A 56,493-nucleotide genomic window follows, 5' to 3' on the forward strand; every position below is an offset into this window, starting at 1 on the left:
AGATCATCATCTCGTCGACCTTGAGCTCGTCGTTGAGGTAGTTGAGCACCTCGATGACGGTCTGCGGGGTGTCGGTGTTGAAAAAGGTCGAGTTGGTGGTGGTTCGGAAGCCGCGCCGCTTGGCCTCCTTGATCGCCTCCACTGCCTCGTCGAACACACCCTCCTTCGCCACGGACTCGTCGTGCCGCTCGCGCAGCCCGTCGATGTGCACCGCGAAGGCGAGGTACGGCGAGGGCTCGAACTTGTCCATCTTCTTGCGCAGCAACAGGGCGTTGGTGCACAGGAAGACGTACTTCCTCCTCGCCACCAACTGCCGCACGATCTCATCGATCTTGGGGTGCATCAGGGGCTCCCCGCCGGCGATCGACACCATCGGGGCGCCGGACTCAAGCACCGCGCCCACGGCCTGGGCAACCGGCATGCGCTGCTTGAGCACACCCGCCGGATGCTGGATCTTGCCGCAGCCCTCGCACTTGAGATTGCACGCGTAGAGCGGTTCCAGCTCGACGATGAGCGGAAACTTGTCCCGCCTGCGGAGCTTCTGTTGAGCCAAGTACGTAGCGACCTTGATGGACTGGCGTAGCGGCATGGCCATCTGGCTCACCTCCTGGGGAGCAGCAAAGAACGGTGCCATTCATAGAAAGCGGGGAGAACGGAACGCAACACACGGAAGGCCGATATTCCCCCGCGCAATGTGCCGATCCGGACAAGTTCATGTTCTGGAGCGTCCACGACCACCCGGACGGCCGCAACCGGGCGCGGGCCCGTGCGCACGGCGCTCAGGAGCGTGGCCGCGGACTCCATGTCGACGGCGATCGCGCCGGTCGCGAGCAGATCGGACCGTTCCTGACCTCGCACGACATGATCGGAGCCGGTGAGCGGCCCGGTGTGGACGGTGCGGCCGGGTACGGCGCGCACGAGTTCCTTGACGAGCAGGTCGGTCCCGACGCACGGAACGGTTCCATCCGCGATCCTGGTCTCCTCGGCGACGACCAGGTCGCCGGGGTGCATGCCGGGGGCGAGCCCCGCACAGAAGCCGGTCGCCAGCACGGCGGCCGCACTGAGCGCCGGGCCGTCCAGGACCCTGGTGACCGACCGCTCCGCCGCCTTCGGCCCCATGCCCGTACGCAGGACGGTGACCGGACCGCCCGCGTCCCCGCGGTCGCCGAGGCGCAGGGCGAGGTGCTCGATGCCGAGCGCGCAGGCGATCAGCAGCGGGGCGGGGGCGGGCGGGGTGCTCATCATCCCTCCCGTGCCTTGGAGAACGGTTCTCCGTGGACGTACCGGCCGAGCGCGGTGAGCGGGAAGACCTGCCGGTAGAGGTGGTAGTTGATCGAGAAGTCCCACGGGAAGCCGGTACCCGTGAAGTACGGCTCGTCCCAGGAGCCGTCCTCGCGCTGGGTGCTCGCGAGCCACTCGATGCCGCGCTCGACGGCCTTGGAGTCCCTCTCGCCGGCCGAGAGCAGGGCCAGCAGCGCCCATGCCGTCTGCGAGGCGGTGGAGGCACCCCTGCCGCTCCACTTCCTCACGTCGTGGTAGGAGCGCAGGTCCTCGCCCCAGCCGCCGTCTTCGTTCTGGACGGACTCCAGCCAGACGACGGCGCGGCGGATCGCCGGGTGCGAGCCGGGGAGTCCGGCCGCGGTCAGCGCCGGGACCACCGACCCGGTGCCGTAGACGTAGTTGACGCCCCAGCGCCCGAACCACGACCCGTCCGGCTCCTGTTCGGCGAGCAGCCACTCGATGCCGCGCCGGGTGCGCGGGTCATGGGCGTAGCCCTCGACCGCGAGCATCTCCACCACGTGTGCGGTGACGTCCGCGGACGGCGGGTCGATGACCTCACCGAAGTCGCAGAACGGCAGCCTGTTGGGGAACATGCTGGTGTTGTCCACGTCGAAGGCGCCCCACGCGCCGTTCTTCGACTGCATCCCGAGGTTCCAGCGCACCCCGCGCCTGATCGCCTTCTCCACCCGCTGCGGGTCGTGGTGCCGGATCCGGCGCAGCGCGAGGACCACCTCGGCGGTGTCGTCGATGTCGGGGTAGTTGTCGTTGTGGAACTCGAACGCCCAGCCGCCGGGCGGCAGGTGGGGTCTGCGCACCGACCAGTCGCCGGGCCGCACGATCTGCTCGCCGAGCATCCAGTCGGCGGCCTTCACCAACTGCGGGTGGTCGGCGGGCAGTCCGGCGTCGGCGAGTGCGATGGCCGCGAGGCAGGTGTCCCACACCGGGGACTGGCAGGCCTCGATCATCCGGGCCCCGTCCTCGCGCCGGACGGCGAAACGGTCCAGCGACGCGAGCCCCTCGCGCATCACGGGGTGTTCGAGGTCGTAGCCGAGCAGGTACAGGGCGATGACCGAGTACACGGCGGGCGGCTGGATGCCGCCCCAGCAGCCGTCGTTCTCCTGCCGCTCGATGATCCAGCGGGCGGCGGAGTTCATCGCGGCCCTGCGCAGGCCGCGCCAGGCGAACTTGCGGTACTGGTGCAGCGCCTTGTCGAGCCGCTCGAAGACGCCGCCCCAACTCACCGCGGGGGCCAGGGGCTTGACCGGGTTCGGGTCGTGCGGATCGGTGTGCAGTTCGTCGAGCGGGAAGGGCGCCGGCCGCACCGGGCGCTTCGCGGAGACGATCGTCAGCGGGACGATGGTCTGCCGCGCCCAGCACCCGAAGTCGTAGATGTTGAGCGGGACCCACTTCGGGAAGTAGATGAGTTCCGGGGGGAGTTCGGGCAGATCCTCCCACTTCCACCAGCCGAACAGCGCCAGCCAGATCCGGGTGAAGACCCGGGCCGCCGCGATGCCGCCCCGCTCGCGGATCCAGGCCGAGGCCCTCGCCATGTGCGGCGCGTCCGGCGCGTCGCCGGCCAGGCGCAGCGCCACGTACGCCTCGATGGTGGTGGAGAGTTCGCCGGGTCCGCCGTAGAAGGTGGCCCAGGTGCCGTCCCCGCCCTGCTCGCCGCGGATGAACAGGGCGGCGGCGCGGGTGGTGGCGTCGTCGCGGATGCCCAGGAACTGGCGCAGCAGCAGGTCCTCGGCGTCCATCGTGACGTTCGTCTGCAGGTCGCCCTTCCACCAGCCCTGGGTGTCCTGCCGGGAGAGCAGGAAGTCGGTGGCACGCCCGATGGCGTGTACGGCGGCCTCGCGCACCCCGGCCGCCAGGAACGTGTCGATCTGAGTTTCGCTGGCCGAGGCGGCGCGGGGCGGCAGTGCCCCGGTGCTTCCGTCGGTCGTCGCTGTCATGGCTTCCCCTTCGTGCAGTCGTGCGAAGTCGTGCTGCTGTGGGTCCGCCGTCGGCCGGTGCTCGTGTGTCCGTAGCACCGGCCGGCGACTACGCGAGGGCTATTCGACCGATAGTGATCATCTCTTCCGTACGACGACGAAGTCGGCGAGCGCCGCGAACCGGTCCCGCACCTGGTCGGGCATGGCAATGGCGTCGAGGGCCTCGATGGCGACTGTGTGCTGGCGGCGTGCCTCTTCGGCGGTCCACTCGCGCCCGCCCGCGTCCTCGATGAGGGCGGCACGGGCCGCGAACTCCTCCTCGGAGAAGTTCGCGAAGTCACTGCTCTTGGCGTCGGCGGCGAGGATCTCGCCGAGCCGCTCGGAAGCGGCGCCGCCCTCCGCGAGCGCGGCCACGACCGGCAGGGACTTCTTGCGCTGGCGCAGATCGCTCCAGGTCTGTTTGCCGGTGGAGACCGGGTCGCCCCAGATGCCGAGCAGGTCGTCGACGGCCTGGAAGGCGAGGCCGAGGTGGTAGCCGTACTTCTCCAGGGTGTCGGCGGTGCGGTCGTCCGCGCCGCCGAGCACGGCGCCGATGGAGCTGGCGCAGGCGAGCAGGGCGCCGGTCTTGTTGCCCTCCATCTCCAGGCACTCCTCGACGCTGACGCGGTCGCGGTGCTCGTAGGAGATGTCCTGCGCCTGGCCGTCGATGAGGGCGCGGGTCGCGGTGGTCAGGCGTCGGGTGGCGCGGCCGGCCTCGACGGTGCCGAGTTCCAGGAGCACCTCGTTGGCCAGGGCGAACAGGGCGTCGCCGACGAGGATGGCCTGGGCGGGGCCGTGCACCTTCCAGACGGTGTCACGGTGGCGGCGCTGTTCGTCGCCGTCCATCAGGTCGTCGTGCAGCAGCGAGAAGTTGTGGACCAGTTCGACGGCGACCGCTCCGGGGATGCCGGTCTCGGGCGCGGCGCCGGTGACCTCGGCGGAGAGCACGGCGAGGGCGGGGCGTACGGCCTTGCCGCCGTCGCCGTCGGCGGGATTGCCCTGGGCGTCGATCCAGCCGAAGTGGTATGCGGCAACGGTGTCCATGGGAGGGGCCAGGCGGTCGATCGCCGCCCGCAGTACCGGTGTGGCCAGGGTCCGGCCGCGCTCCAGGAGCGCGGTCACGTCCACCGCGGTCCTTCGCGCGGCCGTCGAGGCCGGGGGCACAGTGGGCACAGTCTCTCCTCTTGTTGCGGTACCGGGGGTGCGGGGGCCTGCCGCCGTGTGCTGGTTCGGCATCAAGCTGCCTCCTCCACGTCGAAGAGGTGGCTGGGGCGGGGCCGGCCCAGGGCGCTCAGCGCGGCGCCGGCCGCACTCACACCACTGCGGACCGCACTCTCCATGGTCGCGGGCCACCCCGTGGCGGTCCACGCTCCGGCCAGGTAGAGGCCGGGGGCCTTGGTACGGGCGCCGGGCCGCAGCCGTCCGACGCCGGGGGTGGGAGCGAACGTGGCCGTGCGCTCCCTGGTCACGAAGAAGTCCCTCACCTCGGCACCGCGGGCGCCGGGCAACAGCCGTTCCAGCTCGGGCAGATAGCGCTCGCGCAGTGCGGCGACCGGTGCGTCGATCTCGTGCCGCGCCGCCGACTGCGACAGCGCCAGGTACTGACCGTCTTTCAGCCCGGAGGCGTCGGTCCGGTCGAAGACCCACTGCACGGGGGTGCCGAGGGCCGCGAAGAAGGGCTTGTGGAGCACCTTCCGGTCGTACACGACATGCACGTTGAGGATCGGCGCGGTGCCGATCTCCAGCAGCCGCTCGGGGGTGTCGAGGGCTCCGGCGGGCAGCAGATCGTGTGCTTCGCGCTGGGGTACGGCGAGGACGACGACGGCGGCCCGAAGGGAGTCGCCGGGAACTTGAACGCGCAGGCGTCCGTTGCCGTCAGTAGAGATGGAGGTGACGCGTGTACGGACCTCGGTACGCACGCCCGCTGAGTCGAGCGCCTTGCGGGCGAGCCGGTCATGCAGTTCACCCAGCGGGACGCGCGCCCAGCCGATGTCGGCCGCGCCCGGGTCGGACAGCAGACCGGTCTTGAACACCATCGCGGCGAGCCCCAGCGAGGCGTCGCCCGCGACCGCGTTGAGGGTGGCGACCCCGACCAGGTCCCACAGGGCCTCGACGGCACGCGCCGACTGACCGTGCGCGGTCAGCCAGCTGCCGAAGTCCTGGGTGTCCAGGGTCGGATCGGCGAGGTCGAGGCCCTTGAGTGCGAGCGCGGCCCGCCCGACCTTGGCGCGTTCGGCGAGCGAGAGATGCGGATAGGTGGCCAGGCTGCGCCCCAGATGCAGGGGCACGGGCAGCGCGTCGCGCCGCAGCCTGCCGAGCCGCCGTCCCTCGGGCCTGGCGACATCGAGCACGGGCACGTCGAGACGATCCTGCAACGGCGCCAGCGCCGCCCCTTCGATCCGGTCGAGGAACCAGCGGTAGGCGGTGCAGCAGCGCAGATACACATGCTGGCCGTTGTCGACCGTCAACTCGCCGCGCTGGAAGGAGAAGGCGAGCCCGCCCAGGCGTGGCCGGCCTTCGAGCAGGGTGACGCGCACTCCGGCGTCGGCGAGCGCGAGCGCGGCGGTGATTCCGGCGAGCCCACCGCCGATCACGACGGCGTCCCGCGCGGAGGGTGGTTCCGGCATGTCCGCGAGCGGCTCCCCGGTCCGCGAGTCGTCGGTCATTGCGCACTCTCCCCTGCGCGGCCACCGCGGTGCACGAACGGTGCGCGGCAGGCCGTCGCAGTCAGGGACGCCGCCCGGCTCCGGAGGGTTGCCCACCACTTTTCCCCGATGATCTCACCTTGGGCCGTTTTGTCCATCAGGTGCGCCTCCTGACGGACCGCCGGGTCACATGCCGCGCGTCCAGCCCGGACAGGCCACGCACGGCGACATACGCCTTCTCGCGCCCGGGCAGCGAGACCCGGCCGCGCAGCACCGCCTCCGGATCGCGCTCGATACGATCGAGGAGGCGACGGTAGATGCCGGCCATGGCGGCGACACAGGCGCCACTGCGCCGGTCGAGCATGGGGAGCAGCCGGTAGCCCTCGGCGAAAAGGGCGCGGGCCCGACGCACTTCGAAGTGCACGAGACCCGCGAAGTCGGCGCCCTCCGGCGGTTTCGGCCCGCTGAACCCGGCCGAGCAGCCGAACTTGGCCAGGTCGTCGGCGGGTAGGTAGGTGCGCCCGCCCTCGGCGTCCTCGCGGACGTCCCGCAGGATGTTGGTGAGCTGAAGCGCGAGCCCGAGCGTGTCGGCGTACTCCGGTGCGCGCTCGGCGCCCCGCGCCCCCCGCTCGGTGCCGAACACCCCGAGCGAGAGCCGCCCGATGGCACCCGCCACACAGCGGCAGTACACCTTCAGGTCGTCCCAGGTCTCATAGGTCTCGCCGCGTACGTCCATCAGCACGCCGTCGATGAGCTCGTCCAGGCCGTTCAGCGGGATCGGGAACTGCTCGGCGGCATGGGTCAGGGCGACCGCGACCGGGTCGGTGTCGTCCTCGTCGACCGCGTCCTGGCGGATCCGGGTCAGCAGCGACCGGGTGTCCTCAAGTCTGGCGATCTTGACGTCGGGTTCCAGCGCGCCGTCGCCGATGTCGTCGACCCGGCGCGAGAACGCGTACAGCGCCGACATCGCGCGCCGCTTGTGGGTGGGCAGCAGTCTGATGCCGTAGGCGAAGTTACGGGCCTGCTGTCCGGTGACGGCCTCGCAGTAGCCGTAGGCGGCGAGTACCGGTGCGGACACGTGTGTGGGAGAGTCCACTGTCCGGATCACCCCTCTCCTCGCAGAGTCACGCCCGCCTCACGCAGCAACTGGATCGTGCCGGGCTTGGGCGGGCCGGGAAGTACGTCGTATTCGGCGGCGGCCATCGCGTGGATTGCCGCCCTTCCCCCCGCCACGAACCCTGCGAGCAGCAGCTTCAGTCTGCCGTGGACGCTACCCACCAGGGGGGCGCCGTCATTCAGGAGGTCACGGGCGCGTTGTGCTTCGTACGCAACCAGTGCGCGCACCGATGCGCCCGTGGTTTTCGCGGCGAGATCCGCTTCCTGGACGTGAAAGCGCTTCATGTCCGCGGCGGGCAGATAGATACGGTCGCGGCCGAGGTCCTCGGCGACGTCCTGGAGGTGCTCGACGATCTGCAGGGCGGTGCAGATGGCGTCGGAGCACCGGACCCGCTCGGGGGTCTCGGTGCCGGTCACGGCGAGGACGAGACGGCCGACGGGGTTGGCGGACAGTTCGCAGTACGCAACGAGGTCGTCGTAGGTCTCGTAGCGGGTGACGAGCTGGTCCTGGCGGTTGGCGGCGATGAGACCGAGAAAGGGGTCCGGGCTCAGCGCGCGGCGCCGGACCGTCACCTGGAGGCGGCGCAGCAGCGGGTGACGCGGCGTCGAATCGAACACCCGGTGAAGATCGGCCTCGAAGGCGTCCAGCATCAGCAGCCGGTCCTCGGCGTCGGCGGGCGACACGCCGAGCAGCCGGGCGTCGGCACCGCCGGGGGCGAGGTCGCCGTCGCCGATGTCGTCGACGAGGCGGGCGAAGCCGTACACGGCCACGAGGTCGGCACGCCAGGTCCTGGGCAGGAAGAAGGGGGCCACGGGGAAGTTCTCGTCCGCGGCCTTGTCGAGCGTGCCGCGCTCCGGATCACCGGTCGGCGCGGCGCCGGTTCCCGTCACCGTCCACTGCCCGGGGCGGGGACGGCACATACTGCGTCGACCTGGGGAGTTTCCGTAGCCATTGCCGTCACATCTCCCGTTCTACACCGTCGACCCAATACACACTATTTCGGACACGCCACCCGGACCTCGGCGCGGCTGCCCCGGCGTGGGGTGTCGCGTTATATCCCCCCACTTGCCGTTTATCGGGACCGGTACAGCTTACGTTGTGCAGCGCAACGCGATCCGTCGGGGTGCCCTGCCCATCACAAGAACACACCGATTGGCTTCAAGCTTCCTTGGGCCGCCCGAAGTTGACGTTTCCTTTGCAGACGCGGGCCCCGTCGGCAGGGTTCCTGCGGGGCCCTGGGAAGCGTGGTGGGCTTTTCGCCCGGGTCCGGGTGGACTACTTGCCCGTGAACTTCTCGTACTCCTTGAGGACCTCTTCGGTAGGCCCGTCCATGCGCAGCTCGCCGCGTTCCAGCCACAGGACGCGGTTGCAGGTGTCACGGATCGACTTGTTGTTGTGACTGACGAGGAACACGGTGCCGGCTTCCTTGCGCAGTTCGCGGATGCGCTCCTCGGAGCGCTTGCGGAAGTTGGCGTCGCCGGTGGCCAGCGCCTCGTCGATCATCAGCACGTCGTGGTTCTTGGCGGCGGCGATGGAGAAGCGCAGCCGGGCCGCCATGCCGGAGGAGTAGGTGCGCATCGGCAGGGTGATGAAGTCGCCCTTCTCGTTGATGCCGGAGAAGTCGACGATCTGCTGGTAGCGCTCCTTGATCTCCTCGCGGGACATGCCCATGGCGAGCCCGCCCAATATGACGTTCCGCTCGCCGGTGAGGTCGTTCATCAGGGCCGCGTTCACCCCGAGCAGAGAGGGCTGGCCGTTGGTGTAGACCTTGCCGCTCTCGGCGGGGAGCAGGCCGGCGATGGCGCGCAGCAGGGTCGACTTGCCGGAGCCGTTCGAGCCGATCAGGCCGATCGCCTCGCCGCGGTAGGCGACGAACGACACGCCCCGTACGGCGTGCACCTTGCGCACCCCTCGTTCCTCGCCGCGCTTGAGTATGCGGCTGAGCGCGGCCGTGGCGCTGCCCTTGCCGGATTTGGCGCCGTTGACGCGGTAGACGATGTGCAGTTCGTCGGCGATGACGGTGGGGATCTGTCCGTCCCCCGGATACTCAGCCACGGCCGTACCTCTCCTCGGCCTTCCAGAAGTACGCGAAGCCGCCGACGACGAGCAGCACGGACCAGCCGAGCGCGGCGGCCCACACATGGTCCGGGAGGTTCTCGGTGCCGTAGCCGTCGATGAGCGCGAAGCGCATCAGGTCCATGTAGATGGCGGCCGGGTTCCACTGCAGGACGTTGGCGATCCACTGGGGCTTGTCCGCCAGCATGATCGGGATGGAGTACATCACGCCCGACGCGTACATCCAGGTACGCATCACGAACGGCATCAGCTGCGCGAGGTCCGGGGTCTTGGAGCCGGCTCGGGCCATGACCAGCGCGAGGCCGGTGTTGAAGAGGAACTGCAGGGCGAGCGCCGGCACGATCAGGGGCCAGGACGCGTCCGGGAAACTGCCGAAAGCCATGGTGACGGCGAACAGCACGATCATCGAGTAGAGCAGTTGCTGCAGCTGCTGGAGCGCGAAGGAGACCGGCAGCGAGGCGCGCGGGAAGTGCAGGGCGCGGACCAGGCCGAGGTTGCCGGAGATCGCACGCACGCCCGCCAGGACCGAGCTCTGGGTGAAGCTGAACACGAAGACGCCGGTGACCAGGAACGGGATGTAGACCTCTTGGGGCATGCCCCGGTCGGCCTCAAGGATGACACCGAAGATGAAGAAGTACACGGCCGCGTTCAGCAGCGGGGTGACCACCTGCCAGAGCTGGCCGAGCTTCGCCTGGCTGTACTGGGCGGTCAGCTTCGCCCGGGAGAAGGCGAGGATGAAGTGACGCCGGTCCCAGAGCTGTCGGACGTACTCCACGAGTGAGGGGCGGGCGCCGCTCACCGACAGTCCGTACTTCGCGGCGAGCTGAGCCGCGGTCAGTCGCTCGTCGGGCGAGGGAGCCGCGCTCACCGCGACTCCACCGTTGTGCGTTGTCTCACTCACCAAAAGAAACTTTCGTCTTCGAGGTGCGCATATGTGCGGGCAGGCCATGAGCCGACGGCCGTGGGTGACGGCCGGTTGCTCGCAAGACCGAGCTTGTCAGATGACGGGGGGCCGGCCCAGTCGAGTCAGCCGCCACACCGTACGCCACTTGATGGGCCTGCGGGGCCCGCAGTCGGTCATCCAGCCTTCCCGGAATCCGCCGAACCACGCCCTGAGCGCGGGCCGCGAGGGGCTGCGCAGCAGGGTGAGCAGCATCCAGACGCCGAGGTAGACGGGGACCAGGGGCGCGGGGAGGTTGCGGCGGGCGAGCCATACGCGGTTGCGGGCGACCATGCGGTGGTAGACCGCGTGCCGCGAGGGCGCGGTCGTGGGGTGGTGCAGCACCATGTCGGACCGGTAGTCGATCATCCAGCCCGCGTCGAGGGCCCGCCATGCCAGGTCGGTTTCCTCGTGTGCGTAGAAGAATTCGTCCGGGAGCCCGCCGACTTCGGCGAGAACCTGGGTCCTTATGGCGTTGGCGCCGCCGAGGAACGTGGTGACCCGGGAGGAGCGCAGCGGATCGGAGGCGCGCAGCCTGGGCACATGGCGGCGCTGGGTCTCGCCGGTGTCCGGGTCGGCGATGCGGAAGCTGACGATGCCGAGCTTCGGGTCGGCCGCGAAGGCCTGGCGGCACAGCTCGGCGGTGTCGTGCTGGGCGAGCTGGCCGTCGTCGTCGAGGAAGAGCAGTATGTCGACATCCCGGCCGCTGGGTCCGAAGGCCTCGATGCCCACGTTGCGGCCGCCGGGGATGCCCAGGTTCTCGGGCAGCTCGATCGTGCGGATCCCGTCGGGGACGTCGGGGACGGGCGAGCCGTTGCCGACGACGACCGCCTCGACCGGGTCGCCGTCCTGCTTGGCGACCGAGTCGAGCAGGGCCCTGAGCTCCTCGGGGCGGTTGCCCATGGTGATGATGACCGCCCCGACCTTCATCCCGGCGCTCATCGCAGCCTGCTCGACGCGAGGACGGACACCAGATGCAGCAGGGTCTGCACCAGCGCGATGCCGGCCAGCACCGCGACGCCGAGCCGGGAGAAGAACAGGTCGCCGCGCATCGTGTCCAGGACGGCCAGGACCAGGATCAGCAGGGACGCCTCGATGCCGAGCACCAGCCGGTGGAACTTCAGCGCCGCGGCGGCCCTGCGGGCCAGCGCCATGCCGGAGGAACGGGGCTCGGACGCCGCCTCCTTGACGGGCGGCAGCCCGCCCTGGTGGCGGGCGACGCCGACGAGGTCGGTCTCGGCCTTGATCAGGATCGCGCCGAGGGCGGCCAGGGTGCCGAGGAACGCCCACAGCCAGTCGATCCGCCCGGAGCCCCACAGGTCGGCGGCGCGCAGGCCGAAGCCGACGAGCACCGCGGCATCGCACAGATAGGCCCCGACCCGGTCCAGATAGACACCGCCGAGCGAGAACTGCTGCTTCCAGCGCGCCACTTCGCCGTCGACGCAGTCGAGCAGCAGATAGAGCTGGACCATCAGCACGCCGAGCGCGGCGCCCGCGATCCCCGGCACCAGCAGCGCCGGGGCCGCGAGCACGCCGCAGAGGGTCATCAGGTACGTGAGCTGGTTGGGCGTGACCTTGGTGTTCACCAGGGAACGCGTGATCCGCAGGGACACCTCGCGCATGTAGAGGCGTCCCGCCCAGTGCTCACCGCTGCGCCGGTCCTTGACCCCGGCGGGGTGCACGACCGGGCGGAGTTCAGCTACCGATGGCCTTGACATAGTCGGCGTAGGTGTCCTTGATCTGGTCGGGGGTGAGGTCGAGGTGTTCGAGGATCGTGTAGCGGCCGGGCCGGGTCTGAGGGGCGAACTCCACGACCTCGATGAACTCCTCGGTCGTGAAGCCGATCTCCTCCGGCAGCACCGGCAGTCCGTGCCGGCGCAGCACCCCGGCCATGTGGACCGCCTCCTCGTGAGCGCCCCGCAGCCACATCGCGAAGGCGGCGCCCAGGCCGCACTGCTCGCCGTGGGCGGCGGCGCGGCGCGGGTGGAGCAGGTCGAAGGCGTGGTTGATCTCATGACAGGCGCCGGACGACGGGCGGGAGTCGCCCGACACCGACATGGCGATGCCGCTGAGCACCAGTGCCTCGGCGAGCACCTGGAGGAAGTCGTTGTCCCCGATGCCGCCGGGGTGCCTGAGTACGGCCTGGCCGGCCTGGCGGGCCATGGCCGCGGCGAGGCCGTCGATCTTCTCGCCCTTGACCCGGTTGGCGAGCTCCCAGTCCGCGATCGCCGAGATGTTGGAGATCGCGTCGCCGATGCCGGCCCGCACGAACCGGGCCGGGGCCTCGCGGATCACGTCCAGGTCGATGACGGCCGCGATCGGGTTCGGCACGCCGTACGAGCCGCGGCCCGCGTCGTTGTCGAGGGTCGCGACCGGCGAGCACAGGCCGTCGTGCGCGAGGTTCGTCGGTACGGCGACCAGCGGCAGGCCGATCCGCGCCGCGGCGAACTTGGCACAGTCGATGATCTTGCCGCCGCCCAGCCCGACGACCGCGTCGTAGTGACCGGCCTTGATGGCGGCGGCCAGCCGGATCGCGTCGTCCAGGGTGCCGCCGCCCACCTCGTACCAGGTGGCGCCGGGCAGCGAGGGTGCGACGCGCTCGCGCAGCGTGGCGCCGGAGCCGCCGCTGACCGCGACGGCGAGCTTCCCGGAGTGCGAGATGCGCTCGTCGGCGAGCACGCAGCCCAGGTCGTCGAGGGCCCCCGGGCGGATGTCGACGACGACCGGGGAGGGGATGAGCCTGGTCAGTACCGGCACGCGATCTCCCGTCCCCGGGCGAGATCGTCGTGGTTGTCGATCTCGACCCAGTCGACCTCGCCGATCGGCGCCACGTCGATACGGAAGCCGCGGTTCACCAGCTCCTGGTAGCCGTGCTCGTAGAACTGCTGCGGGTCGGTCTCCCAGACGGTCTTCAGCGCGTCGGCCAGTTCGGGGGCCGCGTCGCCCTCGATGAGGGTGACGCCGATGTACTCGCCGGTGGCCTCGGCCGGGTCCATCAGCTTGGTGATCTTCCGGACGCCCTTCTCGGGGTCCACGACGACCTTCATCTCCTCGTCCGCGAGGGACTTCACGCTGTCGAGGGCAAGGATGATCTTCTTGCCGCCGCCGCGGGCCGCGAGCAGCGTCTTCTCGACGGAGACCGGGTGGACGGTGTCGCCGTTGGCGAGGATCACGCCGTCCTTGAGGGCGTCCCGGCCGCACCACAGGGAGTAGGCGTTGTTCCACTCCTCGGCCCTGTCGTTGTCGATGAGGGTGAGCGTGAGGCCGTACTTCGCTTCGAGGGCCGCCTTGCGCTCGTACACGGCTTCCTTGCGGTAGCCGACGATGACCGCGGCCTCGGTCAGGCCGATCTCGGCGAAGTTGGCGAGGGTGAGGTCCAGCACGGTCGGCTCGCCCTCGATGCCCGCGGGCCCCACCGGCACCAGTGCCTTCGGCAAGGTGTCGGTGTAGGGGCGCAGGCGCCGTCCGGCGCCTGCCGCCAGCACGAGGCCGATCATGCGGGTTCTCCTTCGTCGTGTACGGCGGGGGCCCCGGCGGACACCCAGAAGCGAATGCTCTCGACGAGCACCACCAGGGCGACGGCCCCGGCGAGGACCGTGAGCGCGTCCGTGAACTGCGAGGCGGAGAGCACCGCGGCGAGGACGGTGACGAGCAGCGTCCGTCCTTCGTGCCCCCCGATGGCGCGCACCAGCCAGGCCGGGGGCGCTCCGGCGTTGCCGCGGATGCGGTACACCGTGTCGTAGTGATGGTAGGCGACGGCCGCCACCAGGGTGAAAGCCGCAGGAAGGGCTCCGTTCACCTCGGCTTTGGCTGCGAGCAGCAGGACGGTGCCGTATTCGGCGGCGCGGAAGAGGGGCGGGACCAGCCAGTCGAGGGGCCCCTTGAGGGGTCGGGAGACGGCCTCGGCGGACAGCAGGACGTAGGCGCCGGCGCACACGACGACCGACCAGCCGGGGCCGTCGATCCAGGCCGCGAGCGGCGGCAGCGCGGCACCGGCGACGGCCCACAGGAGCACCGGGATGGGGAGCCTGCTGGGCAGCACGCGGGCGATGCCCTGTGCGAGCGGTCCGGAGTCGGCGAGGTCCGCCAGCGCCTGGGCCGCCCGGTCCGTCCGCCGTGCCGTGCGCGTCACCGACCGCAGCACACGCCCCGCTGTCGTGTACGTCGCCGCGAACGCGCACCCGACGAGCAGCGCGTAGAAGGTGATGCGCGGCGTCGTGACCGCCGTGAGGACCGCGATCATCGCCCAGCGCTCGCCGATCGGCAGGACGATCATGCGCCGCACCCAGACCGTCCAGCCGACGCTGTCGAGCCTGCCCGACAGGGCAGCCGTGGGGCTGGTGTTGGCGATGGCGTCGTGGTTGGCCTCGTTGAAGGAGAAGTCGACTATGTGCCGACAGGTCTGCAGGATCATCGCGCCCAGCGCCAGCGCCCATACGTCGTCGTCGGCGCGGGCCGCACCGAGGGCGAGGCCGGCGTAGTAGGCGTACTCCTTGGCCCGGTCGAAGGTGGCGTCGAGCCAGGCGCCGAGCGTGGAGTACTGCAGGGAGTAGCGGGCGAGCTGCCCGTCGGTGCAGTCCAGGACGAAGGAGAACAGGAGCAGCAGGCCGGCGGCTATGAACCCGCCCCGGGTGCCGGTGGCCGCGCAGCCCGCCGCGATCAGCGCGGTCAGCAGGGAGGCGGTGGTGACCTGGTTCGGGGTGAGGCCGCGGCGGGCGCACCAGCGGGCCAGATAGCGCGAGTACGGGCTGATGCAGAAGGTGGTGAAGAAACCGTCGCGTGACTTCACGGCCGACTTCAGGCGTACGGCCTCGTCGTCGACGGCGGCGACGGCCTGCCGCGCCTCGTTGCGGGCCTGCGGGTCGGGCGGGACGGCGGCGACGAGACTGCCGAGCTCCGGGTGGTGCACATCGGCGTCGAGGGCGGTGGTGATGCGGTCGGCGAGGCTGTCCACCAGCAGCGTGCCGCCGGAGGAATTCTCGCGGGCCATCGCCCGGGTCAGGGCCTGACGGGCGCCGGGCTGGGCGGTCACGGCACCCGGGATCGCGGCGAGCGGGAAGCGCGGGTCGGTGAGGCCGAGGCGCAGGGCGTGCAGATGGCCGACGAAGCGGGTGTCGACGACGGCGACCCGCTGGTCACCGGGGACGGCGGCGAGGAGCCTCTCCGCGTCGGCGGCGTCGGACGCTGTCCGCACATCGAAGCCGAGCGACCGCAGATCGTGCTCGATCGACGATCCGGGGACCGGCTGACCGGCGAGGATGGCGGTCGACAACCGAACTCACTCCCTGAGAGCGCCGACGCTGCGCGCCGGTCATGTGCATGGTGGGGGTCGCCCCTTGGCTGCACCAGGCGGCGGCATGTCGGCAGAGGCTATCGGATGATGGGAAGTTCGTGTTCACCGGCCGTTCATGGTCCGGTCGACACGATCTGCCCCCGCCTTTGCTGTGATCATCATCGGGGATCGCATGCCCGGCACACAAAATCGCGGTCCCGGAACGGATGTTCGCGGCATGGGGAAGCGTCGGGCCGCAGCTGCCTCGGCCGATCGCCAGCGACCTGACCTGCACTTCGTTTCCGCAGGTCAGAGCACATGACAACGGTGTTCAGTGCCGCGTTGCCTCATACCCCCCACCCGTAGTTCACTGGTGATCCCGGACGGAACACAGGAAGGCTGCTGTCATGGGGGCTGGGCACGATCACGGGCATGCGCACGGCGCATCCGCCGGCGGTACGGCGACCGCCGCGTACCGCGGCAGACTGCGCGTTGCGCTGTCGATCACGCTCGGCGTCATGCTGGTGGAGATCGTCGGCGGCATCGTCGCCGATTCGCTCGCCCTCGTCGCCGACGCGGCGCACATGGCGACCGACGCGCTGGGCCTCGGCATGGCCCTCCTCGCGATCCATTTCGCGGGCCGCCCGGCAACCGGGAACCGCACCTTCGGCTACGCCCGTGCCGAGATCCTCGCGGCCCTCGCCAACTGCCTGCTGCTGCTCGGGGTCGGCGGCTATGTGCTGTTCGAGGCGGTCCAGCGGTTCTTCACGCCGGCCGGCACCGAGGGCGGCCTGATGATCGTGTTCGGCCTGATCGGTCTGGTCGCGAATCTGGTGTCGCTGACGCTGCTGATGCGCGGCCAGCAGGAGAGCCTGAACGTGCGCGGCGCGTTCCTGGAGGTGGCCGCGGACGCGCTGGGCTCGGTCGCGGTACTGATCTCCGCGGCCGTGATCCTCACCACGGGCTGGCAGGCCGCCGACCCGATCGCCTCGCTGGTCATCGGCCTGATGATCGTGCCCCGGACCTTGAAGCTGCTGCGCGAGACCCTCGACGTCCTGCTGGAGTCGGCCCCCAAGGACGTCGACATGGCGGAGGTGCGGGCGCACATACTCGCCCTCGACGGCGTCGAGGACGTCCACGACCTGCACGCCTGGACGATCACCTCCGGCATGCCCGTCCTGTCCGTGCACGTCGTGGTGCGCTCCGACGTGCTGAGCGCGATCGGCCACGAGAAGATGCTGCACGAGCTCCAGGGCTGCCTCGGGGACCACTTCGCCGTCGAGCACTGCACCTTCCAGCTGGAGCCCGGCGGACACGCGGAGCACGAGGCACGGCTCTGCCACTGAAACCGGCGTGCGTGAAGGACACCGGGAAGCGGGAAGCGGACCGGCACCCGGCACGCGTGAAGGACGCCGGTACCCGGCACTCATGAAGCACATCGGTGACCGGCACGGACACAGCGCGTCCGTCACCGGCGCACATGGAGCGCATCGGTCCGGCGCGCGGTTGCGTCCTCCCTCTCACAGCCCCTCCCCGGACGGTTCTCCGCTCGGGACACCGGGCACGATCAACAACCGGGTCCCTCTCCCGGACTCCGGCAGGTGACGGCCGCGGCCCGCGCCCGGCGCGGACATGCGGGCGTACTCCGAAGTGCCGGGAGTGCCGGATTCGTACGGCAGACTTGGGGCGCGAAAACCGATGCGAAGGATGGGTATGCCGATCACACCTGCCACCGCGACGCACAGCTCGTCGAACGGCACCGCGGACGCGATTTTGCTGGAACTGGTCGACGAGAACGGTGTGACGATCGGCACCGCGGAGAAGCTCGCCGCCCATCAGCCGCCGGGGCAGCTGCACCGCGCCTTCTCCGTGTTCCTGTTCGACGACCACGGCCGGCTGCTGCTCCAGCAGCGGGCGCTGGGCAAGTACCACTCCCCCGGCGTGTGGTCCAACACCTGCTGCGGCCACCCCTACCCGGGCGAGGCCCCCTTCGCGGCGGCGGCCCGGCGGACGTACGAGGAACTGGGCGCCTCCCCCTCGCTGCTCGCCGAGGCGGGCACGGTCCGCTACAACCACCCGGACCCGGCGTCGGGCCTGGTGGAGCAGGAGTACAACCACCTCTTCGTCGGCCTGGTGCAGGCGCCGCTGCGGCCCGATCCGGAGGAGGTCGGCGCGACGGCCTTCGTGACGCCCGCCGAGCTGGCGGAGCGGCACGTGAAGGACGTCTTCTCCTCCTGGTTCATGACCGTGCTGGACGCGGCCCGTCCCGCGGTCAGGGAGCTGACGGGCTCGTCGGCCGGCTGGTGAGCGGAATTACCGCACGCGCGCGTGGGTGAGCGGCAAGGCGGCCCAGATCACCTTGCCGCCGCTCGCGGTGTGCTCCACGTCGCACATCCCGCCCGCCTCCCGGGCGATCTCGCGCACCAGCAGCAGCCCACGGCCGCCGGTCTGGCCGTGGTCGGCCTCCAGGGCGGTGGGGCGGTAGGGATGGTTGTCCTCCACCGACACCCGCACCCACTCGGCGCCCACGGCGACCTCCACGGCGAGCATCGGCGACAGCAGCGCCGCGTGCCGGACGGCGTTCGTGACCAGCTCCGAGACGATCAGCAGCAGTCCCTGGGCCAGATCGTCCGAGACCGGCACACCCTGGCGGAACAGCAGGTCCCGTACGGCGTGCCGGGCCTGCGGGACCGACACCTCGACAGCCGGTGCGGTGAACCGCCAGACCCCCTCGTACGGCAGCGGATCGGGCGGCGTGTCGTCGAGGGGCCCCTCCTCCGCGCCGCCCTCTGGGCGTGGGCCGGGCCCACGCCCGTGGTTCTCCATGGTCCGGTCGCCACCCTTGCGCTCGATTGTCACCACACCTTGAGTGTTGGCACCCGGTCGCCGCACCCCGGAGTACTGAACAGAAGTCAGCTGGTATCGAGCGGTTCTGACCGTTGGCGTATGACACGGTCAGTTGTGGGACTGCTCCTGTCCCCCTTGTGCCGACTTCACGAACTATTCGGGTTGTACGGGTTTGACGCCGCGCTCGCCCGATTCATCCCCCGCGGCCAGGCTGCCGGAGACCAGCCCCACGATCTGCCGCCCGCCGAAGCCGGTGGCGATCAGGCCGAGGCCGTCGAAGAGCAGGGCCAGGGAGAAGAAGGCGCCGATCACGTACTGACTGCTGCTGGGCCAGTCGGCCAGCACCAGGATGCCCAGGAGCAGGTCGAATGCGCCGACGAGCAGCGTCCAGCCGAACTGGGGGCCGCGCACGACCAGGCTGCCGACCAGCCGGAAGAGACCGCCGGTGAGGAACAGCAGGGCGGCGAACATGGTGAGGGCGGCGACCGCCTCGTCCGGCTTGCGGATGATCACCACCCCCGCGGCGATGTTCAGGGCCGCGACGATCACACCGAGCCAGCAGAAGTTGCTGCCGCGCGCCTGGATCGCGTGCGCCAGCCCCACCACCCCGCCGATCAGCAGCAGCCAGCCGAACAGGAGCATCGAGGTCAGGGTGGCCACGCCGGTGTAGACGAGGCCGACGAGCCCCGCGAGGACCAGGATCACGCCGAGCGCGGCGAGCAGGCCGAAGCCGCGGTGCAGCTTCGCGGCCTCATCGCTCCTGGGGCCGACGCTCTTGTCCGGTCCGGGGTTCTTCTCGGGTCCGGTCATCGGCGTCTCCTCACGCCCGGCCCCCTCCTTGCCGATCGTAGGTTCGGCGGGGGCGGATAGCATCCGGCGCATGGAGCCGCAGCTGCTGCACGATGTCGCCGCCTCGGTGGCCACCGTCGTCATCCGTCATCCGGCCAAGCGCAACGCCATGACCGCCGGCATGTGGAGGTCGCTGCCGCCGCTGCTGGACACGCTGGCCGCCGACCCGGACGTACGGGCCCTGGTGCTGACCGGTGCGGGCGGGACGTTCTGTGCGGGCGCCGACATCTCCACGCTCCAGGGGTCGCCGGACGAGGCGCAGGGGCTCGCGGTGGGCGCGGAGGAGGCTCTCGCCGCGTTTCCGAAGCCGACGCTGGCGGCGGTTCGGGGGCACTGTGTGGGCGGCGGTGCGCAGCTGGCGGCGGCCTGCGATCTGCGGTTCGCCGAGGAAGGGGCCCTGTTCGGGGTGACGCCGGCGAAACTGGGGATCGTGTATCCGGCGTCCTCCACGCGGAGGCTGATGTCGCTGGTGGGTCCGGCGACGGCCAAGTACCTGCTGTTCTCCGGCGAGTTGATCGACGCGGAGCGGGCGCTGCGCACCGGACTGGTCGACGAGGTGCTGCCCGGGGGCGAACTCGACAAGCGCGTCGCGGAGTTCGCCCGGATCCTGGTCTCCCGCTCCCAGCTGACGCAGGCCGCGGCGAAGGAGTTCGCGAACGGCCGCACCGACCGGGACACCCACTGGTCCGAGCAGGCGCGCGGCAGCGGCGACACCGCGGAAGGCGTCGCCGCGTTCCTGGAGCGCAGGCCGCCGCGCTTCACCTGGACTACGTGAGCATGAACCGGCTCCGCGAGCGCAGGGCATCGACGATGTGCGCGGGCGCCTTCTGCGGCGACCCCGCGTCGTACGGCGGCTGAGGGTCGTACTCCGCGGCCAGCTGCACGGTCCGGGCGCAGTCGTCGCCCGCGATCCTGCCGAGCAGCGCGAGCGCCATGTCGATACCGGAGGAGACACCGGCCGCGGTGACGTACTTGCCGTCGAAGACGACCCGCTCCCCCGCCGGTTCGGCACCGAACTGCTTCAGCTGCCCCAGCGCCAGCCAGTGCGAGGTCGCCCGGCGGCCCCGCAGGAGTCCGGCGGCGGCGAGCAGCAGGGAGCCCGTGCACACGGAGGTCGTCCAGGTGCTGTGGGCGTCGACCGCCCGCAGCCAGTCCAGCAGGTGCTCGTCCTCCATCAGCGCGCTCTGGCCGGGACCGCCGGCCACCACCACGAGGTCAGGACTCGCGACCTCGGCCAGCGTCTTGTCGGCGATGAGCGCGAGGGCTCCGTTGTCCGAGCGAACGGGTCCGGCCTCCTTGGCCACGAAGATCGTCTCCGCGTCCGGGATGCGGGAGAGGATCTCGTACGGGCCGACGGCGTCGAGGGCGGTGAACCGGTCGTAGACGACCAGGGCGATCTGCATCAGGTTCCCTTTCGGTGGGCCCAGTGGGTGGCAGCGGGGCGGAAGCGGCGGCGGTACTCGGCCGGGGCGGTGCCCAGGGACCTCACGAAGGCCCGGCGCATGGCTTCGGGGGTGCCGTAGCCGCTGGTGCGGGAGATCTCCTCGATGCCGTCGGCCGTGTCCTCCAGCAGGCGGCGGGCGTGTTCGAGGCGGACGCGGTCGACGTACCGGCCGGGGGTCGTGCCGGTCTCGTTCTGGAAGGCACGGGCGAAGTGGCGCGGTGAGAGGCGGGCGCGGGCGGCCAGTGACTCGACGGTCAGGTCGGCGTCCGGATGCTCGGTGATCCAGTGCTGGACCTCACGGAGCGGTGCGCGCTGTGCGGTCTGGGCGGCGAGCTGGGCGCTGAACTGGGCTTGGCTTCCCGGGCGCCGCAGGAAGACCACCAGGTGGCGGGCGATCGTCAGCGCCACCTCGCGCCCCAGGTCCTCCTCCACCAGGGCGAGCGCGAGGTCGATGCCCGAGGTGACGCCCGCCGACGTGGAGACGTGTCCGTCGCGGATGTAGATGGGGTCGGCGTCGACCTGCACGGCCGGGTGGTCGCGGGCGAGTCTGTCACCGTATGCCCAGTGCGTGGTGACACGGCGGCCGTTCAGAAGGCCCGCCTCGGCGAGCAGTATCGCCCCGGTGCAGACGGAGACCAGGCGTTCCGCGCGGGGCGCGTGGTCACGCAGCCAGTCCGTGAGGCGGGGGTCGACGCAGCGGGTGCCCTCGCCACCGGGGACGAGGAGGGTGTGCCAGTCGGCCACGGCGTCCAGGGTCCCGTCCGGTACGACGGTCAGGCCGCTGGACGTGCGCACGGGGGCACCGTCCAGGGAGGCCGTACGGATGCGGTACGTCCCCGGGGTGTGCTTCTCGGCCCCCGCGAAGACTTCCACCGGGCCGGTGACGTCGAGGCTCTGCACGCCGTCGAAGAGGACGGCGAGAACGGTTCGCTGCGCCATACGGCCGATTCTTGGCGGGTCGGCGGATGGCCGCAATGACGAGTTCCCCACCTTTCCTGCCCTGGAACAGGGCAGGGCGGAGCGCGAACCGACCGGTCGGTAATGTTCACGGCATGACTGCTGCCGCCATCGACCCGCGCGCCGGCCGGCGCTGCCACAACGCGCTCAACGCCCTGCACGCCACGCACTACTTCGCCCCCGAAGTCGCCAAACAGCTGGGCACGCTCGGCGTCACGGACCCCAGAGCCGTCAACTTCGCCGTGCGGGCAGCCGCGTTGGGGCCGGTGGGAGCCGGGACGGTGGCGGCTGCGTTCTACAACTACAAGTACGAGCTGGTGGCCGGGCACGTGCCCGCGGTGTGGGCGATCGCCGCGCCCGAAGCCGTCCTGGCGGCACGCGCGCGTGGAGTCGACTCCGCGCTGCGCCGTCTCCTGGGCGATCAGGTGCCGGCCTCGCCGGAGATGGCGGAGGCGGCGCGTCTCGCGCTGCGGGCGGCCGAGGCCTGTTCGCGCGGCGCCCGGCCGCTGTACGCCGCGCATGCCGACCTGCCGGTGCCCGAGGAACCGCATCTGGCGTACTGGCATGCGGCGACGCTACTGCGCGAGCACCGGGGCGACGGGCATCTCACCGTGCTGGTGTCGGCCGGGCTCGACGGTCTGGAGGCGCTGGTGACCCACACGGCTACCGGCAAGGGCCTCTCGCCGAAGTGGGTGTTCAGCACTCGTGGCTGGCGCCAGGAGGATTGGGACGCGGCACAGGTACGCCTGCGGGAGCGGGGGCTGCTGGACGGGGCGGGCGAACTGACCGAGCACGGCGTCGCGCTCCGGGAGGAGATCGAGCGGGAGACGGACCGGCTGGACCGGGGGCCTTATGAGCACCTGGGCGCCGAGGGTGTCCGGCGGCTGACGGAGTTGGGGGGCGGATTCGCCCGCGCCGCGGTCGTCGCCGGAGCATTCCCGAGGGATTTGGTCGGCAAGGGCTGAGCCGGCCGCGGCGCATGGCGCGACCTGGGCGAGGTACTCGGTCCTTCCCGGCCATCGGGCCGGAAAAGAGAGGGTATGTCCATGCTTCGTGCGATTGCAGACGTGTTGCGACAGATCGGTGGAGCCATCGCCACCGTGGTGACGCTGCCCTTCCGGGCGCTGGCCCGGCTCCTCGGCGGCGCCTCGGGCGGCGCGCGGCGACGCAGGGTGTGATGTCGCCCGCTCCGGCCTCCTTGCGCCGGCCACGACGGCACGGGGTGGCGCCCTGATCCCCGATTGTCGGTGTCACCTGCCACAATTGCCGCGCAACCTCAGTGAGAAGGCGGTACGGGATCGTGACGACACCCGGGTCCATCGCAGTTGGGTCCATCGAAGGCAGGATCGCCGAGGAACTCGGCGTACGGGAGCGGCAGGTCAGGGCTGCCGTGGAGCTGCTCGACGGCGGTTCGACGGTGCCCTTCATCGCCCGCTACCGCAAGGAAGCGACCGAGATGCTCGACGACGCGCAGCTGCGCACGCTCGAAGAGCGGCTGCGCTATCTGCGGGAGCTGGAGGAACGGCGGGCGGCGATCCTCGACTCGGTACGCGAGCAGGGCAAGCTCACCGACGAGCTGGCGGCACAGATCCGCGGCGCCGAGACCAAGGCGCGGCTGGAGGACATCTACCTGCCGTACAAGCCGAAGCGGCGGACCAAGGCGCAGATCGCCCGCGAGGCGGGGCTTGAGCCGCTCGCGGAGGGCCTGCTCGGCGATCCGACGGTCGAGCCGACGGCCGCCGCGGCGGCGTTCGTCGACGCCGACAAGGGAGTCGCCGATCCGCAGGCCGCCCTGGACGGCGCGCGCGCGATCCTCACCGAGCGGTTCTCCGAGGACGCCGACCTGATCGGCGAGTTGCGCGAGCGCATGTGGGTGCGCGGGCGGCTGGCCGCCAAGGTGCGGGAGGGCAAGGAGGAGGCGGGCGCCAAGTTCTCCGACTACTTCGACTTCGCCGAGCCGTTCACCGAACTGCCCTCGCACCGGATCCTCGCCATGCTGCGCGGCGAGAAGGAGGAGGTCCTCGACCTCGTCCTGGAGCCGGAGGAGCCGACGGACGGTCCGTCGTCGTACGAGGGGATGGTCGCCGCGAAGTTCGGCGTCACCGATCGCGGCCGTCCCGCCGACACGTGGCTCACGGACACGGTCCGCTGGGCGTGGCGCACCCGCATCCTCGTCCACCTCGGCCTCGACCTGCGCCTCCGGCTGCGCACGGCCGCCGAGGACGAGGCGGTCAACGTGTTCGCGGCCAACCTGCGCGACCTGCTGCTCGCCGCCCCCGCCGGCACGCGCGCGACGCTGGGGCTGGACCCGGGCTTCCGCACGGGCGTGAAGGTCGCCGTCGTCGACGCCACCGGCAAGGTCGTGGCGACCGACGTGATCCACCCGCACGTCCCGGCGAACAGGTGGGACGAGGCGATCGCCAAGCTGGCGCGGCTGGCGAAGGAGCACGCGGTCGAGCTGATCGCGATCGGCAACGGCACGGCGTCCCGGGAGACCGACAAGCTCGCCGGTGAACTCATCACCAGGCACCCGGAGTTGAAGCTCACCAAGGTGATGGTGTCCGAGGCCGGGGCCTCGGTGTACTCGGCCTCCGCGTTCGCCTCGCAGGAACTGCCGGACATGGACGTGTCGCTGCGCGGTGCGGTGTCGATCGCGCGCCGGCTCCAGGACCCGCTGGCCGAGCTGGTGAAGATCGACCCGAAGTCGATCGGTGTCGGCCAGTACCAGCACGACCTGTCCGAGGTGAAGCTGTCGCGCTCGCTGGACGCGGTGGTCGAGGACTGTGTGAACGGCGTCGGGGTCGACGTCAACACGGCCTCCGCCCCGCTCCTCGCGCGCGTGTCCGGAATCTCCTCCGGGCTCGCCGAGAACATCGTGTCGCACCGTGACGCCAACGGCCCGTTCACGTCGCGGTCCGAGCTGAAGGGCGTGGCCCGGCTCGGCCCGAAGGCGTACGAGCAGTGCGCGGGCTTCCTGCGGATCCGGGGCGGCGAGGACCCGCTGGACGCGTCGAGCGTTCACCCCGAGGCCTATCCCGTCGTACGGCGGATGGTGCGGACGTCCGGTCAGGAAGTGGCCTCGCTCATCGGCAACACGGGAGCGCTGCGCTCGCTGAAGCCGCAGGAGTTCGTCGACGAGACCTTCGGTCTGCCGACCGTCACCGACATCCTCAGGGAGCTGGAGAAGCCGGGGCGCGACCCGCGGCCCGCGTTCAAGACCGCGACCTTCAAGGAGGGCGTCGAGAAGATCTCCGACCTGTCCTCCGGAATGGTCCTGGAAGGGGTCGTGACGAACGTGGCCGCCTTCGGGGCGTTCGTCGACGTCGGTGTGCACCAGGACGGGCTGGTGCATGTGTCCGCGATGTCGAAGACGTTCGTCAAGGATCCGCGGGAGGTGGTCAAGCCCGGCGACATCGTCAAGGTGAAGGTCCTGGACATCGACATCCCGCGCAAGCGGATCTCCCTGACGCTGCGGCTGGACGACGAGGCGGCGGCGCCCTCGCCGGGACAGCAGGGCGGGGGCGGTGACCGGAAGCAGCGTGGCGGGCGCCCGCCGCAGCAGCGGCAGGGGCGCGGGGGCGGAGGATCGCGTCAGGCGCCGCCGCCCGCGAACAGTGCGATGGCCGATGCTCTGCGCCGGGCCGGGTTGGTCGATCCCAAGGATGGGCGGCGTTGAGTTGAGCGTCTGACGGTTGTGGGGAACTGCGGGCCGGTGAGGCTGGTCGCGCAGTTCCCCGCGCCTCTCTTGGGGCGCTTATCGTTCCGTTACTTTCCCCGCTGCGACCTCCAGGCGGCGGGTCACCCGCACCGCGTCCAGCATGCGGCGGTCGTGGGTGACCAGGAGCAGCGTGCCCTCGTAGGAGTCGAGGGCCGACTCCAGTTGCTCGATGGCCGGCAGGTCCAGGTGGTTGGTCGGCTCGTCGAGGACGAGGAGGTTGACGCCCCGGCCCTGGAGCAGGGCCAGCGCCGCGCGGGTGCGTTCACCCGGGGACAGCGTCGCCGCCGGACGCAGCACGTGGTCCGGCTTCAGGCCGAACTTGGCGAGCAGCGTGCGCACTTCCACCGGCTCCGTGTCGGGGACGGCCGCGCTGAACGCGTCCAGCAGGGACTCCGGGCCGTGGAACACCTTGCGGGCCTGGTCGACCTCGCCGACGAGGACGCCTGAGCCGAGGGACGCCTGGCCCTGGTCCACGGGGACCCGGCCCAGCAGGGCGCCGAGCAGGGTCGACTTGCCCGCGCCGTTCGCGCCCGTCACGGCCACCCGGTCCGCCCAGTCGACCTGCAGGGACACCGGGCCGAGGACGAAGTCACCGCGCCGTACCTCGGCGTCCCGCAGGGTGGCGACCACGGCGCCGGAGCGCGGGGCCGCGGCGATCTCCATCCGCAGTTCCCACTCCTTGCGCGGCTCCTCGACGACGTCGAGGCGTTCGATCATGCGCTGCGTCTGGCGGGCCTTCGCGGCCTGCTTCTCGCTGGCCTCGCTGCGGAACTTGCGGCCGATCTTGTCGTTGTCGCTCGCCTTGCGGCGCGCGTTCTTCACGCCCTTGTCCATCCAGGCGCGCTGCGTCTGCGCCCGGTCCTGGAGGGCCGCCTTCTTGTCGGCGTACTCCTCGTAGTCCTCGCGGGCGTGCCGCCGGGCCGTCTCGCGCTCCTCCAGGTAGGCCTCGTAACCGCCGCCGTAGAGATTGATCTGCCGCTGGGCGAGGTCGAGTTCGAGGACCTTGGTGACGGTGCGGGCGAGGAACTCGCGGTCGTGGCTGACGACGACCGTGCCCGCGCGCAGGCCGCTCACGAAGCGTTCGAGGCGTTCCAGGCCGTCCAGGTCGAGGTCGTTGGTCGGCTCGTCGAGGAGGAAGACGTCGTAGCGGGAGAGCAGCAGGGAGGCCAGGCCCGCGCGGGCCGCCTGACCGCCGGAGAGGGAGGTCATCAGCTGGTCGAGGTCCACGGCGAGGCCCAGTGAGTCGGCGATCTCCTCCGCCCGTTCGTCGAGGTCGGCGCTGCCGAGGTCGAGCCAGCGCTCCAGGCTCGTCGCGTAGGCGTCGTCGGCTCCGGGTGCCTGGTCGACGAGCGCCTGCGTGGCCTCGTCCATCGTGCGCTGGGCCTCGGCGACGCCGGTGCGGCGGGCCAGGAACTCCCGTACGGTCTCGCCCGGCCGGCGCTCCGGTTCCTGCGGGAGGTGGCCGACGGTCGCCGTGGGCGGGGAGAGGCGCAGCCCGCCTTCCTCGGGCGTGGTGAGTCCGGCGAGGATCCGCAGCAGCGTGGACTTGCCGGCGCCGTTGGCCCCGACCAGGCCGATCACATCGCCGGGTGCGACGACGAGGTCGAGCCCGGTGAACAGCGCGCGGTCGCCGTGGCCGGCGGCGAGGTTCTTGGCGACGAGGGTGGCAGTCATCAGACCGTAGATCCTAGGGCCTGCTCTGAGTCGACCGCCTGCGCCCCGACGCCCCGCCTGCGCCCCGACGCCCGGCACGCGCCCTCGAACCGTGCTTCGCAAGGCTCGGGCGGGAGGTACCCCACTCAGCGGCGCGGGGCCGTATTCAGAACAGGCCCTCGTGGCCGTGAGCCACGGATCGCGCCGGGTCATCCGTGCGCCATCGCCTCCACCAGGACGCTTCCCGATGTCCGCGCCACCACGAAGGACTCCCCCTTCACCGCCTTCGCGTCCAGGGCGATGCGATGCCGGCCGGCTTCCAGGATTCCGTCGAAGACCTCCTGAGCATGGGTGCGGTAGAGGCGGTCGAGGCGGTACGCGGTGAGCTGGACCCGGCAGGGCGAGGTGACCTCGATGCCCGCCTCGCCGTCGGCGGCGACCAGCCGGGTCAGTCGGCGCCGGTCGGCCGGGCTGCGGTCCAGGGCGTGCTCGATCTGGGCGACGAGCAGCGGCACGATCGGGGCGAGTCCGTCGACGTAGGCGACGTCGACACCGGCGCGTTCGAAGGCGGCGCGTACAGCGGCGCGTTCCTGCTGGGTGACCGCGCGGCCGAAGGCGACGGCGCCGTAGCCGCGCAGTTCGTCGGCGGGGACGTCGGTCGCGTCCCGGGTGATGTCGGCGCCGATGCCGATGGTGCGCAGCGCGGCGGCGAGCTTGGCCAGCAGGGCGACGCGGGCTCCGATGAGCAGGACGCGGCGGCGGGCGCTCCCGGAGCCGTCCAGCAGTGAGCGCAGCGCCGCCCGGTACTCGGCTCCGGCGAAGGTGAACGGCCCTATGCCGTGGTAGCCGTTGAGGTCCAGGTCGGCGTACTCCTCGGTCTGCCAGGCGAAGTCGCGCCAGATGTAGTCGTCCCCTTCCTCCTCGATGACCGCGGTGACCGCCCCGCACCCCAGGTCTTCGCATTCGGGGCAGCCGTAGATGACGTACCGGCCGCCGGGCAGGGGTGCGTCGGTCTCCAGCAGGAGGCTGCGGACCTGGGCGGTGAAGATCGCGGGTGGGACGTCCGAGGCGAGTGGGGAGACGGCGTCGAGGTCGGAGAGCTGGAACAGCAGCGGACGGTCGTTGACGATGAAGTCCAGGAAATCCCGGTGTACTTGGTAGTCACCGTTGGCGAGGACTCCACCGGCACGCATCGCCGGTGCCAGGCCGAAGGTCGCATACTCGGCAGACATGCTGTGAGTATCCCCAGGAGCGCTGCACTCTGAGCACGGCATGACACATTCCGCTACCGTCCCCGCGTGAGCAGTGAGCCGGACGACGAGATCATCGTGGTCGGCGGCGGGGTCATCGGGCTGACCACGGCCGTCGTCCTCGCCGAGCGAGGCCGCCGGGTGCGGGTGTGGACGCGGGATCCCGTGGAGCGGACCACCTCGGCGGTCGCGGGCGCGCTGTGGTGGCCGTACCGGATCGAGCCGGTCGCGCGGGCGCGCGGGTGGACGCTGCGATCGCTCGATGTGTACGAGGAGTTGGCGGGGCGGCCCGAGACGACCGGCGTACGCATGGTCGAAGGGGTACTGGGTGAGGCCGGTCTGGACGAGGCGGCCTGGGCCACCGAGCGGCTGCCTGGGCTGCGTCCGGCGACCGCCGGGGAGTACCCGGGCGCGGGGTTGTGGGCGCGGCTGCCGCTGATCGACATGGCGGTCCATCTGCCGTGGCTGCGCGGGCGGTTCCTCGGGGCGGGCGGCGTGATCGAGGTCCGCGCGGTGTCCGCCTTCACGGAGGTCGACGCGCCGGTCGTGGTCAACTGCACCGGGCTGGGGGCGCGCGAGCTGGTGCCGGATGCGTCCGTACGCCCTGTGAGCGGGCAGTTGGTCGTCGTGGAGAACCCCGGGATCCGCACCTGGCTGGTCTCCACCGACGCCGACGGGGCGATGGCGTACTTCTTTCCGCAGCCCGGCCGGCTGCTGCTGGGCGGCACGGCGGACGAGGACGACTTCTCGACCGAGCCTGATCCGGCCGTGGCGGAGGCGATCGTACGGCGGTGTGCCGCGCTGCGGCCGGAGATCGGCGCGGCGCGGGTGCTGGACCATCGGGTGGGGCTGCGGCCCGCGCGGGACAGGGTCCGGCTGGAGCGTGAACCGCTGCCGGACGGGCGGCTGTTGGTGCACAACTACGGCCATGGCGGTGCGGGTGTCACCGTGGCCTGGGGCTGCGCGCACGAGGCGGCCGGGGCCGTCAGCGAGCGGCGGTGACCTGCTCCTGCCCCGCACGTGGGCCGGTGCCGCGCACGACGGCCACCGCCGTGAGGGCTACTGCCAGTCCGACGGCGGTCTGCACGGTGAACGGCTCACCGAACATGACGGCACCCCATACGGCCGTGAGGGAGTGGCTGGACCGCGTGGAGCCGGGATCCGCGGACCGCGTGCTCACGGTGTTCGACGCGTCCCGGTCCTGGATGACCGAGCACAGCCGGAAGGGGTGCGGCATGGTCAACGCGCACGCCGAGATCAGCGATCCCGCCCACCCGGCCTACTCGATCATCACCGGGCAGAAGCAGTGGATGCTGGAACTCTTCACCGATCTGGTCCGTGAAGTCGCGCCCGGCCGGGCCGACCGGCTGGCCCCCGCCCTGATGCTGCTCCACGAGGGCTCGCTGGTCGCCCACGGCCTGCGCGTCTTCCCCGACCCGATCGGCCGGGCCCGCGACGAGGCGGGTGAACTCCTCGGTGCTCAGCGGTAGTCGTGCCCCAGGGGATCGCCCTCCGTCTCCGTGCCGGGGCCCGGTCCGATCGTGAGACCGAACTCGCCGTCGTACTTCTGGTGGCCCTCGATCACGGCGCGTTCCACGGCCTCGGCGCCCATCGCGCCGCGCACGATGACGGGGTCCTTGCGCAGGTCGCGCATGAGGGAGACGCACATGCCGATCATCACCAGGACGAAGGGCGCGGCGGCCAGGATCGTGAGGTTCTGCAGGCCGGTGAGCGCATCGCCCTGTCCGCTGCCGACGAGCAGCATGATGGCGGCGACGGCTCCGGTCACCACACCCCAGAACACGACGACGAAGCGGCCGGGTTCGAGGGCTCCCTTCTGGGAGAGCGTGCCCATCACGATGGACGCGGCGTCGGCTCCCGAGACGAAGAAGATGCCGACCAGGATCATCACCAGCAGGCTGGTGACGGTGGCGATGGGGAACTCCTGGAGGACGCCGAAGAGTTGTCCCTCGGGGGTGGACTCCGTGCCGAGCGCGCCGCCCTCCTGAAGCTTCATCGCCGAACCGCCGAAGACCGCGAACCACACGAGGCTGACGGTGCTGGGCACGAGGATCACGCCGCCGACGAACTGCCGGATGGTGCGGCCCCGGCTGATACGCGCGATGAACATGCCGACGAACGGCGTCCAGGAGATCCACCACGCCCAGTAGAAGACGGTCCAGCTGCCGAGCCAGTCCGCGACCCCCTCACCGGAGCTGGCCTCGGTGCGGCCCGCGAGCTGCGGCAGGTCTCCGAGGTAGGAGAAGACGGAGGTGGGCAGCAGGTCGAGCACGATGATGGTGGGGCCCGCGACGAACACGAACACGGCGAGGATCAGGGCGAGCACCATGTTGATGTTGGACAGCCACTGGATGCCCCGCTCGACGCCGGAGACCGCCGAGGCGACGAAGGCCAGGGTCAGTACGGCGATGACGGCGACGAGCAGTCCGGTGCTCACGTCGTCCAGCCAGTCCAGTTCCTCGAAGCCGGAGCCGATCTGGAGCGCGCCGAGACCCAGCGAGGCGGCGGAGCCGAAGACGGTGGCGATGATCGCGAGGATGTCGATCACCCGGCCTGCGGTGCCGTTCGCGTGCTTCTCCCCGATGAGCGGGGTGAAGACCGCGCTGATGGTCTGGCGCCGGCGTTTGCGGAAGGTGCTGTAGGCGATGGCGAGACCGACCACCGCGTAGATCGCCCAGGGGTGCAGGGTCCAGTGGAACAGGGTCGTGGCCATCGCCGTCTCCATGCGTGACGCGGAGTCGGCGGGGTCGGTGCCCGGAGGCGGTGTCGTGTAGTGGGAGAGCGGCTCGCTCACGCCGTAGAACATCAGGCCGATGCCCATGCCGGCGCTGAACATCATCGCGACCCAGGACACGGTGCGGAACTCGGGCTCCTCGCCCTCGGCGCCGAGATGGATACGGCCGTAGCGGCTCATCGCGAGCCACAGCGCGAAGACCACGAAGGCCGAGGCAGCCAGTATGAAGGCCCAACCACCGTTGTGGATCAGGCCGTTGAGCATATCGGTGGAGGCACTCTCCAGCGAGTCCGTCGCCACCGAGCCCCAGATCACGAAGGCCACGGTGATGACGGCGGTGACGCCGAACACGACTCGGTCCGTGTCGTGGCCCGGGCGGCCGGAAACGTCGGAGGGACCTTCCCGACCGCCTCCCCTCTTTTTCAGGTCGTCTGTCATCTGCGGCACCTTCCCTGAGAACCGGTGAGTACGCCTGTTCACCGTTGTGCCTCACGACCTACCACAGGTGCCGTCGATCTCGGCCGTCTCAGCAGTCGGTGTCGGGCTCACCCGCCGTGAGGTGGTACGGCGCGCGTGCGTCGAGCAGCAGCGGGACGAGGGCTCGCAGGGACTGGCGGAGCGGGACGTAGGTGCCCTGCGTCTTCACTCCGTGCAGGGCGAGTTCGTCCTTGAACTCCGTGTACTGGTCTTGGGTGAGCCGGTAGCCGCAGGGCGGGTCCTGGATCACCTCGGCCGGTTCGGGCGGGTCGTTGTCGGCGCCGCCGACGTACACGGGGCCCGTGTCGGCGTACCCCTCGATGCGCGCGCCGCCGGTCGCGATCCCGATCCGCGCGCGACGCTCGTCCGTGTACCCGAACAAGCCCTCCAGCGCGGCGAGTTGGGAGCTGACCCGGCGCCGCTTGTTCAACGCCTCGTCCGCCTTCTCGGCGTCGGTGAGGGGGTCGGTACGGCTCTCGATGAGCAGGCCGATCGAGTGCTTGACGCCGGACATGTTCCGCAGGATGCGTTCCTGCCCGTCGCCGGCGACCTGCCTGATCGGGTCACCGGTGACGGGGTCGGTCCAGATGCCGTAGGTGCCGGTCGTGTACCCGGCGTTCCGTGCGGCGGGGCGGACGTACGCCTGGGAGAGGGTCTCGGCCTCGTCGTGGACGGCGGTGGCGGTGTTGAGGTTGCGGGGCCAGAGGTCGAAGAGGTCCTTGTCGTAGTACGGCGGTGTGGCGCCGTACTCGTGCAAGTCGTAGACGAGGTCGGGGCGTTGGTCGCGGATGACCGCGGCGAGGGTGCGTGCCTCGGCCGTCTGCAGGGCGAGGTGGTCGCGGTTGATGTCGACGCCGTCGCTGTTGCCGCGGGTGTCGGCGGCCCGGCCGTCGGGGTTGGCGGTGGGCACGACGAGCACGGTGGTGCGGTCCAGGAAGCGGCGGGTCCGGTGGTCGGTCGCCGCCGCGAGGTCTCGTACGGTGCTCAGACAGGCCTCGCGGCCGGACGGTTCGTCACCGTGCTGGCTGCAGATGAGCAGGACCCTGGTGGGCGCGTCCGGTGCGCCGAGGCGGGCGAGCTGGAGGGGACGGCCCTGCTTCGTCGTACCGATGCGGCCGATCGACACGCGGTCGCTCGCCTTGTCGACGGCGGCCAGGAAGTCCTGCTCCTCCTGCTGGGTCGTCCAGCGGGCACCATTCGACTCCTCGAACCCGGTACGCGGCAGCGCCTCCACCGCCTGCGCCGGGACAGCCACCAGAGACGCGGCAAGCGCCGCCGTGCTGAGGATCAGTGCGCGGATCAACTGCTGCCTCCCGGAATACGGTGGACGGTGCTCGGCGCCTGGACGCCGGCGAGGGGGGTGGGCGCCGGGGCGGCGGGCGGGGAACCCGCGGTGGCGCGGGTGAAGGACTTGGGGCCGCCGACCAGGGGCACGTGGGCCGAGGTGCGGGACAGGTCGAGGGTCAGGGTCGGCTTGGTCGACGGGGGGTCGATGAGGTTCTCGTCGGTGCCCGCGACGATCAGCGCCAGCCGGTGTCCGGCCGGGATCACATGGTCGGTCGCGCCCAGGTCGAGGGTGATGGTGTACGCCTTGCCCGGGGTGAGCGGGACGCCCGTGTCGACGGAGGCGTGGTTGCCGAGGTCGGCCCAGCCGCGGCTGACGATCGTGTAGTCGACGTCCGCCGTCCTCGCCTTCGTCTCCTTGAAGCAGGCGCTGTCGCCGGTGGTGCTCGCGCCCCAGCAGGTGCGGTCGGTGAGCGTGGCGATGCCCTCGCCGCTCGCCGCGTAGTCACGGATGGTGTCGGGCCCGAGGTCCACGAGGACGGCGGAGAGGTGGGCCGTCGAAGTGGTCGGGGTCGCGGTGACGGTCACCTCGGAGGAGCCGGACAGGCGCAGGTCGCTGGTGAGCGGCCGGGTGAGGAAGCCCGCCTTGTCGGGGGTCGGCGTGCCGATCCGCGCCGCCCAGTCGGTCTCACCGGTCCGGGGGTCGTCGGTGACGGTCTCGGTTCCGTAGGCCTTGGTCAGGCTCAGGGTGCCGACGCCGGGCCGGGTTCCGGACGCCGGGCGCAGGGTGGTGGTCCGGGTGCCGCCGGCCGGCCAGGTGTCCGAGGTGACCCACTGGTCGGGGCGGCGTTCGATGTCGGCCATGGGCTCGTCGTCGATTCCGTTGTCGTAGCCGAGGAGTTCGTGGTCGAACCAGCGGTGCAGGGTGTCGACCCAGTCGGCGCGGCGGAAGTCGAAGGGGTCGACGTGGCCGGTCTGGGAGAGCCAGATCTTGCGCTCGACGCCGTTCTCCGCGAGGGCGTCCCACCACGGACCGACGTGCTGCATACGGACGTTGAGGTCCTGCATGCCGTGGATCAGGAAGACGCTCGCCTTCACGTTCGACGCGTCCTGGATGTAGTCGCGCTCGGCCCACAGCGGTGTCCGGTCGCCGGTGCGCGGGGCGCCGTCGACAAGCCGCTGCTGGACGGCGGCGCAGTTCGCGCGGGCGTCGGGACTTTCGACGGCGTTGGCCAGCCGGTCGGGGCCGGAGTCGTAGAGCGGGGCACCCTTGGCGAAGTAGTAGTCGTACCAGGTGGAGATGGCGCTGATCGGGACGATGGTCTCCAGGCCCTCCACCCCGGTCGCGGCCACGCCGCCCGCGATCGTGCCGTCCCAGCTCTTGCCGATCATCCCCGTCTTACCGTTGGTCCAGGTGGCCTTGGCGCGGGTCGTGCCGGTGCGGGTGGTGTACGCGGTGGTCCGGCCGTTCAGCCAGTCGACCACGGCCTTCGCGGACTGGATGTCGGATCGGCCGCCGATGTCCACGCAGCCGTCGGAGCGGTTCGTGCCGGCGAGGTCGACACCGACGAAGGCGTAGCCGCGCGGCACGAAGTAGTTGTCGTAGAAGAGCGGCATCTGGACGACGTCGCCGTCCGCGTCGTAGGTCTTCAGCTGGCTCTCGTTGCCGCGTCCGCAGCAGGAGTAGTAAGGGCTGGCGTCCATGATGACCGGGATCTTCCGGCCCTGCTGGGCGGGTTCGCGCGGGCGGACGATGTCGACGGCGACGCGGTCCGACCTTCCGTCGCCGTCGCCGTCGAGTCCGGTGTCCACCCATACGGCCTCGCGGACGGCGTTCCCGTACGAGTACACCGGCCTGCTCTCACGCGGGGCGCCGTGGGCCGCGGCCGGGGTGAGGAGCGCGGCCAGCAAGCCGGCGACGGCGGTCGCCGCGAGCGGTCTCCAGGTCGTGAAGCGCACAAGCGGTCTCCAGGTCATGAAGCGCATGTGTATCGGCATGCGCGGACGGTACATCGGTCAACTCCCGTGCAGAAGAGGGCCATCCGGCGCGTGCGAGACGGTTGCGCCATTCGGCGCAGGACGGTCGCATGGGGGTCGCATGGGGGTCTCGTGCGGGTTGCGTGCGGGGTGCGCGCGGGTCGCGTGCCGCCGTTGACCCTTACTTCGCCGACGTCCGGCAGGACGTCCAGGTCGAACCGGGACAGGTCCTGCGCGGTGCGGGCCGCAGGGGCGCGGTGCCCGTCAGTTCGTCCGTGGCCGGCCGGTACGTCAGCCGCAGGCCGTAGAGGGAGACGTCGTATCCGCACGCTCGCGGCCGGCGCCGGATCGCCGACGCGTCGTGCGCGACCACCGGCGAGCACGCGCTGGAGATGACGCCGAAGACGCCCCTGCCCCAGGGCACCTCGGTCACCGTCGTCAGCAGGCGTGCGGCGAGCAACGACCGCCCGCTCGACAGGGCCGCCCGCGACGTGTCGGTTGCCGAGGGCACGGCGCGGGAGAACCAGATCCACCTCGCGGGGAACGACCGGGGCGCGCGGACCCGCGGGCGCCCCGGAACGAGATCGGCGGGCCGAAGAGGCACGCGTACGGCAACGCGTCGGTCACCGGCTTCCGGGTGTACGCCGAACGGGTGTAGGGCAAGTCGCCGCGCTCTTCGGCACCCGGCTGTACCGGCCGTCCGAGCCGAGCGCCCTCGCGGCGCGGTCCGCGTCCATCACTCGGGAGGCGGTACGCGTGGTGCCGCCGATGTCGTGGAAGAAGATCGCCGTGACGAACGGCGTGCACGGGCACACCGACGCGGCGCAGGACGCCCTGCGGCACCGGCACTGACGCGCTCCGCGCGCTCCCGCGGTTTACGGTGGGCCCACGCGCCGGACACGCGTGGGCCGGCCGGCGCCGCCTGACGAGGGAGTCGGAGTGCGGGACGTCGCGATCATCGAGGCACCGTCCGTGCTGGGGCTGCGGCCGACCGGCGTCGAGGAGCTGCCCCGGGCACTGCTCGACGCGGGTCTCGCCGACGGCCTCGGCGCGGTGCGTGCGGGCAGGGTCGAGCCGGGCCCGTACGTCCCTGAACGGGATCCGGAGACCGAGGTCCTCAATCCGGCCGGCATCGCCGACTACTCCGTACGGCTGGCCGACGCGGTGGGCGGAGTGCTGGACGAGGGCCGGTTCCCGGTGGTGCTGGGCGGCGACTGCAGCGTGCTGCTCGGCAATCTGCTCGCGCTGCGGCGGCGGGGGCGGCACGGGCTGCTGTTCCTCGACGGCCACACCGACTTCTATCAGCCGGCTGCGGAACCCGTCGGCGAGGTGGCCTCCATGGAGCTGGCCCTGGCCACCGGGCGCGGACCCGCCGTCCTGGCCGATCTGGAGGGGCGGGGACCGCTGGTCCGGGACGCCGACACCGTCGCCCTCGGCTTCCGGGACCAGGCGGAGGCCTCCGTGTTCGGGATGCAGCCACTGCCTCAGGCGCTGCACGCGATGGACCTCGACGCGGTACGGGAGCTGGGCGCGGCCGAGGCGGCACGGCAGGCGGTGGACCTCCTCACGGGTGGCGGGTCCGCCGGGTACTGGCTGCATCTCGACGTCGATGTGCTGGACGACGCGGTCATGCCCGCCGTCGACTACCGGCTGGACGGCGGGCTGTCCTGGGAGGAACTGGAGACGGTGCTCGGCCTGGCCCTCTCCGGCCCGGCGGTCGGCTTCGACGTCGCGATCTTCAACCCACGCCTCGACCCCGAGGGGACCATCGCGGCACGGCTCACCGAGTGTCTGCTGCGGGGGTTCGCGTCCCGGGGCTGACCGGCTCCCCCAGCACCCGGCTGGCCAGATCCACGGCCAACTGCGGGATGTGCGTGCGGAGTTCGGCTTCCGCGGCGGCACGGTCGGCCTCGATGCGGGTGGCGGCGCGGGCGAGGAGTGCGTCGCGTTCGCGCATTCCGTCGGCACGGGCCTCGGCAATCAGCGCGGCTCCTTCCGCCTCCGCCTGCTGGCGGGTGCGTGCCGCGTCGTGCCGTGCCTCGGCGAGCAGTGCCCGCGCCTCCCGGTGCTTCTCCTCGGCGAGCGCCCGGACCTCCTCGGCATGCCGCTCGACGCCGTCCGTCGCTTGCTCCCGCGCCTCGATGACACGGTGCGCCCGGCGAAGCAGCGGAACGATGCTGAGGTAGCAGACAGCGAACAGCACCAGTCCGACCGCCAGGTCCTGCACCTGGGGGTTCAATGGGCCGATTTCCACGGGAATGAGGTCCATGCCGCTCCCTTACCCGCTCATTCGTACGAGACGCTCCGCTGGGCAGGTCGCCCCGCGGCCCCGCGCCCTTCCAGTGCGCGTCCCCGGCATCGCGAACAGCGCCCGCCCGAGGTTTCACAGTATTGGTGAGACAGCGATACTGCTGCACATGACGACCGAACCCCCGGACATCGCGGCGCCGACCCTCACGATCGACGAGCTGGCCGCGCGGGCGGGCGTCACGGTCCGCACGGTCCGCTTCTACGGCACCAGGGGCCTGCTGCCGCCACCGGTGATCGGTCCGCGCCGGGTCGGTCACTACGGCCAGGAGCATCTCGCGCGTCTCGCGCTGATCGACGAGCTCCAGGCCCAGGGCATGACCCTCGCCGCGATCGAACGCTATCTGCACCGGCTGCCGCCTGACCTGAGCGCGCACGGCCTCGCCATCCACCGTGCCGTGGTGGCGTCCTGGGCCCCGGACGCGGTGGAGAAGGTGACCCGCGAGGAGCTGGCGCGGCGGGCCGGGCGGGCGCTGAGCGACCAGGACGTGGAGCGGCTGGTGGCGATGGACGTGGTCGCGCGCGAGGACGGCTCGTTCCGCGTCGACTCCGGTCTGCTGCGGGTCGGCGTCGAGCTGCTCGACGTACCGCTGTCCCAGGAGACGATCCTCGCGGCGCGCAACGCACTGATCGAGCACTCGCGCGCGGCGGCGCACGAGTTGTCGCGGCTGCTGCGCGAAGCCGTGGCCGAGCGGACCGCCGAGGACGTGAAGTCGCTGTCCGCGTACATGCATCCGCTGGTGGTGCAGGCCCTGCTGACGACGTTTCAGCGCTCCCTGAGGGAGGAGCTGTGCGAGTGGCTGGACGGGATCTCGGAGACAGGCGGACCCGCCTGACACGTTCAGCGTCTGCCCGGTGAGGAAGCCGCCGCCCTCGCCCACGGACGCGATCGCGTTCACCACGATGCCGTACGACCCCAGCGGCGCCGCCAACGCAGGCGGACTGAAGGGGGCCATCGCCCAAGGCTGGGGGCTGCTGCGCCGGCGCACCGAGCACAGAGCCCCCAGCCGGGGCGAAGACGTCCCCGCCCCGGCGAACAGCCGTGCCGGAAGAGGGGGAGGATGTCACATGGTCGAGGACCTCGGCGCCGCGCCGGTGAACGTCTCCCCCTTCTCCGCCTTCTCCACCAGCAGCGCCGGCGGCGTGAACCGCTCCCCGTACCGCTCGGCGAGTTCACGCGCGCGTGCCACGAAGCCGGGCAGGCCTCTTTCGTAGCCGTCGATGTACTGCAGGACGCCACCCGTCCAGCCCGGGAAGCCGATCCCGAAGATGGAGCCGATGTTGGCGTCGGCGACCGAGGTCAGGACGCCCTCCTCCAGGAGCTTCACCGTGTCGAGCGCCTCGGAGAACAGCATGCGTTCCTGCATGTCCTCGAAGGGGATCTCCGCGCCCTCTCGGGTGAAGTGCTCCCGCAGGCCCGGCCACAGGCCCGCGCGCTTGCCGTCGACGTACTCGTAGAAGCCCGCGCCGCCGCTGCGGCCCGCGCGCCCGAACTCGTCGATCATGCGGTCGATGACGGCCTCGGCGGGGTGGGTCCGCCAGGTGCCGCCGGACTCCTCCACCGCCCGCTTGGACTCGGCCCGGATCTTGCGCGGGAGCGTGAGCGTCAGTTCGTCCATGAGGGAGAGCACCTTGGCCGGATAGCCCGCCTGAGCCGCCGCCTGCTCGACCGACGCGGGCTCGATGCCCTCTCCCACCATCGCCACGCCCTCGTTGATGAAGTGGCCGATGACGCGGGAGGTGAAGAAGCCGCGCGAGTCGTTGACGACGATCGGCGTCTTCTTGATCTGCCGGACCAGGTCGAAGGCGCGGGCAAGGGCCTCCTCCCCCGTCCGCTCGCCCTTGATGATCTCGACGAGGGGCATCTTGTCGACGGGCGAGAAGAAGTGCAGCCCGATGAAGTCGCCCTGGCGCTCCACCCCTTCGGCGAGGGCGGTGATGGGGAGTGTGGAGGTGTTGGAGCACAGCAGCGCGTCCGGCGCGACGATGTGCTCGATCTCCTGGAACACCTTGTGCTTGAGGGCCGGGTCCTCGAAGACGGCCTCGATGACCGCGTCGCAGCCGGCCACGTCCTGCGGGTCCGCGGTCGGCGTGATGCGGGCCAGCAGCGCGTCCGCCTTCTCCTGGGTCGTACGGCCCCGGGAGACGGCCTTCGCGCACAGCTTCTCGGAGTAGCCCTTGCCCTTGGCGGCGGCTTCGGCCGATACGTCCTTCAGGACCACCTCGATGCCCGCGCGGGCGCACGAGTACGCGATGCCCGCGCCCATCATCCCGGCGCCGAGGACGGCGACCTTGCTCACCTTGCGCGGCTCGACGCCCCCCGGGCGGTTGGCGCCGGAGTTGACGGCCTGGAGGTCGAAGAAGAACGCCTGGATCATGTTCTTCGAGGTCTGCCCCGCGGCCAGTTCCACGAAGTAGCGGCCCTCGATGACCTGCGCGGTCTCGAAGTCGACCTGGGAGCCCTCGACGGCGGCGGCGAGGATGCTGCGCGGGGCCGGGTAGGGGGCGCCGCCCGTCTGCTTGCGCAGGTTGGCCGGGAAGGCGGGCAGGTTGGCCGCGAACTTGGGGTTCGCCGGGGTGCCGCCCGGGATGCGGTAGCCCGGCCTGTCCCAGGGCTGCTGGGACTCGGGGTTGGCCTCGATGAAGGCGCGGGCCTTGGCCATCAGCTCGTCCTGGGTGGCGGCCACTTCGTGGATCAGGCCGTTGTCCAGGGCGCGCTGCGGGCTGTACTGCGTGCCCTGGAGGAGCACCTTCAGCAGCGCGTCGGCGATGCCGAGCAGGCGTACGGTGCGGACGACGCCGCCGCCTCCGGGGAGCAGGCCGAGGGTGACCTCGGGGCAGCCGGTCTTCGAGCCGGGGGCGTCGAGGGCGATGCGGTGGTGGCAGGCCAGCGCGATCTCGTAACCGCCGCCCAGGGCCGCGCCGTTCATCGCGGCGACGACCGGCTTGCCGAGGGTCTCGATGCGGCGCAGGTCGCGCTTGATCGCCATGCCGCCGTCGAACAGCTGCTGGGCGGTCTCGGGAGTGACCCGGATCAGGTCGCGCAGGTCGCCGCCCGCGAAGAAGGTCTTCTTGGCGGAGGTGAAGATGATGCCGCGGATGGAGTCCTTCTCGGCTTCCAGGCGGTCGGTGATGACTGCGAGGGAGTCGCGGAACGCCTGGTTCATGGTGTTCGCGGACTGGTTCGGGTCGTCGAGAACGAGGGTGACGACGCCTTCGCGGTCCTGTTCCCAGCGGATGGTCGTGGACTGAGTGCTCATGAGGAAGTGCTCCGTGTGATCCGTCGTGTCCGTCGTGTCCGTCGTATCCGTCGGGAGGGGTCAGATGCGCTCGACGATCGTCGCGATGCCCATGCCGCCGCCCACGCACAGCGTGGCGAGGCCGTACCGCTTGTCCTGGCGCTGGAGTTCGTCGACGAGGGTGCCGAGGATCATCGCGCCGGTCGCGCCGAGCGGGTGGCCGAGGGCGATGGCGCCGCCGTTGACGTTGACCTTGTCGAGGGACAGGCCCATGTCCCGCACGAAGCGCAGGACGACCGCCGCAAAGGCTTCGTTGATCTCGACGAGGTCGATGTCGTCGATGGTCAGGCCCGCCTTGGCGAGGGCCTTGCGGGTGGCCGGCGCGGGGCCGGTGAGCATGATGGTGGGCTCCGAGCCGGAGACGGCGGCGGAGACGATGCGGGCGCGCGGGCGCAGTCCGTAGCGGTCGCCGGCTTCCTTGGAGCCGATCGCCACCAGGGAGGCGCCGTCGACGATGCCGGAGGAGTTGCCCGCATGGTGGACGTGGTCGATCTTCTCGACCCAGTGGTACTTCTGCAGCGCCACGGCGTCGAAGCCGCCCAGGTCGCCGATGTCCGCGAAGGACGGCTTCAGCTTGGCGAGGGAGTCGGCGGTGGTGCCGGGGCGCGGGTGCTCGTCGTGGTCGAGGACGACGAGGCCGCTGCGGTCCTTCACCGGGACGACGGACCGCTCGAAGCGGCCCTCCTTCCAGGCCGTGACCGCCCGCTCCTGCGAGAGGGCCGCGTACTCGTCCACGTCGCGCCGGGAGAAGCCCTCGATGGTGGCGATCAGGTCGGCGCCGATGCCCTGTGGCACGAAGTTGACCGCCAGGTTCGTCATCGGGTCGTTGAACCAGGCACCGCCGTCCGAGGCCATCGGCACCCGGGACATCGACTCGACGCCGCCCGCGAGGACGAGGTCCTCCCAGCCCGAGCGCACCTTGGCGGCGGCCATGTTGACGGCCTCCAGGCCCGAGGCACAGAAGCGGTTCTCCTGTACGCCCGCCACCGTGTCCGGCAGTCCGGCGGCGACCGCGGCGATCCGGGCGATGTCGGAGCCCTGGTCGCCGACCGGCCCGACGACACCGAGCACGATGTCGTCGATGGCGGCCGGGTCCAGGCCGGGGAAGCGGTCGCGGATCTCGTGGATGAGTCCGACGACGAGGTCGATGGGCTTGGTGCCGTGCAGGGCGCCGTTCGCCTTGCCGCGCCCGCGCGGGGTGCGGATCGCGTCGTACACGTACGCTTCGGTGCTCACTGGTCAGCCTTTCGGTGAGGGTCAGCCGAGGACGGCACGACCGATGATCTCCTTCATGATCTCGGTGGTCCCGCCGTAGATGGTCTGGATACGGCCGTCGGTGAAGGCCCGGGCGACGGGGTATTCGGCCATGTAGCCGTACCCGCCGTGCAGTTGGAGGCAGCGGTCGGCGACCCGCTTCTGCAGCTCGGTCGCCCACCACTTGGCCATGGAGGCGTGCACGGCGTCCAGTTCGCCGTTCGCGTGGTCCGCTGTGCAGCGGTCGAGGAAGGTGCGGGTGACGGCGCATTCGGTGGCCATCTCCGCGATCTCGAAGCGGATGTGCTGGAGATGGGCGAGCGGCCGGCCGAAGGCCTCGCGCTCCTTGACGTACTCCGTGGTGAGTTCCAGTACGTGCTCGGCGGCGGCGATCCCGCAGACGGCGATGCTCAGGCGCTCCTGCGCGAGGTTCGTCATCAGGTGCGCGAAGGCGCCGTCGAGGTCGCCGAGCAGGTTCTCCTTGGGCACGCGGACGTCGTGGAAGAACAGCTCGGCCGTGTCCTGCGCCTTCTGGCCGATCTTGTCGAGGTTGCGCCCGCGTTCGAAGCCGTCCATGCCGCGCTCGACGACGAGCAGCGACAGTCCGTGCGCGCCGCCCACGGGTGTCGTCTTCGCGACGACGATCACCAGGTCGGCGAGGATGCCGCTGGAGATGAACGTCTTGGAGCCGTTGAGCAGCCAGTGGTCGCCGCGGTCCTCGGCCTGCGTCCGGATGCCCTGGAGGTCGGATCCGGCGCCGGGTTCGGTCATGGCGATGGCGGTGATCAGCGTGCCGTCGCAGAAGCCGGGCAGCCAGCGCCGCTTCTGTTCCCCGGTGGCCAGGCCGGTGAGATACGGGCCGATGATGTCGTTGTGCAGCCCGAGCGCCAGCCCGGGTGCGCCCGCGCGCGTGAACTCCTCGGCCAGGACGGCGCTGTAGCGGAAGTCGGGTGTGCCGCCGCCTCCGTACTCCTCCGGCACGGCGAACCCGAGGAGGCCCTGCTTGCCGGCCGCGCGCCAGGCGTCGCGCGAGACGATGCCGTCCTTCTCCCACTGCTCGTAGTACGGCAGCACCTCCCGGGCCAGGAAACTGCGCACGGTCCGGCGGAACGCCTCGTGCTCGGGGGCGAAGATCTTCCGCTTCATTCCTGGCCCTTCATGAGGTCGGGTACGTCCCAGTCGCGGGCCACGTCGGCCGTGTCGGCGCCCGGTCCGGCGGGGCCGGTGCGGATGCCGGTCGGCGTCGCCGAGAAGCGGGGCGCGGGGGCGGGCTGGGTGATGCCACCGTGGTCGGTGAAGGTGCCGCGGGCGGCGAGGTGGGGGTGGTGCGGGGCCTCGCGCAGCGACAGAACCGGGGCCACGCACGCGTCGGTGCCCTCGAAGACGGCCGTCCACTCGTCCCGCGTACGGGACTTGAAGCGGGCGGCGACGGCCTCGCGCAGTTCGGCCCAGCGCGCGACGTCCTTGCGGGATCCGGCGTGTCCGCCGACGCCGAGCAGGTCCAGGAACTCGGCGTAGAACCGCGGTTCCAGGGCGCCGACCGCCATGTGCTTCCCGTCGGCGGTCTCGTACGTGCCGTAGTAGGGGCAGCCGCCGTCCAGGAGGTTGGCCCCGCGCCGGTCCTGCCAGCCTCCCGCGGCGAGCATGCCGTGGATCATCGACGCGAGGTGGGCGGCACCGTCGACGATCGCGGCGTCCACGACCTGGCCGGTGCCGGTCGTGCGCGCGTGGTGCAGGGCCGCGAGGACGCCGACGACGAGGTAGAGGGAGCCGCCCGCGTAGTCGCCGATCAGGTTGGCGGGGACGGCGGGCGGCTCGTCCGCGCTGCCGATCATGCCGAGGGTGCCGGTGAGCGCGATGTACGCGATGTCGTGGCCGGCGCGGTCCGCGAGGGGGCCCTGCTGGCCCCAGCCGGTCATACGGCCGTAGACGAGCCCCGGGTTGCGGGCCTGGCAGGCCTCGGGGCCGACGCCGAGGCGCTCGGCGACTCCGGGGCGGTAGCCCTCCACGAGGATGTCGGCGCGCGCGGCGAGGTCCAGGACGCGGGCGGGGCCGTCCGGGGACTTCAGGTCGACGAGCACCGAGCGCTTGTTGCGGTTGGTGATGTCGTACGCCGGGTCGATCGCGAGCCCCTGGCCGCCGGGCCGGTCCACGCGGACCACGTCGGCGCCCAGGTCGGCCAGGAGCATGGCGGCGAAGGGGCCCGGCCCGATCCCGGCCAGCTCGACCACGCGGACGCCGCTGAGCGGGCCCTGCGCGGGTGTGTGCGACGTCGTCGTCATCCAGCCCTCTTAGGTGTGACACAACTGATGTAACACCAGCGATGCTATGAAGGTGCGCCGGTGGGCACAAGACCTGGGCGAGCAAGCGCTTAGCCAAGGCTACCGTCAGCGCGCGTCCAGCTCCGCTATGAGTTTCCTGGGCGCGATGACGCGGTAGCTCTCCTCCACCCAGTCGCACAGCAGCTCCGCGGCCGGGGCGCCCTTCTGCTCCAGCGGGATGCTCACCCAGCCGGACCTGCCCAGCCCGTATCCGGCGGGTTCGGCGCCGGGGCAGGTCAGGGCGTGCGCATGGGCCACGTCGTCCTTGAGCTTCACCGTGAGGCCCATCGGATAGCTGCCGTCGTCGACGCCGAGGAAGACGAAGACCTTCTTGCCGACCTTCGCGACGGTCTCGCCCCAGGGGAACTCCTCGGAGGCGCCGGGCAGGCCCAGCGCGAACCCGCGCACTTTCTCCCACTTCTTCAGGGCACTCCTGGGCACGGCCACCGTGGACACCTCCGGGCTGGTCATCGGGGGGCGCACTCCTCACGCTAGCCTCGGCCACCGACAACGGCGCGGGCGGCGGGACCAGGAGTGTCATGACCAGGCTGAACAGGGCGGGACGTCCCTACGACATCGTGCTCTACGGCGCCACGGGCTTCGTCGGGGCCCTCACCGCCGAGTACCTCGACGCACACGCCCCCGAGGGCCTGCGCTGGGCGATCGCCGGGCGCAGCCACGCGAAGCTGGAGCGGCTCAGGCAGCGGCTGACCGGCGAGGTCGGTGTGGTCCGGGCGGACGGGTCCGACGCGGCCGCGCTGCGTGAACTCGCCGGGCACGCGCGCGTGGTGGCCACCACGGTCGGCCCCTATGTGACATACGGCGAGGAACTGGTCGCCGCCTGCGCGGACGCCGGCACCGACTACATCGACCTGAGCGGTGAGCCGGAGTTCGTGGACCTGACGTACGTCCGCCATGACGCACGCGCGCGTGAGACGGGCGCCCGCCTGGTGCACGCGTGCGGTTTCGACTCGATCCCGTACGACCTGGGGGCCCGTTTCACGGTCCGGCAGCTGCCGGAGGGGGTGCCGCTGACCGTCGACGCGTTCGTGACCGCCCACGCCATGTTCTCGGGCGGCACGTTCGCCTCGGCGCTCAACCAGTTCGCCCGTCGGCGCCGGATGGTGGCCGCCGCCCGCGACCGGAACCGGCAGGAGCCGCGTCTGGTGGGCCGCCGCGCGACCGCGCCGACGGGCGCGCTCCGGTTCGCCGGGGAGGTCGGCGCCTGGGCGGTCCCGCTGCCCACCATCGACGCGCAGATCGTACGGCGGTCCGCGCGCGCCCTGGAGCGGTACGGCCCCGACTTCCGCTACCGCGAGTACGCGGCCGTCCGGCACCTGCCGGTCGCGCTGGGCGGGGTCGCCTTCGCGGGCGCGATCATGACCGCCGCCCGGTTCCCGCCCGCCCGGCGCTGGTTGTCCTCCCGGCTGGCGCCCGGCGAGGGGCCCGGCCCGGAGAAGCGGGCGAAGAGCTGGTTCTCCGTGCGTTTCGTCGGCGAGGGCGGCGGCCGGCGGGTGTTCACCGAGGTCGCGGGCGGCGACCCGGGGTACGGCGAGACGGCGAAGATGTTCGCCGAGTCGGCCCTGTGCCTGGCGTTCGACGAACTCCCGCCGACGGCCGGGCAGGTCACGACAGCGGTGGCGATGGGCGAGGCGCTGACCGAACGGCTGCGCGCGGCCGGAATCACCTTCCGGGTGGCCGCGACCCGCTGAACGGCCTCTACAGCTGCCACTCCAGCACGGTGTAGATCATGCCCCCGATCCAGCCGAGCCCGGCCAGCACGGCGAGGATCAGCACGGCGTTCACGGCACGCTCGACCGGTCGGCCCGGGTCGGCGAGGGGCTTGGGGGAACGGTGGGCGGCACGGTGCGTCGTCATGCGCCCCACCCTGCCGACCGGCACGGCGCGGCCACATCCGTACGGATACTCAGTCCGGGTACTCAGGCCGGCCGGCCTCCGCAGCCCTCACGCGTCCCGCAGCGCTCTCCGGCACAGCGCGTCGGCCCTGCGTGTCGTCTCCGGGAGGCGGTACGCGGGGCTCAGCGCGAGGGTGTGCGCGCAGGCGTTGTCCAGGCTCACCCGGTGGCCGACGGAGACGAAGACGGGCTTGACCGCGTCCCGGGTGCGCAGGGCGCGGCCGACCTCCTCGGTGCCCGTGAGCAGCGGGGACGTACTCCCGCGCGGGGCGCCCGGGTCGTCGTAGGCGAAGGTGAACGGGTTCTTGGCCACGCCGATCGTCGGCAGGCCGGTGAGGACGCCGAGGTGGCTGGCGAGGCCGAAGCGGCGCGGATGGGCGAGACCGTAGCCGTCGCAGACGACCAGGCCGGGCGGGCAGGGCAGCGCGGCGAGGGCGGCGAGGACCGTGGGGATCTCGCGGAAGGCGAGCAGGCCGGGCACGTACGGGAAGGAGATCCGGCCGACGGCCGTGGCCTCGGCGACGACGTCGAGACGCGCCGCGTCCAGGACGACCGCCGCGGCGGCCACGACGTCCCGCTCGTCGTCGTACGCCACGTCGACCCCGGTCACCTGCCCCGAGCCGGGCGGCGGCCCGGGCTCGTCGAGCACCACCCGCTCACGCAACTCGTCCTGGACGGCACGGGCCTGTTCCTCGGTCGCGGGCCAGCCGGCGGGGGTGCGTACGGTCGTCATGATGCCGACGAGGGTACGGCCGTCCGCCGGCGCCTGCTCACTTCCCGCCCAGCGCCCGCTTCAGCTCGCTCTTGTTCATGTCCGAACGGCCTTGGATGTTGCGGCGCTTGGCCTCCTCGTAGAGCTGGTCGTAGGTGGGGCCCTGGGAGCCCTTGCCGGACCGCTGGCCGCCCCGCTTGCCGGACGACATGTCCTGGGTCGAGGTGCGGCTGGCCTGCTTCGACTCGCCGGAGCGGGCGCGCTCCTTGTTCACCGTCCGGGCAGCGATCTCCTTGGCGCGCTCGGGGCTCTCACCGCGATCCCGGGCGCTCTCCCTGATGTGCTCGTACTGGCGTTCCCGCTTATCGCTCGAACCGCGTGGCATCGACGATCACTCCTCTCGCAGTCGTCGGCCGAGTACCCACGTTCGGCGTCAGCTCTCCAGCCGGGCCACCCGGCCCTTCTCCCCGGCGGCCCAGCAGCCCAGGTCCTGGGCGCAGTCCACGGTGTCGTACGAGCCGGTGTCGACGGTCCGCCAGGTGCGGCCGCCGTCCGTCGTCAGGTCCGTGCCGGTGGGGCCGACCGCGAGGGCGGCGGTGCGGCTGCGCGGGAGCCAGGCGGCGCCGGAGCGGTAGGCCGGCGGCGGCTGGGATGCGGGCTGCCAGCTGCGACCGCCGTCGGCCGTGCGAGCCGCGGCCTGCGGGGAGGCCTGGTCCGGGCGGTAGTCGCCGCCGACCGCGAGGCCGTGGGCGCGGTCGCGGAAGGCGAGCGCGAAGACGCCGCGGGCCGGGTCGCCGGCCGGGACCGGGGCGTCGGCGGCCGTCCAGGTCCGTCCGCGGTCGGCCGAGTGCAGCACGCGCGCGCGGGCACCGCCGCCGGTGGCCAGCCAGGCGTCCTCCGGGCCGGCGGCGACCAGGCACTGGCCACTGGCCGCGAAGCCGAACTCGCCGTCCAGTGCCGCGGGCATGCCGGTGCCGGGCAGCACCTTCCAGGAGCGGCCGCCGTCGCTCGTCGACAGGATGCGGAACCTTCCGTCCACCGGGTCGCTCAGCGCGAGGCCGTGGCGTCGGTCGAAGAAGGTCATGCAGTCGTAGAAGGCACGCGCGTCGGTGTTGCGGAAGGACTCGGTCCAGGTCGCTCCGGCGTCCTCGGTGCGGTAGACGCGGGACGCCTCGCCCTCGCCGATGGCCAGCACCACCGCGCGCCGCGCGTCGAACGCCTCGACGTCCCGGAACTCCAGCCCGGCGGCGCCCGGCGGCGAGACGTTCCGCCAGCTCGCGCCGCCGTCCGTGGTGCGCAGGACGGTGCCCGCGGACCCGGCCAGCCAGGCGGTGTCCCGGCTGACGGCCGCAAGTCCCCGGAACCGCACATCGGTCGTGCCGCTGTCCTTGAGCTCCCAGCGCGGCGCCCGGTCCTCGGCGGCCTGCGTGGGCCCGGCGCATGTCAGCACCGCCACCGCCGCCCCGCACACCACCCCCACGGACACCGCTCGCCTCGTACGTCCTCTTGCCCCGGCCGGTCGCGTGCTCCCCAAGCACCTCATGGCGGGCGAAGCTAGTCCACCGCCCCGATGCCGTCCAGACGGCGTCGGCTGCCGACTCAAGTCTCCCTTGGAGCACTTGAGGTGTCCCGGGTCACTCGCATGCATGACGGCGGTGACCGAGGTCACTCGACATTCGTGTGCACGGATCGGCTGATTCCGTCGTCTCACCCAGTGCCCGGCCTCATCCCCGGAAATCTGTCCAGTCGTCACAAGGGAGCAAGGCGTTGTCCACCGTCATCGAGCAGCCCGTCGAGGCCCGTCTCGTCGCCGCAGCACCGCGGATGCCGAGCATTCCCGCCACCCTGCAGTACGACCCGCGCGATCCGTTCGCGATCCGCATGGCCTTCCCGGCCCCGGCGACGCTGGAAGGCGTCGACGTCTGCTGGACCTTCTCCCGCGAGCTGCTCGCGGCCGGCATGCGGAACGCCGAGGGCTGCGGCGACGTACGGATACGGCCGTACGGGTACGACCGCACCGTCCTGGAGTTCCACGCCCCCGAAGGCACGGCAGTCGTGCACGTCCGCTCGGCGGAACTGCGCTCCTTCCTGGCAGCCACCAGCGCGCTCGTCCCGGTCGGCCTGGAGCATCTGCGGCTCGACCTGGACCACGACCTCGCCGAGCTGATGCGGGACGCGTAGCGCTCCGCTGACGGGGCGGCGACGGGTCGTCGGTCGGCTGCGGCGTGGTCGTGGCTGGTCACGCACGCGCGACGGAGCCGCACATGCAACGCAGCCCCGCGCCTTTCGGGGCACGTTGCCCGTCCCGGCAGCGAGTCCTACGTCCCCGCCGCCGGCAGCTCCCGGGTGGCGCGGCGGACCAGGACGTGCGCCGGCCTGGGCCATGCCCGAGCCCACGCACCCGCGGGTGAACCCGAGTACGGCCGACTCGACGACCGGCAACGCACCGGGACCGGCCGTCACGTTTCAGCGGCCCGTCGATCCCGGCGGCGAGCAGCTTCACGGTTCCCGGACCGGCGGCCCACGGAGACGAAGGCCCCGCCGGCGCCCGCGGCCAGAAGGGCGGCGGCCCGCTCCAGGGCGAGGTCCGCTCCCCGGCACCGCAGGTGCCTGTCGACGTGTGCGTTGACGTACAGCGGTACGGCCGCGGTGCCGGCAGTCTCCGGGCAGCGGCGATCCGCTCCGCCTGGACCGGAAGAAATCCGACACGATGGGGGCACGGGGCCCCGAGCGCGTGCCGCCTCAGCCGCGCGTCGCCTCAGCCGTGTACCGCCTCAGCCGCGCGTCGGCACCGACGGTGCCGAGACCGCCGCGACCAGCCCGGCGCGCACCTCGCGGATCACGGCCCGCAGCGCCGGCGCCGTCGCACCGCTCCGGTCGGTGAGCGCCGCGACGCGCTCCTCGTGGCGGCCCCCTTCCTTCCCGGGCACCAGCGTGCGCACCTCGCCCGCGACGGCGAGGGCGACGACGGCTGCGTCCCGGTCCGGGACGTCCGCGACGGGCACCGGCCCTTCGAGGACCTGCCGCGCCTCCTCGCGCAGCGCCTCCACGACGGCGGTGCGGTCCACGCCGTACTCGGCGGTCGGGAACACTCCGAGGACCCGCTTCTTCGCCACCCGCAGGTACCCGTCGGCGGCGAGCTTCTCCCGTACGGCGTCGAGCGTCACGCGCGCGTGCAGCGTCACCCAGGTCCGCCACGGGTGCGGTCGTGACTCCCGGACGAGTTCCAGGAGCCCGTCGAGCACGGCGTCCCCGGTGCGGGAGTCCATGTCGGCCGGCGTCGCGATGCCGTCGGCGTCGACGAGCAGGCCGCACTGGGCCATTTCGGTGAGGGCGCCCGCCCGCACCACGTAGCGGAGGTGGGCGGAGCCGGTGACCTCGTTCCTCGTGGTGTCCCAGGCCAGCAGGTAGAGCCGGGCCGGCAGCGTCAGCGAGCCGTTGGGCACGGGATCTCCTTCGTGGTGCGGTCGGGGTGCACGTTAATCCGTTGACAGCCGCCGGGCCCCTTCGTACGTTGTTCAGCGGTCCTGTTGCCGTCGATTGGAGAAGGACGTTGCTCGTCTGAGGTCCTGAGACACCGCGTCGCACCTTCACGGGTGTGCGCTGCGTGCGACCTCGGCATTCGAGCCGTCCTCGACGGGCAGGGCTTTTCCCATGCCTTCCGGGATCTCTCCCCGTTGGTCGCCGGTGTCTCGATACGCGTTTGCCCCTGATCCCTTAGAGATCCCTTCGAGCGACCGCGGAGGCCCGCATGTCCATGTCCACGTCCGTCACCGTTACGTCCCTGTCCTTCGCCTGGCCCGACGGCACCGCCGTCTTCCAGGGCCTCGACACCGCTTTCGGTCCGGGCAGGACCGGGCTCGTCGGCATCAACGGGTCAGGAAAATCAACCCTGTTGAAGCTGATCGCCGGTGACCTCGCACCAGCCGGCGGCGCCGTCCGGGTCTCCGGCGAGATCGGCTGTCTCCCGCAGAACATCACCCTCGACACCGCACTCCGGGTCGACGAGGCGCTCGGCATCGCCGCACAGCGGGCCGCGCTGCACGCCATCGAGGCGGGCGATGCGGCCGAGGAGCACTTCGAGACCGTCGGCGACGACTGGGACGTGGAGGAGCGCGCGCTCGCCACCCTCGGCGAACTCGGGCTCGGCCACGTCGGGCTGGACCGCAGGATCGGCGAGGTCTCGGGCGGCGAGTCGGTGCTGCTGCGGCTGGCCGCCCTGCTGCTGCGCCGGCCGGACGTACTGCTGCTCGACGAGCCGACCAACAACCTCGACATCTACGCCCGCAAGCGGCTGTACGAGGCCGTCGCCGCCTGGCCCGGAGTGATGGTCGTGGTCAGCCATGACCGTGAACTCCTGGAACTGGTCGATCAGATCGCCGATCTGCGCTCCGGGAAGATCACCTGGTACGGCGGCAACTTCTCGGCGTACGAGGAGACCCTCGCCACCGAGCAGGAGGCGGCCGAACGCATGGTGCGGGTCGCCGGGGCCGACCTGAAGAAGCAGCGGCGTGAGCTGGTGGACGCCCAGGTCAAGCTGGCCCGCCGCAAGCGGTACGGCCAGAAGATGTGGGACCAGAAGCGCGAGCCGAAGATCATCATGGGGGCGCGCAAGCGGGCGGCACAGGAGTCCGCGGGCAAGCACCGGATCCTGCACGAGGAGAAGCTCGCCGCGGCCAAGGAGCGGCTGGACGAGGCGGTGGAGGCGGTACGGGACGACGACGTGATCCGCGTCGATCTGCCGTACACGGCCGTACCGCCGGGCCGTGAGGTCCTCACGCTCCGGGACCTGGAGCTGGCCTACGGTGCGCGCGTGGCCGGCGGTTTCGATCTGCGCGGGCCGGAGCGGATCGCGCTGCTCGGGCGCAACGGCGCGGGCAAGACCACGCTGCTGCGCACGATCGCCGGGGAGTTGCAGCCGGTGTCGGGCGAGGCACGGGCGCATGTGCCGATGCGGTTCCTGCCGCAGCGGCTCGATGTGCTCGACGACGAGCGGACCGTCGCCGAGAACGTGGCCCGGTTCGCGCCGGGCGCCACCGACAACCGGATCCGGGCGCGGCTGGCCCGGTTCCTCTTCCGGGGCGGCCGGGCCGACCAGCAGGCGGCGACGCTGTCCGGCGGCGAGCGCTTCCGGGCGGCGCTGGCCGCGCTGATGCTGGCGGAACCGGCACCGCAGCTGCTGATGCTGGACGAGCCCACGAACAACCTGGACATGGCGAGCGTACGACAGCTCACCACGGCCCTGGAGTCGTACGAGGGGGCGCTGATCGTGGCCGGCCACGACGTGCCGTTCCTGGAGTCGATCGGCATCACCCGGTGGCTGCTGCTGGACGGCGAGCTGCGGGAGATCACCGGAAACGATCATCTCGGGGAGGCCACAGCGTGACGACGGGGGTTTCGTGCGCCCGGAGCGGCCCTGCATGATGGCGGATCGGTGCTGCGTCACGGGCGCCGGCAACCAACCCGATTCGGAGTTCTGGACGTGCCCAGCAAGAAGGCCCTCATCCGCCGCCCCGGCCCGCGCCTCGCCGAAGGACTGGTGACCCACATCGAGCGGGAGAAGGTCGATGTCGATCTCGCGCTTGAGCAATGGGAGGCGTATGCGGAGGCCCTGCGGGGGCACGGCTGGGAGACGATCGAAGTGGAAGCGGCCGACGGCTGCCCCGACTCGGTGTTCGTCGAGGACACGGTCGTCATGTACAAGAACGTCGCGCTGATCGCCCGCTCCGGCGCCGAGTCACGGCGTGCGGAGACCCTCGGCGTCGAGGAGGCCGTGGCCCGGCTCGGCTGCTCGGTGAACTGGATCTGGGATCCCGGCACGCTGGACGGCGGCGACATCCTCAAGATCGGCGACACCATCTACGCCGGCCGGGGCGGCCGTACCAACGCGGCCGGCGTCCAGCAGCTGCGGGCCGCCTTCGAACCGCTGGGTGCGCGGGTCGTCGCCGTGCCGGTGAGCAGGGTGCTGCACCTGAAGTCGGCGGTGACGGCGCTGCCCGACGGGACGGTGATCGGGCACATCCCCAAGGTGGACCGGCCGTCGCTGTTCCCGCGCTTCCTGTCGGTGCCCGAGGAGGCCGGCGCCCATGTGGTCCTGCTCGGCGGCAGCAAGCTGCTCATGGCCGCGAGCGCGCCGAAGACGGCGGAGCTGCTGGCCGATCTCGGCCACGACCCGGTCCTGGTGGACATCGGTGAGTTCGAGAAGCTTGAGGGATGTGTGACATGCCTCTCGGTCAGGCTGCGTGAGCTGTACGCCTGACCGGGTGGCGCATGATCCGAAAAGCCCCGGGACCTGCGGTCCTGGGTGAGCCGTATGCCCTGGAAACGTTGGCTGATCAGTGACCTTTACTGCGCACTTAACCTACGGCTTCGTAACCTACGGTTTCGTAGCCTACGATCCCGTAAGTTACCCGGCACCGCTCGCCGGTCTCAGCCACGTCCCCTGGAGTTCCTGTGACGATCACCTCCCCTCACCTCGGCAGCTCGGCCGCCTGGACCGACGCCCGGCTGCTGTACGCGTTGGAGGAAGTGGTCGAGCGGGAACTCAACCGGCATCTCAAGGTCGCCAAGGACTGGATGCCGCACGAGTACGTGCCGTTCAGCGACGGCCGCAACTTCCCCGGCGTCTTCGAGGACGGCGAGGCCTGGGAGAAGGAGCAGTCCAAGGTCACCGAGATCGGCCGCATCGCACTGGTCGTCAACCTGCTGACCGAGGACAACCTCCCCAGCTACCACCACGAGATCGCCTCGCTCTTCGGCCGGGACGGCGCCTGGGGCACCTGGGTGCACCGCTGGACCGCCGAGGAGGGCCGGCACGGCATCGTGATGCGCGACTACCTGCTCACCTCGCGCGCGGTCGACCCGGACAAGCTGGAGCAGTTCCGTATGGCCCACATGAGCGAGGGCTTCGAGTCGGACAACCGCCACTCGATGCTGCACTCGGTCGCCTACGTCGCCTTCCAGGAGCTGGCGACCCGCGTCTCGCACCGCAACACCGGCCACCAGTCCGGCGACCCGGTCTGCGACCGCATGCTGGCGCGCATCGCGACCGACGAGAACCTGCACATGGTCTTCTACCGCAACCTGCTGAAGGCGGCCTTCGAGCTCGCGCCCGACCTGACGATGATGGCGGTGCGCGACGTGATCGTGAACTTCCGCATGCCCGGTCACGGCATGCCCGGCTTCGAGCGGGCCGCCGCGCAGATGGCGATCGGCGAGATCTACAACATGCGCATCCACCACGACGACGTCATCCAGCCCGTGCTGCGCTTCTTGAAGGTCATGGAGATCGACGGCCTCGGCCCCGAGGGGCGGGCGGCGCAGGAGGAACTCGGCCTGTTCATGGGCGGGCTGGACGCGGAGGCGTCCAAGTTCGACGAGAAGCTCGCGGCGCGCAAGGCGCGGATGGCGGCGCGGGCCGCGGGCTGACCCGTCCGGGGGCGGCTTCTCCGTGCGACGGGCGCCTGAGTTCCAGGCGTTCCTTCTCCGACAGGCCGCCCCAGACGCCGAAGCGCTCGTCGTGGTCCAGCGCGTACTCCAGGCAGGCGGGGCGGATCGGGCACAGCCCGCAGATCCGCTTCGCCTCCTGTACGGAGCTGCCGGGTTCGGGGAAGAAGAAGTCCGCCCCGGTCTGGGCGCACAACGCCTCCTCCTGCCAGGCGAGGTCGGGTGAGGTGACTGTTTCGGTGTGCATGGCCAGAAGCGTGCCGGACGGCGAAAAACGTTCGATCAACGCCGGATCAACGCGGCGCGCGGCACGGCCGAGGTGTTTTCAGCTCGTGGGGTCCCGTTGTCCGGTTGCCTGCTCTGCCGAGTCTTGCACCGCCCACTGACAATCGCCGTCGGAAGGCCGCCGCGACCGCCGTGAGCTGCCCGGATGCCGTCCCCGGCCACCGGCCTGCCGACCGTCGCCCCAGGCGTCGATGCCGTCGCTCAGGCCGCCGACCGCTACAACGCGGTCGCCGGCTCCGCCGCGTGGGCGCGACCATCAGCGCGCCGACCAGGCACAGGGCGCCGGCGGGCTGCCGCGCTCGGCTCGGCCGCAGGGCTCAGGGCCCGTGCTGAGTTCCCCGCCTGCCCCCGACGTCCGGCACGCCCCGACTGCGGACATCAGCGGCTCCGCCGCGGGCGCCGTGCCCGCGCTTCGCGCGGACGACGGGGAACTCGGAACAGGCCCTCGGTCGCCAGGGGGTGCGGCCGGCGATGAACGCGGTGAGTTCTCCGGTCGGTCAGGCGGAGGCCCGCCGTACCAGCGTGGTCGGCAGGACCACGCCTGCCGACGCGGAACCCCTGAGCAGCAGCCGCGCCATCAGCCGCCCCATCTCCTCGATGTCCTGACGGACCGTCGTCAGCGGCGGGTCGGTCTGTTCGGCCACCGGCAGCATGTCGTCGAAACCGATCACGGCGACATCGTCCGGCACCCGCCGCCCGCGCTCACGCAGCACCCGCAGGGCGCCCGCGGCGGTCAGGTCGTTCGCGGCGAAGACGGCGTCCACGTCGGGGCAGCGGTCGAGGAGTTCCCGCATCGCCCGCTCACCGCCGGCCGGCGTGAAGTCGCCCTCCACGACGAGCCGCGGGCCGGCGTCGGCCAGGACGTCCCGGAACCCGTCGAGCCGGTCCACCGCGGAGGTCTGGTCGAGGGCGCCGGTGATGTGCGCGACGCGGGTGCGGCCGAGGCCGACGAGATGGCGTACGGCCTCGCGGGCGCCGCCGCGGTTGTCGCTGTCGACGTAGACCACGCCGCTCGTGCCGTCGCTCCAGCCGGGCCGGCCGCCGAACACGGTCGGGACTCCGGCGCGCTGGATCAACTCGGGCAGGGGGTCGTCCAGGTGCAGGGAGAAGACGAGGGCTCCGTCGACATGGCCCCCGGCGAGATAGCGCCCCACGCGCGCGTGGTCGTCGCGGCCCTCGGTGAGCAGCAGCACGAGCTGGTTGTCGTGGGCCGTCAGCTCCTTGCTGATCCCGCGGAGCTGCAGCGCGAAGAAGGGGTCGGCGAAGACCCGTGTCTCCGGTTCGGCGACGACGACGGCGATGGCGTCGTGGCGCCGGGTGACGAGACTGCGGGCGGCCTGATTGGGGACGTATCCCAGCTCCTCCACCGCCCGCCGGACCCGCTCCACCAGAGGTTCCCGCACTCCGTCCCCGCCGTTCACCACCCGGGACGCGGTGGCCCGTGACACCCCGGCTCGGGCTGCCACGGCCTCCAGGGTGGGACGAGGCGCGGTTTCGGTCACGTGGGCTCCTCATAAGGGCTGTTCGCCCTGGGCGGGTGCCGATCAGGATAGCCCCCGCCACGAGCCGGTGTGAGAGCGCTCTCGGCGCCGTCACCGCCCAAGGTCCGTCAGTGTTCCCGCTGATGCTCGTGCGGCTCGTACCCGGGGATCGTCCCGTCCGCCTTCCTCACCAGGAACAGCCCCACCATCCCCATGTCGGAGTGGCTCTGCACATGGCAGTGGTACATCCACGCGCCCGCTCCCACCCCCTCCCCCGCGATCACCTGGAAGCCGAAGGAGTCCGCCGGCCCCACGATCTTGTTGTCGACGACCTGGCTCGGGTCGTCGGGGCCGGTGAGCATGCCGGTGCGGTTGTCCGCCCAGCGGTGACCGTGCATGTGGAAGGTGTGGTAGTACTCGCCGTGCGTGATCATCACGAACTCGACCCGATCGCCCATCGTGGCCTCGAAGTCGGGCCCCGAGTGCGCCGGCCTGTTGTTGATCAGCATGTCGTTGAAGACGATCGTGTGCGTCGCGTCGGGCAGCACGTCGCCCTGCCGACGGACGATCACGGGACCGTACAGGCCCTTGCGGATACCGCCGGTGCCGTGGTCGGTGCCGACGACGTGGTCGTGGTAGTGCCAGTAGCCCGCGCTGCCCGCCCGCCAGGTGCCGTCGGCGCGGCGGCCGGGCTTGTGGGTGCGCCAGGTGTAGGTGCGGGTGCCGCCCGGTTCGACGTCGCTCCTGGTCAGCTTGGTGCCGTCACTGGAGATTTCGTAGTCCAGGCCGTGGACGTGCAGGCTCGCCCGCGCATCGGTCGTGTTCTCGAACTCGATGTGCAGGGTGTCGCCCTCGTTGAGTTCGATCAGCGGCCCGGGGATGGTCGCCTTTCCCTTCTCGAAGCCGTAGCCCAGCTGCCCGTCGGCGAACTTCTCGGCGTACAGCTTGATGTGCCTGACC

General features: G+C 71.3%; 51 protein-coding genes and 4 pseudogenes (2 of these 55 cut by a window edge). 15 read left to right on the forward strand and 40 right to left on the reverse strand.

All coding sequences use genetic code 11. From position 1 onward, the window contains the following. From hpnH to GFH49_RS12040, 15 genes are all read right to left on the reverse strand, one after another. On the reverse strand, positions 1-595 hold the 5' portion of the coding sequence (gene hpnH / locus GFH49_RS11975) for an adenosyl-hopene transferase HpnH (RefSeq protein ID WP_155055821.1). 428 nt of this gene lie to the left of the window's left edge; 595 of the gene's 1,023 nt are visible here — the first part of the coding sequence; the start codon lies at positions 593-595; its stop codon lies off the left edge, out of view. Between the two features lie 5 nt (positions 596-600). Beyond that, entirely contained in the window at positions 601-1,242 is a 642-nt protein-coding gene (locus GFH49_RS11980; RefSeq protein WP_155055822.1) for a phosphorylase family protein, read from the reverse strand. Then, positions 1,242-3,233 carry a squalene--hopene cyclase gene (shc, locus tag GFH49_RS11985; RefSeq protein ID WP_155055823.1) on the reverse strand — a complete coding sequence of 664 codons (1,992 nt, stop codon included), beginning with the start codon at positions 3,231-3,233 and terminating at the stop codon, positions 1,242-1,244. The genes GFH49_RS11980 and shc overlap by 1 nt, the downstream gene beginning before the upstream one ends. A gap of 117 nt (positions 3,234-3,350) precedes the next feature. Continuing rightward, positions 3,351-4,415, reverse strand: coding sequence for a polyprenyl synthetase family protein (locus GFH49_RS11990; RefSeq protein ID WP_196217955.1), 1,065 nt, complete (start codon positions 4,413-4,415; stop codon positions 3,351-3,353). Positions 4,416-4,486: 71 nt separating this feature from the next. After that, entirely contained in the window at positions 4,487-5,917 is a 1,431-nt protein-coding gene (gene hpnE, locus GFH49_RS11995; protein WP_408055900.1) for a hydroxysqualene dehydroxylase HpnE, read from the reverse strand. Next, entirely contained in the window at positions 5,914-6,054 is a 141-nt protein-coding gene (locus GFH49_RS40060) for a DUF6380 family protein (RefSeq protein WP_230396254.1), read from the reverse strand. Before GFH49_RS40060 ends, hpnE begins: the two co-directional genes overlap by 4 nt. Continuing rightward, on the reverse strand, positions 6,054-7,004 hold the full coding sequence (gene hpnD, locus GFH49_RS12000) for a presqualene diphosphate synthase HpnD (protein WP_155055825.1): 951 nt from the start codon (positions 7,002-7,004) through the stop codon (positions 6,054-6,056). The genes GFH49_RS40060 and hpnD overlap by 1 nt, the downstream gene beginning before the upstream one ends. After that, complete coding sequence (hpnC, locus tag GFH49_RS12005; RefSeq protein ID WP_155055826.1) at positions 7,001-7,903, reverse strand: squalene synthase HpnC; 903 nt, start codon at positions 7,901-7,903, stop codon at positions 7,001-7,003. The genes hpnD and hpnC overlap by 4 nt, the downstream gene beginning before the upstream one ends. Before the next feature lie 385 nt (positions 7,904-8,288). After that, positions 8,289-9,068, reverse strand: a complete 780-nt coding sequence (locus GFH49_RS12010; RefSeq protein ID WP_155055827.1) for an ABC transporter ATP-binding protein — start codon at positions 9,066-9,068, stop codon at positions 8,289-8,291. After that, complete coding sequence (locus GFH49_RS12015; RefSeq protein ID WP_155055828.1) at positions 9,061-9,990, reverse strand: ABC transporter permease; 930 nt, start codon at positions 9,988-9,990, stop codon at positions 9,061-9,063. Before GFH49_RS12015 ends, GFH49_RS12010 begins: the two co-directional genes overlap by 8 nt. A 96-nt stretch (positions 9,991-10,086) precedes the next feature. Continuing rightward, the gene (locus GFH49_RS12020; RefSeq protein WP_155055829.1) at positions 10,087-10,971 is read right to left on the reverse strand and encodes a glycosyltransferase family 2 protein; all 885 of its coding nucleotides are present in this window, start codon (positions 10,969-10,971) and stop codon (positions 10,087-10,089) included. Beyond that, on the reverse strand, positions 10,968-11,747 hold the full coding sequence (locus tag GFH49_RS12025) for a CDP-alcohol phosphatidyltransferase family protein (protein WP_155055830.1): 780 nt from the start codon (positions 11,745-11,747) through the stop codon (positions 10,968-10,970). Before GFH49_RS12025 ends, GFH49_RS12020 begins: the two co-directional genes overlap by 4 nt. Next, a complete protein-coding gene (locus GFH49_RS12030) occupies positions 11,725-12,786 on the reverse strand; it encodes an iron-containing alcohol dehydrogenase family protein (protein WP_155055831.1) in 1,062 nt (353 codons plus the stop codon). Before GFH49_RS12030 ends, GFH49_RS12025 begins: the two co-directional genes overlap by 23 nt. Continuing rightward, the gene (locus tag GFH49_RS12035) at positions 12,774-13,526 is read right to left on the reverse strand and encodes a phosphocholine cytidylyltransferase family protein (RefSeq protein WP_155055832.1); all 753 of its coding nucleotides are present in this window, start codon (positions 13,524-13,526) and stop codon (positions 12,774-12,776) included. Before GFH49_RS12035 ends, GFH49_RS12030 begins: the two co-directional genes overlap by 13 nt. Then, entirely contained in the window at positions 13,523-15,301 is a 1,779-nt protein-coding gene (locus GFH49_RS12040) for a DUF5941 domain-containing protein (RefSeq protein ID WP_155055833.1), read from the reverse strand. The genes GFH49_RS12035 and GFH49_RS12040 overlap by 4 nt, the downstream gene beginning before the upstream one ends. A 407-nt stretch (positions 15,302-15,708) precedes the next feature. Between GFH49_RS12040 and GFH49_RS12045 the strand changes: the two genes are divergently transcribed. Next, on the forward strand, positions 15,709-16,647 hold the full coding sequence (locus GFH49_RS12045; RefSeq protein WP_155055834.1) for a cation diffusion facilitator family transporter: 939 nt from the start codon (positions 15,709-15,711) through the stop codon (positions 16,645-16,647). Positions 16,648-17,014: 367 nt separating this feature from the next. Further along, a complete protein-coding gene (idi, locus tag GFH49_RS12050; RefSeq protein WP_155055835.1) occupies positions 17,015-17,608 on the forward strand; it encodes an isopentenyl-diphosphate Delta-isomerase in 594 nt (197 codons plus the stop codon). A 6-nt stretch (positions 17,609-17,614) separates the two neighbouring features. Here the strand turns inward: idi and GFH49_RS12055 are convergent, their stop codons facing one another. Both GFH49_RS12055 and GFH49_RS12060 read right to left on the reverse strand, forming a co-directional pair. Beyond that, positions 17,615-18,127 carry an ATP-binding protein gene (locus GFH49_RS12055; protein ID WP_155055949.1) on the reverse strand — a complete coding sequence of 171 codons (513 nt, stop codon included), beginning with the start codon at positions 18,125-18,127 and terminating at the stop codon, positions 17,615-17,617. A gap of 174 nt (positions 18,128-18,301) precedes the next feature. After that, entirely contained in the window at positions 18,302-18,958 is a 657-nt protein-coding gene (locus GFH49_RS12060; protein WP_155055836.1) for an HdeD family acid-resistance protein, read from the reverse strand. A 70-nt stretch (positions 18,959-19,028) separates the two neighbouring features. Here GFH49_RS12060 and GFH49_RS12065 point away from each other — a divergent pair, with 70 nt between their 5' ends. Continuing rightward, complete coding sequence (locus GFH49_RS12065; RefSeq protein WP_155055837.1) at positions 19,029-19,772, forward strand: enoyl-CoA hydratase/isomerase family protein; 744 nt, start codon at positions 19,029-19,031, stop codon at positions 19,770-19,772. Here GFH49_RS12065 and GFH49_RS12070 read toward each other — a convergent pair. Together GFH49_RS12070 and GFH49_RS12075 are read right to left on the reverse strand one after the other, a co-directional pair. Then, positions 19,765-20,400, reverse strand: a complete 636-nt coding sequence (locus GFH49_RS12070; RefSeq protein WP_155055838.1) for a DJ-1/PfpI family protein — start codon at positions 20,398-20,400, stop codon at positions 19,765-19,767. The genes GFH49_RS12065 and GFH49_RS12070 overlap by 8 nt on opposite strands. After that, positions 20,400-21,380: a GlxA family transcriptional regulator gene (locus GFH49_RS12075; protein ID WP_155055839.1), complete on the reverse strand. Its 981-nt coding sequence runs from the start codon at positions 21,378-21,380 to the stop codon at positions 20,400-20,402. The genes GFH49_RS12070 and GFH49_RS12075 overlap by 1 nt, the downstream gene beginning before the upstream one ends. Positions 21,381-21,493: 113 nt before the next feature. Here GFH49_RS12075 and GFH49_RS12080 point away from each other — a divergent pair, with 113 nt between their 5' ends. From GFH49_RS12080 to GFH49_RS12090, 3 genes are all read left to right on the forward strand, one after another. Then, positions 21,494-22,363, forward strand: a complete 870-nt coding sequence (locus GFH49_RS12080; protein ID WP_155055840.1) for an SCO6745 family protein — start codon at positions 21,494-21,496, stop codon at positions 22,361-22,363. A gap of 81 nt (positions 22,364-22,444) precedes the next feature. After that, positions 22,445-22,576: an LPFR motif small protein gene (locus GFH49_RS12085; RefSeq protein WP_268867491.1), complete on the forward strand. Its 132-nt coding sequence runs from the start codon at positions 22,445-22,447 to the stop codon at positions 22,574-22,576. 122 nt (positions 22,577-22,698) lie between these two features. Next, on the forward strand, positions 22,699-25,074 hold the full coding sequence (locus GFH49_RS12090; protein ID WP_155055842.1) for a Tex family protein: 2,376 nt from the start codon (positions 22,699-22,701) through the stop codon (positions 25,072-25,074). Between the two features lie 78 nt (positions 25,075-25,152). Here GFH49_RS12090 and GFH49_RS12095 read toward each other — a convergent pair whose 3' ends face one another. Both GFH49_RS12095 and GFH49_RS12100 read right to left on the reverse strand, forming a co-directional pair. Continuing rightward, complete coding sequence (locus GFH49_RS12095) at positions 25,153-26,790, reverse strand: ABC-F family ATP-binding cassette domain-containing protein (protein ID WP_155055843.1); 1,638 nt, start codon at positions 26,788-26,790, stop codon at positions 25,153-25,155. A gap of 188 nt (positions 26,791-26,978) precedes the next feature. Further along, positions 26,979-28,001 carry an oxidoreductase gene (locus GFH49_RS12100; protein ID WP_155055844.1) on the reverse strand — a complete coding sequence of 341 codons (1,023 nt, stop codon included), beginning with the start codon at positions 27,999-28,001 and terminating at the stop codon, positions 26,979-26,981. Positions 28,002-28,067: 66 nt separating this feature from the next. Between GFH49_RS12100 and GFH49_RS12105 the strand changes: the two genes are divergently transcribed. Then, the gene (locus tag GFH49_RS12105; RefSeq protein WP_155055845.1) at positions 28,068-29,021 is read left to right on the forward strand and encodes an FAD-dependent oxidoreductase; all 954 of its coding nucleotides are present in this window, start codon (positions 28,068-28,070) and stop codon (positions 29,019-29,021) included. On the opposite strand, the pseudogene GFH49_RS12110 reads toward GFH49_RS12105, so the two are convergent. Continuing rightward, positions 29,005-29,151: pseudogene (locus GFH49_RS12110) on the reverse strand (EamA family transporter); the annotation flags it as partial. The gene GFH49_RS12105 and the pseudogene GFH49_RS12110 overlap by 17 nt on opposite strands. 7 nt (positions 29,152-29,158) lie before the next feature. On the opposite strand from GFH49_RS12110, the pseudogene GFH49_RS12115 reads away from it, so the two are divergent. Then, positions 29,159-29,509: pseudogene (locus GFH49_RS12115) on the forward strand (TetR/AcrR family transcriptional regulator); the annotation flags it as partial. Here the strand turns inward: GFH49_RS12115 and GFH49_RS12120 are convergent. The 4 genes and pseudogenes from GFH49_RS12120 to GFH49_RS12135 form a co-directional block, all read right to left on the reverse strand. Then, positions 29,500-31,212 carry a BCCT family transporter gene (locus GFH49_RS12120; protein WP_155055846.1) on the reverse strand — a complete coding sequence of 571 codons (1,713 nt, stop codon included), beginning with the start codon at positions 31,210-31,212 and terminating at the stop codon, positions 29,500-29,502. The pseudogene GFH49_RS12115 and the gene GFH49_RS12120 sit on opposite strands and share 10 nt — an antisense overlap. 88 nt (positions 31,213-31,300) lie before the next feature. After that, positions 31,301-32,554 (reverse strand): M14 family metallopeptidase, encoded by a 1,254-nt coding sequence (locus GFH49_RS12125; RefSeq protein WP_155055847.1) that lies wholly within the window; start codon positions 32,552-32,554, stop codon positions 31,301-31,303. Next, complete coding sequence (locus GFH49_RS12130) at positions 32,551-34,533, reverse strand: Xaa-Pro dipeptidyl-peptidase (protein ID WP_155055848.1); 1,983 nt, start codon at positions 34,531-34,533, stop codon at positions 32,551-32,553. Before GFH49_RS12130 ends, GFH49_RS12125 begins: the two co-directional genes overlap by 4 nt. Before the next feature lie 149 nt (positions 34,534-34,682). Next, positions 34,683-34,885: pseudogene (locus tag GFH49_RS12135) on the reverse strand (hypothetical protein); the annotation flags it as partial. A 566-nt stretch (positions 34,886-35,451) separates the two neighbouring features. Here GFH49_RS12135 and GFH49_RS12140 point away from each other — a divergent pair. Beyond that, complete coding sequence (locus GFH49_RS12140; protein ID WP_155055849.1) at positions 35,452-36,333, forward strand: arginase family protein; 882 nt, start codon at positions 35,452-35,454, stop codon at positions 36,331-36,333. Here the strand turns inward: GFH49_RS12140 and GFH49_RS12145 are convergent. After that, the gene (locus GFH49_RS12145; protein WP_155055850.1) at positions 36,293-36,781 is read right to left on the reverse strand and encodes a F0F1 ATP synthase subunit B family protein; all 489 of its coding nucleotides are present in this window, start codon (positions 36,779-36,781) and stop codon (positions 36,293-36,295) included. The genes GFH49_RS12140 and GFH49_RS12145 overlap by 41 nt on opposite strands. A 148-nt stretch (positions 36,782-36,929) precedes the next feature. On the opposite strand from GFH49_RS12145, the gene GFH49_RS12150 reads away from it, so the two are divergent. Further along, positions 36,930-37,655 (forward strand): MerR family transcriptional regulator, encoded by a 726-nt coding sequence (locus tag GFH49_RS12150; RefSeq protein WP_155055851.1) that lies wholly within the window; start codon positions 36,930-36,932, stop codon positions 37,653-37,655. A gap of 228 nt (positions 37,656-37,883) precedes the next feature. Here GFH49_RS12150 and GFH49_RS12155 read toward each other — a convergent pair whose 3' ends face one another. The 5 genes from GFH49_RS12155 to GFH49_RS12175 all read right to left on the reverse strand — a co-directional run bounded on the left by GFH49_RS12155 (position 37,884) and on the right by GFH49_RS12175 (position 44,164). Beyond that, positions 37,884-40,079: a 3-hydroxyacyl-CoA dehydrogenase NAD-binding domain-containing protein gene (locus GFH49_RS12155; RefSeq protein ID WP_155055852.1), complete on the reverse strand. Its 2,196-nt coding sequence runs from the start codon at positions 40,077-40,079 to the stop codon at positions 37,884-37,886. Between the two features lie 60 nt (positions 40,080-40,139). Then, entirely contained in the window at positions 40,140-41,354 is a 1,215-nt protein-coding gene (locus GFH49_RS12160; RefSeq protein WP_155055853.1) for an acetyl-CoA C-acetyltransferase, read from the reverse strand. A 21-nt stretch (positions 41,355-41,375) separates the two neighbouring features. Beyond that, a complete protein-coding gene (locus GFH49_RS12165; RefSeq protein WP_155055854.1) occupies positions 41,376-42,518 on the reverse strand; it encodes an acyl-CoA dehydrogenase family protein in 1,143 nt (380 codons plus the stop codon). Further along, positions 42,515-43,654, reverse strand: a complete 1,140-nt coding sequence (locus GFH49_RS12170) for a CaiB/BaiF CoA transferase family protein (protein WP_155055855.1) — start codon at positions 43,652-43,654, stop codon at positions 42,515-42,517. The genes GFH49_RS12165 and GFH49_RS12170 overlap by 4 nt, the downstream gene beginning before the upstream one ends. Positions 43,655-43,759: 105 nt before the next feature. Beyond that, positions 43,760-44,164, reverse strand: coding sequence for an MmcQ/YjbR family DNA-binding protein (locus GFH49_RS12175; protein WP_155055856.1), 405 nt, complete (start codon positions 44,162-44,164; stop codon positions 43,760-43,762). A gap of 68 nt (positions 44,165-44,232) precedes the next feature. Here GFH49_RS12175 and GFH49_RS12180 point away from each other — a divergent pair, with 68 nt between their 5' ends. Next, positions 44,233-45,405, forward strand: coding sequence for a saccharopine dehydrogenase family protein (locus tag GFH49_RS12180; RefSeq protein ID WP_155055857.1), 1,173 nt, complete (start codon positions 44,233-44,235; stop codon positions 45,403-45,405). Between the two features lie 7 nt (positions 45,406-45,412). On the opposite strand, the gene mmpA is transcribed toward GFH49_RS12180, so the two are convergent. The 4 genes from mmpA to GFH49_RS12195 all read right to left on the reverse strand — a co-directional run bounded on the left by mmpA (position 45,413) and on the right by GFH49_RS12195 (position 47,864). Continuing rightward, the gene (mmpA, locus tag GFH49_RS39325) at positions 45,413-45,571 is read right to left on the reverse strand and encodes a morphogenic membrane protein MmpA (protein ID WP_196217950.1); all 159 of its coding nucleotides are present in this window, start codon (positions 45,569-45,571) and stop codon (positions 45,413-45,415) included. An 87-nt stretch (positions 45,572-45,658) separates the two neighbouring features. Continuing rightward, on the reverse strand, positions 45,659-46,342 hold the full coding sequence (locus GFH49_RS12185) for an endonuclease V (protein ID WP_155055858.1): 684 nt from the start codon (positions 46,340-46,342) through the stop codon (positions 45,659-45,661). Between the two features lie 37 nt (positions 46,343-46,379). After that, positions 46,380-46,706 (reverse strand): plasmid stabilization protein, encoded by a 327-nt coding sequence (locus GFH49_RS12190; RefSeq protein WP_155055859.1) that lies wholly within the window; start codon positions 46,704-46,706, stop codon positions 46,380-46,382. A gap of 48 nt (positions 46,707-46,754) precedes the next feature. Continuing rightward, positions 46,755-47,864: a WD40/YVTN/BNR-like repeat-containing protein gene (locus GFH49_RS12195; protein ID WP_230396255.1), complete on the reverse strand. Its 1,110-nt coding sequence runs from the start codon at positions 47,862-47,864 to the stop codon at positions 46,755-46,757. Positions 47,865-48,088: 224 nt separating this feature from the next. On the opposite strand from GFH49_RS12195, the gene ssgD reads away from it, so the two are divergent. Further along, positions 48,089-48,502, forward strand: coding sequence for a spore wall synthesis regulator SsgD (gene ssgD / locus GFH49_RS12200; RefSeq protein WP_155055861.1), 414 nt, complete (start codon positions 48,089-48,091; stop codon positions 48,500-48,502). 593 nt (positions 48,503-49,095) lie between these two features. On the opposite strand, the gene GFH49_RS12205 is transcribed toward ssgD, so the two are convergent. Next, on the reverse strand, positions 49,096-49,767 hold the full coding sequence (locus GFH49_RS12205) for a GOLPH3/VPS74 family protein (protein WP_155055862.1): 672 nt from the start codon (positions 49,765-49,767) through the stop codon (positions 49,096-49,098). 311 nt (positions 49,768-50,078) lie between these two features. Between GFH49_RS12205 and GFH49_RS12210 the strand changes: the two genes are divergently transcribed. From GFH49_RS12210 to GFH49_RS12220, 3 genes are all read left to right on the forward strand, one after another. After that, entirely contained in the window at positions 50,079-51,707 is a 1,629-nt protein-coding gene (locus GFH49_RS12210; protein ID WP_155055950.1) for an ABC-F family ATP-binding cassette domain-containing protein, read from the forward strand. 96 nt (positions 51,708-51,803) lie between these two features. Then, positions 51,804-52,580 (forward strand): dimethylargininase, encoded by a 777-nt coding sequence (gene ddaH, locus GFH49_RS12215; RefSeq protein WP_155055863.1) that lies wholly within the window; start codon positions 51,804-51,806, stop codon positions 52,578-52,580. A gap of 194 nt (positions 52,581-52,774) precedes the next feature. Continuing rightward, the gene (locus tag GFH49_RS12220) at positions 52,775-53,749 is read left to right on the forward strand and encodes an acyl-ACP desaturase (RefSeq protein ID WP_155055864.1); all 975 of its coding nucleotides are present in this window, start codon (positions 52,775-52,777) and stop codon (positions 53,747-53,749) included. A gap of 25 nt (positions 53,750-53,774) precedes the next feature. Here the strand turns inward: GFH49_RS12220 and GFH49_RS12225 are convergent. The 3 genes and pseudogenes from GFH49_RS12225 to GFH49_RS12235 form a co-directional block, all read right to left on the reverse strand. Then, a pseudogene (locus tag GFH49_RS12225) lies at positions 53,775-54,053 on the reverse strand (WhiB family transcriptional regulator); the annotation flags it as partial. A gap of 496 nt (positions 54,054-54,549) precedes the next feature. Beyond that, complete coding sequence (locus GFH49_RS12230; protein WP_155055866.1) at positions 54,550-55,554, reverse strand: LacI family DNA-binding transcriptional regulator; 1,005 nt, start codon at positions 55,552-55,554, stop codon at positions 54,550-54,552. A gap of 107 nt (positions 55,555-55,661) precedes the next feature. Then, a protein-coding gene (locus tag GFH49_RS12235; RefSeq protein ID WP_155055867.1) for a multicopper oxidase domain-containing protein crosses the window boundary here: on the reverse strand, positions 55,662-56,493 show its 3' portion. 140 nt of this gene lie beyond the right edge of the window; only the last 832 of its 972 coding nucleotides appear in the window; the start codon falls outside the window, past its right edge; it ends in the stop codon at positions 55,662-55,664.

It is taken from the genome of Streptomyces blattellae (assembly GCF_009709555.1).
GTDB lineage: Bacteria > Actinomycetota > Actinomycetes > Streptomycetales > Streptomycetaceae > Streptomyces > Streptomyces blattellae.

Bases quoted from the DNA above. Each gene is read 5' to 3' on its own strand.
- GFH49_RS12195 (WP_230396255.1), bottom strand. From the start codon at position 47,864: ATGAGGTGCTTGGGGAGCACGCGACCGGCCGGGGCAAGAGGACGTACG.
- GFH49_RS12120 (WP_155055846.1), bottom strand. From the start codon at position 31,212: ATGACAGACGACCTGAAAAAGAGGGGAGGCGGTCGGGAAGGTCCCTCC.
- GFH49_RS12175 (WP_155055856.1), bottom strand. From the start codon at position 44,164: ATGACCAGCCCGGAGGTGTCCACGGTGGCCGTGCCCAGGAGTGCCCTG.
- GFH49_RS12150 (WP_155055851.1), top strand. From the start codon at position 36,930: ATGACGACCGAACCCCCGGACATCGCGGCGCCGACCCTCACGATCGAC.
- GFH49_RS12145 (WP_155055850.1), bottom strand. From the start codon at position 36,781: ATGGACCTCATTCCCGTGGAAATCGGCCCATTGAACCCCCAGGTGCAG.
- idi (WP_155055835.1), top strand. From the start codon at position 17,015: ATGCCGATCACACCTGCCACCGCGACGCACAGCTCGTCGAACGGCACC.
- GFH49_RS12210 (WP_155055950.1), top strand. From the start codon at position 50,079: ATGTCCACGTCCGTCACCGTTACGTCCCTGTCCTTCGCCTGGCCCGAC.
- GFH49_RS12130 (WP_155055848.1), bottom strand. From the start codon at position 34,533: ATGCCGATACACATGCGCTTCATGACCTGGAGACCGCTTGTGCGCTTC.
- GFH49_RS12035 (WP_155055832.1), bottom strand. From the start codon at position 13,526: ATGATCGGCCTCGTGCTGGCGGCAGGCGCCGGACGGCGCCTGCGCCCC.
- GFH49_RS12080 (WP_155055840.1), top strand. From the start codon at position 21,494: ATGACTGCTGCCGCCATCGACCCGCGCGCCGGCCGGCGCTGCCACAAC.
- hpnE (WP_408055900.1), bottom strand. From the start codon at position 5,917: ATGACCGACGACTCGCGGACCGGGGAGCCGCTCGCGGACATGCCGGAA.
- GFH49_RS12025 (WP_155055830.1), bottom strand. From the start codon at position 11,747: ATGTCAAGGCCATCGGTAGCTGAACTCCGCCCGGTCGTGCACCCCGCC.
- GFH49_RS12070 (WP_155055838.1), bottom strand. From the start codon at position 20,400: ATGCAGATCGCCCTGGTCGTCTACGACCGGTTCACCGCCCTCGACGCC.
- GFH49_RS12095 (WP_155055843.1), bottom strand. From the start codon at position 26,790: ATGACTGCCACCCTCGTCGCCAAGAACCTCGCCGCCGGCCACGGCGAC.
- GFH49_RS12060 (WP_155055836.1), bottom strand. From the start codon at position 18,958: ATGACCGGACCCGAGAAGAACCCCGGACCGGACAAGAGCGTCGGCCCC.
- GFH49_RS12075 (WP_155055839.1), bottom strand. From the start codon at position 21,380: ATGGCGCAGCGAACCGTTCTCGCCGTCCTCTTCGACGGCGTGCAGAGC.
- GFH49_RS12065 (WP_155055837.1), top strand. From the start codon at position 19,029: ATGGAGCCGCAGCTGCTGCACGATGTCGCCGCCTCGGTGGCCACCGTC.
- GFH49_RS12100 (WP_155055844.1), bottom strand. From the start codon at position 28,001: ATGTCTGCCGAGTATGCGACCTTCGGCCTGGCACCGGCGATGCGTGCC.
- GFH49_RS12155 (WP_155055852.1), bottom strand. From the start codon at position 40,079: ATGAGCACTCAGTCCACGACCATCCGCTGGGAACAGGACCGCGAAGGC.
- GFH49_RS40060 (WP_230396254.1), bottom strand. From the start codon at position 6,054: ATGGACAAAACGGCCCAAGGTGAGATCATCGGGGAAAAGTGGTGGGCA.
- GFH49_RS12165 (WP_155055854.1), bottom strand. From the start codon at position 42,518: ATGAAGCGGAAGATCTTCGCCCCCGAGCACGAGGCGTTCCGCCGGACC.
- GFH49_RS12085 (WP_268867491.1), top strand. From the start codon at position 22,445: ATGCTTCGTGCGATTGCAGACGTGTTGCGACAGATCGGTGGAGCCATC.
- GFH49_RS12185 (WP_155055858.1), bottom strand. From the start codon at position 46,342: ATGACGACCGTACGCACCCCCGCCGGCTGGCCCGCGACCGAGGAACAG.
- shc (WP_155055823.1), bottom strand. From the start codon at position 3,233: ATGACAGCGACGACCGACGGAAGCACCGGGGCACTGCCGCCCCGCGCC.
- GFH49_RS12055 (WP_155055949.1), bottom strand. From the start codon at position 18,127: ATGGAGAACCACGGGCGTGGGCCCGGCCCACGCCCAGAGGGCGGCGCG.
- GFH49_RS12190 (WP_155055859.1), bottom strand. From the start codon at position 46,706: ATGCCACGCGGTTCGAGCGATAAGCGGGAACGCCAGTACGAGCACATC.
- GFH49_RS12020 (WP_155055829.1), bottom strand. From the start codon at position 10,971: ATGAGCGCCGGGATGAAGGTCGGGGCGGTCATCATCACCATGGGCAAC.
- GFH49_RS12170 (WP_155055855.1), bottom strand. From the start codon at position 43,654: ATGACGACGACGTCGCACACACCCGCGCAGGGCCCGCTCAGCGGCGTC.
- mmpA (WP_196217950.1), bottom strand. From the start codon at position 45,571: ATGACGACGCACCGTGCCGCCCACCGTTCCCCCAAGCCCCTCGCCGAC.
- GFH49_RS12180 (WP_155055857.1), top strand. From the start codon at position 44,233: ATGACCAGGCTGAACAGGGCGGGACGTCCCTACGACATCGTGCTCTAC.
- GFH49_RS11980 (WP_155055822.1), bottom strand. From the start codon at position 1,242: ATGAGCACCCCGCCCGCCCCCGCCCCGCTGCTGATCGCCTGCGCGCTC.
- GFH49_RS12045 (WP_155055834.1), top strand. From the start codon at position 15,709: ATGGGGGCTGGGCACGATCACGGGCATGCGCACGGCGCATCCGCCGGC.